The 57,671-nt window shown below is 61.0% G+C and carries 49 protein-coding genes, 2 tRNA genes and 1 pseudogene (2 of these 52 only partly in view); 29 read left to right on the top strand and 23 right to left on the bottom strand.

The features are described 5' to 3' along the window. A protein-coding gene (locus GWK63_RS12565; protein WP_007397779.1) for a restriction endonuclease subunit S crosses the window boundary here: on the top strand, positions 1-300 show its 3' end. Its footprint begins 972 nt before the window's first position; only the last 300 of its 1,272 coding nucleotides appear in the window; its start codon lies off the left edge, out of view; its stop codon occupies positions 298-300. Beyond that, the gene (locus tag GWK63_RS12560; protein ID WP_007397780.1) at positions 297-3,479 is read left to right on the top strand and encodes a type I restriction endonuclease subunit R; all 3,183 of its coding nucleotides are present in this window, start codon (positions 297-299) and stop codon (positions 3,477-3,479) included. The genes GWK63_RS12565 and GWK63_RS12560 overlap by 4 nt, the downstream gene beginning before the upstream one ends. Positions 3,480-3,906: 427 nt before the next feature. Here GWK63_RS12560 and GWK63_RS12555 read toward each other — a convergent pair whose 3' ends face one another. Further along, positions 3,907-4,383: a GNAT family N-acetyltransferase gene (locus GWK63_RS12555; protein WP_007397782.1), complete on the bottom strand. Its 477-nt coding sequence runs from the start codon at positions 4,381-4,383 to the stop codon at positions 3,907-3,909. 275 nt (positions 4,384-4,658) lie between these two features. Here GWK63_RS12555 and GWK63_RS12550 point away from each other — a divergent pair, with 275 nt between their 5' ends. From GWK63_RS12550 to GWK63_RS12490, 13 genes and pseudogenes are all read left to right on the top strand, one after another. Next, entirely contained in the window at positions 4,659-6,122 is a 1,464-nt protein-coding gene (locus tag GWK63_RS12550; protein ID WP_157771995.1) for an MFS transporter, read from the top strand. 95 nt (positions 6,123-6,217) lie between these two features. Continuing rightward, a complete protein-coding gene (gene ppaT / locus GWK63_RS12545; RefSeq protein WP_223846531.1) occupies positions 6,218-7,405 on the top strand; it encodes a pyridoxamine--pyruvate transaminase in 1,188 nt (395 codons plus the stop codon). Between the two features lie 61 nt (positions 7,406-7,466). Beyond that, entirely contained in the window at positions 7,467-8,342 is an 876-nt protein-coding gene (locus GWK63_RS12540) for an oxidoreductase (protein ID WP_007397786.1), read from the top strand. A 189-nt stretch (positions 8,343-8,531) separates the two neighbouring features. Continuing rightward, positions 8,532-9,995: a purine-cytosine permease family protein gene (locus GWK63_RS12535; protein WP_039998667.1), complete on the top strand. Its 1,464-nt coding sequence runs from the start codon at positions 8,532-8,534 to the stop codon at positions 9,993-9,995. Next, entirely contained in the window at positions 9,992-11,464 is a 1,473-nt protein-coding gene (locus tag GWK63_RS12530) for a 4-hydroxyphenylacetate 3-hydroxylase N-terminal domain-containing protein (protein WP_007397789.1), read from the top strand. Before GWK63_RS12535 ends, GWK63_RS12530 begins: the two co-directional genes overlap by 4 nt. A gap of 29 nt (positions 11,465-11,493) precedes the next feature. Beyond that, complete coding sequence (locus GWK63_RS12525; protein ID WP_007397790.1) at positions 11,494-12,939, top strand: amidase; 1,446 nt, start codon at positions 11,494-11,496, stop codon at positions 12,937-12,939. Next, positions 12,936-14,219 (top strand): amidase, encoded by a 1,284-nt coding sequence (locus GWK63_RS12520; RefSeq protein ID WP_007397791.1) that lies wholly within the window; start codon positions 12,936-12,938, stop codon positions 14,217-14,219. Before GWK63_RS12525 ends, GWK63_RS12520 begins: the two co-directional genes overlap by 4 nt. 42 nt (positions 14,220-14,261) lie before the next feature. Further along, a complete protein-coding gene (locus GWK63_RS12515) occupies positions 14,262-15,299 on the top strand; it encodes a M29 family metallopeptidase (RefSeq protein ID WP_007397792.1) in 1,038 nt (345 codons plus the stop codon). 15 nt (positions 15,300-15,314) lie between these two features. Then, complete coding sequence (locus tag GWK63_RS12510; protein WP_007397793.1) at positions 15,315-15,983, top strand: isochorismatase family protein; 669 nt, start codon at positions 15,315-15,317, stop codon at positions 15,981-15,983. Between the two features lie 22 nt (positions 15,984-16,005). After that, a complete protein-coding gene (locus GWK63_RS12505; protein ID WP_007397794.1) occupies positions 16,006-16,818 on the top strand; it encodes a GntR family transcriptional regulator in 813 nt (270 codons plus the stop codon). A 139-nt stretch (positions 16,819-16,957) separates the two neighbouring features. Further along, positions 16,958-17,365: a flavin reductase family protein gene (locus GWK63_RS12500; protein ID WP_237701079.1), complete on the top strand. Its 408-nt coding sequence runs from the start codon at positions 16,958-16,960 to the stop codon at positions 17,363-17,365. 524 nt (positions 17,366-17,889) lie between these two features. Next, positions 17,890-18,286: pseudogene (locus GWK63_RS12495) on the top strand (transposase). A gap of 79 nt (positions 18,287-18,365) precedes the next feature. Beyond that, positions 18,366-20,768 (top strand): TonB-dependent receptor, encoded by a 2,403-nt coding sequence (locus GWK63_RS12490; protein WP_223846530.1) that lies wholly within the window; start codon positions 18,366-18,368, stop codon positions 20,766-20,768. A 163-nt stretch (positions 20,769-20,931) separates the two neighbouring features. On the opposite strand, the gene GWK63_RS12485 is transcribed toward GWK63_RS12490, so the two are convergent. Then, positions 20,932-21,393 carry an Lrp/AsnC family transcriptional regulator gene (locus tag GWK63_RS12485; protein ID WP_007397799.1) on the bottom strand — a complete coding sequence of 154 codons (462 nt, stop codon included), beginning with the start codon at positions 21,391-21,393 and terminating at the stop codon, positions 20,932-20,934. 115 nt (positions 21,394-21,508) lie between these two features. On the opposite strand from GWK63_RS12485, the gene GWK63_RS12480 reads away from it, so the two are divergent. Beyond that, positions 21,509-22,978 (top strand): aminotransferase class V-fold PLP-dependent enzyme, encoded by a 1,470-nt coding sequence (locus tag GWK63_RS12480; protein ID WP_007397800.1) that lies wholly within the window; start codon positions 21,509-21,511, stop codon positions 22,976-22,978. A gap of 166 nt (positions 22,979-23,144) precedes the next feature. Then, on the top strand, positions 23,145-23,459 hold the full coding sequence (locus GWK63_RS12475) for a hypothetical protein (protein ID WP_039998669.1): 315 nt from the start codon (positions 23,145-23,147) through the stop codon (positions 23,457-23,459). A gap of 1 nt (position 23,460) precedes the next feature. On the opposite strand, the gene GWK63_RS17285 is transcribed toward GWK63_RS12475, so the two are convergent. The 7 genes from GWK63_RS17285 to GWK63_RS12445 all read right to left on the bottom strand — a co-directional run bounded on the left by GWK63_RS17285 (position 23,461) and on the right by GWK63_RS12445 (position 30,397). Continuing rightward, positions 23,461-23,862 carry a tyrosine-type recombinase/integrase gene (locus GWK63_RS17285; protein ID WP_007397802.1) on the bottom strand — a complete coding sequence of 134 codons (402 nt, stop codon included), beginning with the start codon at positions 23,860-23,862 and terminating at the stop codon, positions 23,461-23,463. A 51-nt stretch (positions 23,863-23,913) separates the two neighbouring features. Next, a complete protein-coding gene (locus GWK63_RS17280; RefSeq protein ID WP_007397803.1) occupies positions 23,914-24,540 on the bottom strand; it encodes a site-specific integrase in 627 nt (208 codons plus the stop codon). 139 nt (positions 24,541-24,679) lie between these two features. Beyond that, a tRNA-Glu gene (locus tag GWK63_RS12465) sits at positions 24,680-24,755 on the bottom strand. Between the two features lie 68 nt (positions 24,756-24,823). Then, positions 24,824-26,668, bottom strand: a complete 1,845-nt coding sequence (gene recJ / locus GWK63_RS12460; RefSeq protein ID WP_039998670.1) for a single-stranded-DNA-specific exonuclease RecJ — start codon at positions 26,666-26,668, stop codon at positions 24,824-24,826. A gap of 138 nt (positions 26,669-26,806) precedes the next feature. Then, entirely contained in the window at positions 26,807-28,141 is a 1,335-nt protein-coding gene (locus GWK63_RS12455; RefSeq protein WP_034928479.1) for a homoserine dehydrogenase, read from the bottom strand. Between the two features lie 26 nt (positions 28,142-28,167). Beyond that, the gene (locus tag GWK63_RS12450) at positions 28,168-29,409 is read right to left on the bottom strand and encodes an LL-diaminopimelate aminotransferase (protein WP_007397808.1); all 1,242 of its coding nucleotides are present in this window, start codon (positions 29,407-29,409) and stop codon (positions 28,168-28,170) included. 88 nt (positions 29,410-29,497) lie between these two features. Beyond that, positions 29,498-30,397: an OmpA family protein gene (locus GWK63_RS12445; protein WP_007397809.1), complete on the bottom strand. Its 900-nt coding sequence runs from the start codon at positions 30,395-30,397 to the stop codon at positions 29,498-29,500. Positions 30,398-30,703: 306 nt separating this feature from the next. Here GWK63_RS12445 and GWK63_RS12440 point away from each other — a divergent pair, with 306 nt between their 5' ends. Next, on the top strand, positions 30,704-31,378 hold the full coding sequence (locus GWK63_RS12440) for an ATP-dependent Clp protease proteolytic subunit (RefSeq protein WP_007397811.1): 675 nt from the start codon (positions 30,704-30,706) through the stop codon (positions 31,376-31,378). Positions 31,379-31,592: 214 nt separating this feature from the next. Next, positions 31,593-32,597, top strand: coding sequence for a ferritin-like domain-containing protein (locus GWK63_RS12435; RefSeq protein WP_007397812.1), 1,005 nt, complete (start codon positions 31,593-31,595; stop codon positions 32,595-32,597). Between the two features lie 56 nt (positions 32,598-32,653). On the opposite strand, the gene GWK63_RS12430 is transcribed toward GWK63_RS12435, so the two are convergent. Next, positions 32,654-33,175 (bottom strand): hypothetical protein, encoded by a 522-nt coding sequence (locus tag GWK63_RS12430; RefSeq protein WP_007397813.1) that lies wholly within the window; start codon positions 33,173-33,175, stop codon positions 32,654-32,656. A 248-nt stretch (positions 33,176-33,423) separates the two neighbouring features. Here GWK63_RS12430 and GWK63_RS12425 point away from each other — a divergent pair, with 248 nt between their 5' ends. The 6 genes from GWK63_RS12425 (at position 33,424) to GWK63_RS12400 (ending at position 43,034) form a co-directional block, all read left to right on the top strand. After that, positions 33,424-33,792 carry a hypothetical protein gene (locus GWK63_RS12425; protein WP_034928473.1) on the top strand — a complete coding sequence of 123 codons (369 nt, stop codon included), beginning with the start codon at positions 33,424-33,426 and terminating at the stop codon, positions 33,790-33,792. Between the two features lie 73 nt (positions 33,793-33,865). Then, positions 33,866-34,423: a cytochrome b gene (locus GWK63_RS12420; protein WP_034928470.1), complete on the top strand. Its 558-nt coding sequence runs from the start codon at positions 33,866-33,868 to the stop codon at positions 34,421-34,423. A gap of 408 nt (positions 34,424-34,831) precedes the next feature. Next, positions 34,832-36,853 (top strand): putative bifunctional diguanylate cyclase/phosphodiesterase, encoded by a 2,022-nt coding sequence (locus GWK63_RS12415; RefSeq protein ID WP_223846529.1) that lies wholly within the window; start codon positions 34,832-34,834, stop codon positions 36,851-36,853. 38 nt (positions 36,854-36,891) lie between these two features. Then, the gene (locus GWK63_RS12410) at positions 36,892-39,159 is read left to right on the top strand and encodes an EAL domain-containing protein (RefSeq protein WP_396415480.1); all 2,268 of its coding nucleotides are present in this window, start codon (positions 36,892-36,894) and stop codon (positions 39,157-39,159) included. A gap of 77 nt (positions 39,160-39,236) precedes the next feature. Continuing rightward, a complete protein-coding gene (locus GWK63_RS12405; RefSeq protein ID WP_110581061.1) occupies positions 39,237-41,465 on the top strand; it encodes a sensor domain-containing protein in 2,229 nt (742 codons plus the stop codon). 228 nt (positions 41,466-41,693) lie between these two features. Further along, positions 41,694-43,034: a dihydroorotase gene (locus GWK63_RS12400; RefSeq protein ID WP_034928645.1), complete on the top strand. Its 1,341-nt coding sequence runs from the start codon at positions 41,694-41,696 to the stop codon at positions 43,032-43,034. A gap of 219 nt (positions 43,035-43,253) precedes the next feature. On the opposite strand, the gene GWK63_RS12395 is transcribed toward GWK63_RS12400, so the two are convergent. From GWK63_RS12395 to GWK63_RS12340, 12 genes are all read right to left on the bottom strand, one after another. Then, a tRNA-Phe gene (locus GWK63_RS12395) sits at positions 43,254-43,329 on the bottom strand. Between the two features lie 60 nt (positions 43,330-43,389). Continuing rightward, positions 43,390-43,596 (bottom strand): DNA gyrase inhibitor YacG, encoded by a 207-nt coding sequence (locus tag GWK63_RS12390; protein WP_083824493.1) that lies wholly within the window; start codon positions 43,594-43,596, stop codon positions 43,390-43,392. Beyond that, positions 43,589-44,701 carry a ribonuclease E/G gene (locus GWK63_RS12385; RefSeq protein WP_039999749.1) on the bottom strand — a complete coding sequence of 371 codons (1,113 nt, stop codon included), beginning with the start codon at positions 44,699-44,701 and terminating at the stop codon, positions 43,589-43,591. The genes GWK63_RS12390 and GWK63_RS12385 overlap by 8 nt, the downstream gene beginning before the upstream one ends. A 2-nt stretch (positions 44,702-44,703) precedes the next feature. Next, positions 44,704-45,333: a Maf family protein gene (locus GWK63_RS12380; protein WP_039999751.1), complete on the bottom strand. Its 630-nt coding sequence runs from the start codon at positions 45,331-45,333 to the stop codon at positions 44,704-44,706. A gap of 16 nt (positions 45,334-45,349) precedes the next feature. Then, complete coding sequence (gene infA / locus GWK63_RS12375; protein WP_010508114.1) at positions 45,350-45,568, bottom strand: translation initiation factor IF-1; 219 nt, start codon at positions 45,566-45,568, stop codon at positions 45,350-45,352. Between the two features lie 88 nt (positions 45,569-45,656). After that, positions 45,657-46,970 (bottom strand): histidinol dehydrogenase, encoded by a 1,314-nt coding sequence (gene hisD / locus GWK63_RS12370; protein WP_007399875.1) that lies wholly within the window; start codon positions 46,968-46,970, stop codon positions 45,657-45,659. After that, positions 46,967-47,707, bottom strand: a complete 741-nt coding sequence (gene hisG, locus GWK63_RS12365; protein WP_223846528.1) for an ATP phosphoribosyltransferase — start codon at positions 47,705-47,707, stop codon at positions 46,967-46,969. Before hisG ends, hisD begins: the two co-directional genes overlap by 4 nt. A 104-nt stretch (positions 47,708-47,811) precedes the next feature. Continuing rightward, positions 47,812-49,074, bottom strand: a complete 1,263-nt coding sequence (murA, locus tag GWK63_RS12360; protein WP_007399877.1) for a UDP-N-acetylglucosamine 1-carboxyvinyltransferase — start codon at positions 49,072-49,074, stop codon at positions 47,812-47,814. Positions 49,075-49,093: 19 nt separating this feature from the next. After that, positions 49,094-49,648 (bottom strand): dCTP deaminase, encoded by a 555-nt coding sequence (gene dcd / locus GWK63_RS12355; protein WP_034928531.1) that lies wholly within the window; start codon positions 49,646-49,648, stop codon positions 49,094-49,096. Between the two features lie 87 nt (positions 49,649-49,735). Further along, complete coding sequence (locus tag GWK63_RS12350; protein WP_034928534.1) at positions 49,736-49,927, bottom strand: hypothetical protein; 192 nt, start codon at positions 49,925-49,927, stop codon at positions 49,736-49,738. A 55-nt stretch (positions 49,928-49,982) separates the two neighbouring features. Continuing rightward, a complete protein-coding gene (locus GWK63_RS12345) occupies positions 49,983-51,113 on the bottom strand; it encodes an aromatic ring-hydroxylating oxygenase subunit alpha (protein WP_034928537.1) in 1,131 nt (376 codons plus the stop codon). A 236-nt stretch (positions 51,114-51,349) separates the two neighbouring features. Beyond that, positions 51,350-52,579 (bottom strand): glycosyltransferase family 4 protein, encoded by a 1,230-nt coding sequence (locus tag GWK63_RS12340; protein ID WP_039999756.1) that lies wholly within the window; start codon positions 52,577-52,579, stop codon positions 51,350-51,352. Positions 52,580-52,680: 101 nt separating this feature from the next. On the opposite strand from GWK63_RS12340, the gene GWK63_RS12335 reads away from it, so the two are divergent. The 4 genes from GWK63_RS12335 to infC all read left to right on the top strand — a co-directional run bounded on the left by GWK63_RS12335 (position 52,681) and on the right by infC (position 57,298). Then, positions 52,681-53,667, top strand: coding sequence for a tetratricopeptide repeat protein (locus GWK63_RS12335; RefSeq protein WP_099963186.1), 987 nt, complete (start codon positions 52,681-52,683; stop codon positions 53,665-53,667). 4 nt (positions 53,668-53,671) lie between these two features. Next, positions 53,672-54,574, top strand: a complete 903-nt coding sequence (locus GWK63_RS12330) for a glycosyltransferase family 9 protein (RefSeq protein ID WP_007399884.1) — start codon at positions 53,672-53,674, stop codon at positions 54,572-54,574. 42 nt (positions 54,575-54,616) lie between these two features. Beyond that, positions 54,617-56,551 carry a threonine--tRNA ligase gene (thrS, locus tag GWK63_RS12325; protein WP_007399885.1) on the top strand — a complete coding sequence of 645 codons (1,935 nt, stop codon included), beginning with the start codon at positions 54,617-54,619 and terminating at the stop codon, positions 56,549-56,551. A 225-nt stretch (positions 56,552-56,776) separates the two neighbouring features. Beyond that, positions 56,777-57,298 (top strand): translation initiation factor IF-3, encoded by a 522-nt coding sequence (gene infC, locus GWK63_RS12320; RefSeq protein WP_034928547.1) that lies wholly within the window; start codon positions 56,777-56,779, stop codon positions 57,296-57,298. 198 nt (positions 57,299-57,496) lie between these two features. Here the strand turns inward: infC and GWK63_RS12315 are convergent, their stop codons facing one another. After that, positions 57,497-57,671: the final stretch of an SIMPL domain-containing protein gene (locus tag GWK63_RS12315; protein WP_007399888.1), read on the bottom strand. The gene runs 590 nt beyond the window's last position; the window shows 175 of its 765 coding nt (coding positions 591-765); the start codon falls outside the window, past its right edge; it ends in the stop codon at positions 57,497-57,499.

Genomic DNA, 57,671 nt, shown 5'->3' with positions numbered 1-57,671 from the left:
TGGTTTATTTTTGAATGGATCCAGCACTACATGCCGGATTTCCAGGCCATTGCCGAAAGCAAGGCAACAACAATGGGCCATATCCAGCGGCACCATCTGACGGAAAGCCTGGTTACCATACCTTCATCCTGTGTAATGAAGCAGGCTGATTTGATCATTGGCAGTCATATAAGAAAAATAAAAGAAAATCATAAGGAGTCCCGTAATCTTTCTGAACTTCGCGATCTCCTTCTTCCCAGACTGATGTCGGGTGAAATCCGTATCCGTGACGCCGGGAAGATGGTTGAAGACGCGCTATGAGTTTCCTGTCCGAAAACGAGATCGAGGACTGGGCGTGCGACATCCTGCGCGAATGCGGATACGCAATCACAACCGGGTCCGATATCTCCCCCGGTGGCGCCCATGCCGAGCGTGACTCGTTATCGGATGTCATTCTGAATAAAAGACTTCAGGCCGCCATTGATCGCCTGAATCCGCATCTGTCACAGGTCGCACGGGATGAAGCGCTGCGGGCGCTGAAGCGCGACGGCATGCCTGATGTCGTGGATGAAAACCGCCGCCTGCATGGTTATCTGGTCGATGGCGTGCCGGTGGACGTGGTGCGTGAGGACGGCACGCAGTCCGGGGACCGGGCGCGGTTGATCGATTTTGATCATCCAGAACGCAATGACTTCCTCGCCGTGCGCCAGTTCGTGGTGGAAAAGGACGAGGCCAGCCGACGGCCCGATATCGTGCTGTTCATCAACGGATTGCCTGTGGGCATGATCGAACTGAAAAGCCCGAGTTCCGAACAGGCCACGCTGGACGCTGCCTGGAACCAGTTCCAGAGCTACCGTTCGTTCATGCCCTCCCTGTTCCGCTTTAACGAAGTGCTGGTGATCTCCGACGGTACCGAGGCACGGGTTGGCTCGCTTACGGCAGACCGTGAGCGTTTCATGCCCTGGCGCACGGTGGATGGCGAGGAACTGGTGGCCAAGAACCACCAGGAAATGGAAACCGTGCTACGCGGCGTGTTCACCCCGCGCTGGCTGCTGGCACTGATACGGGATTTCGTGCTGTTTACGGAAAAAGACGGCAGCCCCATCAAGATTCTGGCCGCCTATCATCAGTTCCATGCCTGCCGTAAGGCCGTGGCACAGACGGTTCGGGCGACGGCGCGGGGCGGCAACCGGAAAGCGGGTGTCATCTGGCATACGCAGGGATCGGGCAAAAGCCTGCTGATGACGTTCTATGCCGGGGTCATTGCCCGCCACCCGGCAATGGAAAACCCGACGATCGTTGTGCTGACTGACCGCAATGACCTGGATGACCAATTGTTTGCAACCTTTTCAGGGGCGCAGGCGCTCCTGCGCCAGACACCGGAACAGGCGGGCAGCCGGGATGAACTGCGAACGCTGCTCCGGCGGGCGTCCGGCGGTGTGATCTTCACCACGCTTCAGAAGTTCCAGCCCGAAGGCGAGGGGACAGGCGTGCCGCTGCTGACGGACCGCCGCAACGTCGTGGTCATGGCCGATGAGGCGCATCGCAGCCAGTACGGGCTGGAGGCGAAGTTCAACAGCCAGACGGGCAGGATCTCCTACGGCTTTGCAAAATACCTGCGCGATGCCCTGCCCAATGCGTCCTTCATCGGCTTTACCGGCACGCCGATCGAGACGGCGGACGTGAATACCCGTGCGATCTTTGGTGATTACATCGACATTTACGACATCGCGCAGGCAGTGGAAGATGGCGCGACGGTGCCCATCTATTACGAAAGCCGTCTGGTACGCGTCGAACTGGATGATGATGTCAGGGAGGGGCTTGACGACGAACTGGCGGAGATTGTCGAGGGGCTGCCGGAGAGTGAAGAGCAAAAGCTCAGCCGGAAATATTCGCGTCTCGAAGCGCTGGTCGGTGCGGAACAACGCCTGCGGCGGGTTGCCGGTGATCTGGTCTGGCATTTCGAAAACCGGCTTGAGGCCCTTGATGGCAAGGGCATGATCGTCGGCATGAGCCGCGCCATCTGCGTGGCACTTTATGACGAGATCATCCGTATCCGTCCGGACTGGCACAGCGATGATGACAACGCCGGCGCCATAAAGGTTGTGATGACCGGCTGTGCCGCCGATCCCGCGGGGTTCCAACCGCATATCGGCAGGCGCGCCAGGGCCCGCCGCGACTTGCTGGCCAGGCGCATGAAGGACAATGCCGACCCGCTGAAACTGGTGATCGTGCGCGACATGTGGCTGACGGGCTTTGATGCGCCTGCCCTGCACACGATGTATGTGGACAAGCCCATGCGCGGGCATGGGCTGATGCAGGCCATTGCCCGCGTGAACCGTGTGTTCAGGGGCAAACCCGGTGGTCTGGTCGTGGATTACATTGGCCTGGCCCGGAACCTGAAAGCGGCTTTGGGTGAATACTCTGCCGGGGACCGGCAACAGGTCGGGATTGATGAAGCCGAGGCCGTTCGTGCCCTGCAGGAACGCTACGAGATTGTCCGGGCCATGTTCAGTCCGGAACAGGCCGGTGGTTTCGATTACCGTCCCGCCCTTGTCCCGGGTACCGCACCCGGGGTTAAACTGGCGATCATGGCCGGAGCACTGGACCGTATCCTGGGCCAGCAGCAGCACGAGACCGCGCAGGCGACGACTGACGAAGGGCGCAAGGCCGCGCAGAGGCGCTTTCCCGATGCGGTCAGGGCGCTTTCGGTCGCCTTTGCACTTGCATCCGCCAGTGATCAGGCTGCCGTGCTGCGTGATGAAGTCGGTTTTTTCGAGGCGGTCCGTGCGGTCCTGGTAAAGAGGAGCGGTGATGACGCGGACGGCAGAAGCCCGCAGGGGCGCGAACTGGCGATCAGGCAACTGGTCAGTCGGGCTGTAGTGTCCACGGACATTATCGATATCATGGAAGCCGCCGGCATCGGGCGTCCGGACATTTCCATCCTTTCGGATGCCTTCCTGCAGGAAGTGCGGGAGATGCCGCACCGTAACCTGGCGATCGAGGCCCTGCGCAAGCTGCTGGAAGATCAGATTCGCAGCCGCCGCCGTTCAAACCTGACGGAAGCGGAAACGTTTTCGATCCGCCTTGAGCAGGCGGTCAGCCGTTATCATGCCAATGCCCTGACCTCAGCCCAGATCCTGGACGAACTGATCCGCCTGGCCCATGAAATGGCGGCCGCACGGGCGCGTGGCGAGGAACTCGGCCTGACGCCGGAAGAAATGGCTTTCTATGATGCCCTTGCGCGCAATGAAAGCGCACGGATGGCGATGGGAGACCCTGGCCTGCGCGCGATTGCCACGGCTCTGGTCAGGACCATTCGGGCGAATGCCACGGTGGACTGGACCGTCATGGCGTCGGCACGCGCACGGATGCGCACGGCGGTCAGACGCCTGCTGCGGAAATATGGCTATCCGCCCGACATGCAGGGTGAGGCCGTGCAAAATATCCTGCGTCAGGCCGAAGAGTTTGCACCGGTATGGGCGGACAGTGCGGGGTAGGCGACATCGCCACGCGGACGTGGCGACATGCCTCCCTGCGCCTTCCGGGTCAGGGTTTCCCGCGCAGCCGTTCTTTCAACCAGACCGTCAGATGCCTTGCGGCGGTCTGCCCGTGATGGGATGGACCGTGTCTTCCGCGTGATTCATTCATGGGAAGCCCTGATATCACTGGGCCATCCGTGAGCGACGGAAACCCGTCTGGCGCAAGGCCGGGCATACTGGAAATCAGGAAAGTGCCTGTAATCAGCCAAGACCCGCAGGAAACTGCGGTAAAGTAGTTGGCGTTCCGTACGGGACTTTCTGGCAATCAATATACAACATGCTGATTTTTCAAGCAGAAAAACCACCATATCTAGGGTTTTCAACCATGTAACACACATATGTATCACACGGGCAGAATCATGGGTCAACAGTGAGTTTGTAGCAACTAGAGGGGAGAAACAGTGTTCCTCAGTTTTTTCTGCATGAAATAGCGCGGATAGACGGGTGCAGGGCCATCGATCTGCCCGAATATTTCAAATCCCATTTTCTGGTAGAAAGCCTTGGCCTGAAATTCATAGGTATCAAGCCATATATGGTGGCAGTTACGGCGTCGGGCTTCTTCTTCCGCAATGGTAATCAGTTGTTTGCCTGTTCCATGTCCCTGAAGTTTCGGGTCAAGGGCAAGCAGGATAATGTGGAAGCCACCCCAGCGTGACTGGGCAATCAACCCCCCCAATACAGTGCCGTCCTGTCTGGCGCGTACAACGATCGAGAAATCACGATTATCTATACTGCCAATCTTGTCGCGCGCATCCTGGACCAGGATATCAAGAATGGCCTTATCCTGCCCGCCTGACAGGTTGGAGGAGATGGTGAGTTCAACAGCTAAACGCGACTGGCACATAATATGGCGCTCATTCATGGTGCGCGGGCATCATGACAACATAATATGACATGTGCAATCACTTTGCGGGCAACCATATTTTATTTATTTCATTCATTGATATTTATATTATAAATCATAAAGTTAATATGATATTTATGTAAATATCTGTCTTTATGGTCAGGATTTAAAAATTAAATTCGTCAAAAAGGTATAATGACACCTTTTAAGATCATTTCTTTCATGACATCATCCTGATGCTGGCGCCCAGAAGGTCGGTGCGCTCTATACGGCATAGCTGCAAAGGCAGGTATATGATCAAGAGCATACAGGCAGATGTAACGTCTCGGGTGCCCAAGTATAATGCAGTAGACCGGGTGCTGATACCGTTTATCGTGGCGATCAGCTTTATGATGGAGCAGCTGGATACGACAATTGTCATTACAGCGCTGCCAAAAATGGCGGATAATTTTCATACCACAGCCGTTAGCCTGAACATTGCCGTTACGTCCTATCTGCTTAGTCTTGCCGTTTTCATGCCAATGAGCGGATGGGCGGCAGAGCGCTGGGGCAAGCGCGAGGTCTATATGGCGGCGCTGCTTGTTTTTACGGTCGGATCGATCCTGTGCGCCTGTAGTAACGGCCCCTTCAGCCTCAGCCTGATGCGTATGGTGCAGGGGTTCGGGGGCGCGCTGATGACACCTGTGGGCCGCCTTATCCTGCTCAGTTCCTTTGAGCGTAGTGAACTGGTCAAGACAATGACCTACATGTCCGTACCGGTCGTGATCGGACCGTTGATGGGGCCTGTGCTGGGTGGTTTTCTGGTGCAGTACACAAATTGGCGCTGGATCTTCCTGGTCAACGTGCCCATCGGGGTTGGCGGCATCCTGCTTACGTTGTGGCGTGTCCGTCCCGAGATGCGCAGGATGCCTGCACCGTTTGACTGGATCGGCTTCATCATCTGTGCCGCGGGCATGCTTCTGCTGCAGATTGGTACCGAACTGCTGGGGCGGCGCAGTAGCATGGCCTGGGGGGGGATGCTACTTGCAGGTGGTCTGGCAGTCACTTTTTTGTACAGCCGGCGGTCGATCGGGGCCCGTTTCCCTGCACTGGACATGGGGTTGATGTCCATCCGCACATTCCGCATCGGTGTGCTGGCCGGTAGCCTGAGCCGTATGGGGTTCAGTAGTATTCCGTTTCTGCTTGCACTTCTTCTTCAGCTGCAATTCGGTTTTACACCATTCCGGACAGGCCTGCTGGTCTTTGCCGCAAGTTTTGGGGCCGTTATTGTCCGTCCTCTCTCAAGCTGGCTGCTGCGGCTTCTGGGGTTCAGGACGGTACTGGCCTTTAACAGCCTGGTCGGTGCCATGACGATCCTGCCTTTTACCTTGATGGATGGTATCGGGGCACAATGGAAGTTTGTGCTGGCTGTTATCATATTTGGTATATCGCGCGCCCTGCAGTTTACCAATCTTAATACCATTTCCTTTGTTGATATCCCGGCTGACCGGCTGAGCCGCAGCACGGGGCTCAGTGGCATGGCCCAGCAGCTGTCAACCGGTCTGGGCGTTGCCCTGAGTGCGGCCATGCTCAACCTGATGGCCCGTGGCGCGCACCCGGACATGAGTGATTTCAGGACCGCCCTGTACGGCAGTGCCTCTCTGGTGCTGCTCGGTATGGCAGGCTTCCTGCAGCTCAGGCAGGAAGACGGGGCCCATACGAGTGGATGGCGTCCCCGTGACAGAGTGCTGAGCAGGACCGTCGAAGGGAAAAAGTAAATCCATATTGTTGCTATATAGCAACAAAAAATCGGGTTTTTTATTGATAATATATGGCCGTGATGCACGCCATCCTGAACAGGAGATGAAAGACTGTGACACCTTCTTCATGCGATCTGCCGCTGGCACGCCAGAGCATCATGACACTGACCACCGGCCCGGTGGATGCGTACCCCGAAGTGCTGCGCGCCCTGTCGCGTACGGTACTTTATGATTACGATCCGGCATTCCAGCATTTTTACGAGAACGTGTGCCTCAAGCTGCAGAAAGCGCTGGAGACAAAGACGGTTCCCGTCATCCTGCAGGGCGAACCGGTGCTGGGCCTGCAGGCTGTTGCGGCCTCTTTCTTCAACAAGGCGGATATCGTTCTCAATTTGGTTTCGGGCGCATATGGTGACGGGTTCGGTGAATGGGTCCGCCCCCATTGTGGCGAACTGCTTGAACTGCGCACGCCGTTCAATGAAGTCATTGATGTCGAAAAAGTAAGGCAGATGCTTGCTAGCCGTCCTGACATATCGGTCGTGTCGATCTGTCATCACGATACCCCTTCGGGCACCATAAACCCGGTCGCCGCGATCGGGCAGGCCGTGCGCGAACATGGCGCCCTGTTTGTAGTGGATGCGGTTTCTTCCTTTGCGGGCATGGACATCATGCCAGAGCCCTGCTGTGTCGATATGTTCGTGACCGGACCCAATAAATGCATGGGCTGTCCACCGGGCCTGACCATTCTGGGGGTGAGTGAACGGGCATGGAAAAAGATGCATGCCAACCCCACCGCCCCGCGTGATTCCGTACTCAGCATTCTGGACTGGGAGCACGCATGGAAGGCCGGTCAGCCTTTTCCATACACGCCGTCCGTCTCTGAAATCAACGCGCTGGACGCAGGTCTTGACCGTTATCTGGAAGAAGGGCCGCAGGCGGTATGGACGCGTCACGACCTGACCGCACGGGCATGCCGCGCGGGGATCAAGGCTGCCGGTCTGGAAATCTGGGCGGCGCATGATTCCATTGCCTCTCCCACCACTACGGTCGTGCGCCTGCCGCAAACGGTAACGGATACCGATGTGCTGGAAGTGGCGCGCAGGCGGTACGGGGTCATTTTCTCCATCGGTCGGGGAGAGACGAAGGGCCGGGTCATCCGTATCGGTCACATGGGGCCAACGGCACAGCCCATCTATGCTGTGGCGGGTCTGGCCGCATTATGCGGGGCGCTGGGCGAACTTGGAGTGGATGTCGATGCAGGTGCCGCCTGTGCCGCCGCACTTTCTGTAATCAGGCAGTAAAAAACCCGATTGCATCATGACCCGACAGGAACATTCTCGATACGGAAGCGAAGAAGCCGCCATGAACAACAAAGAGACGACTTTCCTGCTGGGGGGCGACCTTCCCGTGCGTAGGATGGGTTATGGTGCAATGCGCCTGTGCGGACCCGGCGTATGGGGGGAACCTGCGGATCGGGGCAATGCGGTAAAGGTGCTGCGGAAGGCTGTGGATCTGGGTGTCAATCATATTGATACCAGTGATTTCTACGGTCCGCATGTCGTAAACGAAATCATTCGCGAAGCCCTTTATCCCTACCCGGATGACCTGGTGATCGTAACCAAGGTGGGTGCACGGCGTGGGGCGGACAAGTCCTGGCCTTCCGCCCTTTCCGCTGCGGAACTGGAACAGGCTGTCCATGATAACCTGCGTCGGTTGAAGCTGGATTGCCTTGACCTGGTCAATCTGCGGATCGTGAATGATGCCGATCCGCACCGCCCGGGCGGCGTGCCCATCGAAGCCCCGCTTACCGCGCTCATGCGCCTGCGTGAGAAGGGGCTTATCAGGCATCTGGGCCTGAGCCACGTAACGCTGGATATGGTGGAACAGGCAATGGCGCTTACGCCAATTGCCTGTGTGCAGAACCATTATGGCATCCTGCACCGTGAGGATGATGCGCTGGTTGCCCTGTGTGCGCGGCATGACATGGGGTTTGTGCCGTTCTTCCCCCTGGGGGGCGGGATCCATCCCCATTCCTCCCGGGAGCTTGAGTCGTGTGCGGCAGAGATGGGCATCTCGGTCCACCAACTCAGCCTGGCCTGGCTGCTCCAGTTTTCACGCTGCATCCTGCCCATTCCCGGCACGGCATCGCTTGGGCACCTGCGGGAGAACATGGATGCCGCGTGCCTTACACTACCTGATGGGATCATGAACCGACTCAATAATCTGGTTCAGTCCTGATACGGCTTATTAAAAATAAAGACATGGTCAGGCTCATGTCCGTTTTCAGGCGGACATGAAGCAGCACCAAATAAAAATAATTATGTTTCGATAAAGAAACTTTGACAAACTTATCATAACACCTTTAGTGTGATCGCATCATCCTGATAAGACATCGCCAAGTGATTTTGGCCTTGTGGGAGATTGACCATGACGGCGGCAAACTGGGCGGCAACAGATGGTATCGGCCACATCGAAACGCATGGTGCGGCCCCCATTCCTGAGAATGAACGCCATGGTCGCCCAAGCGAACTGGCACTGATCTTTTTTGGCAGCCAGATGAATTATGCTTCCCTGCTGGTCGGCGCCATGCCGATTGCCATGGGGCTGTCAGTTCTGGGCGCATTCTCGGCCATTCTGGTCGGGACCGTACTGGGGGCCTGTGCCGTTGGTGGCATGGCCATGATGGGGCAGAAAACAGGCGCCAACTCCGTCATGACCAGCATGGCCTTTTTTGGGGCGCGCGGGCGCTATGTCGGGTCAGTCATCATACAGATGATCGATCTGGGTTATTTCGCCATGGGGTTATGGGTTGGCGCGCCCCAGTTCCTGAAAATACTCAATATTATGATGCATGTGCCTGAAACCCCGGGCTGGATGGTCTTTTCAATCCTGACATGTGGAATACTTGTTGTTGTCGTGGCCCTTCTTGGCCATGCGACAATCGTATTTTATGAAAAGCTCGTCTCCTTTTCAGGTATCGCGATCATCGCCCTGATTCTGGTCTGTGTGATCATGCATCCTACAGGTCATTTTGATCCCGCTGGTGTGCACAAGACAGCCAACCCGGCAGCATTGTGGGTTCTCTCGGCATCCTATTTCCTGGCCAATGCCATATCCTATGCACCGTTTGCAGGGGATTATACCCGGTACATGCCTGCCAGTACGCCATCGTTCAAACTGTTCATGTGGACGGCGTTTGGCATGATAGCGGGTTGTATGCTTGCCCTGTCATCAGGGATGGTGATCGGGTTGCGTGTGACCGATCCCTTTGACGTGACACAGCAGATGGTGGGCAGTCTTCCTTCCATCCTTATTCTGCCTGTCACCATTATTGCGGTTGCGGCCAATACATGTAACGGGGCAATGGTGGTCTATAATGGTGTCCTGAATCTCAATGCCATTCTTCATAAATGGCGCCGGGTCAATGTCGCGTATCTGTTCGGCACGCTTGGCATAGCCCTGGGATATGTCGGCCTGGTCATCATGAAGATGTCAGACAGTATCATGGCCTTGTGTTCCATCGTGACAATGCTTGTAACACCGTGGATTACCATAAACATTATTGGGTATTTCCATGCGCGCGGCTGGTTTGACGTGCCTGCCATCCGTTCGCCCGGACCGGTCAGCGGCCGATCGTACTGGTATGTCAATGGTTACAATTTACCTGCGGTATTTGCATGGGTACTTGGAATACTGTTTGGCATACCTTTTTCTAATAACAGTATTTTTGTTGGTTACTTCTCAAAGTTCACAAATAATATTGACATTAGCTTTATAGTTTCGGCATTATCTGGTGGTATTATATATTTATTTTCAAGTATATTTATTAAAAGAAATTCCATAGTAAAAATTACTGATAAAAACCAAACAAACGGAGCCAGTTTCTCATGAATGACATGAAATCTCCCAACCCGCCGGCACTGCGCACGGGTGAAGCCTTCAAGAAATCCCTGGATGACGGGCGCAAGGTATGGGTCAATGGCCGCCTGCTGGACAAGGTAACGGATGAGCCGGCCCTGAACGCCGGCATCGACCTGATGGCCAGCATGTTCGATGACCAGTTCCGCCCGGAAACACAGGAAGATACCACCTATTTCGATGTATCCGCCAACCGGCAGGCCAGCCGCGCGTGGCAGGTGCCCCGCACGAAAGAGGACCTGGCCGACCGTCGGCGGATGATCGAATATACCAGCCGCAAGACTGTTGGCACCTTTGGCCGTCCGCCCGATCTGGCGCCGACCATTGCTGTTGGCCTGCTGGCCTATCTGCCGATGTTCCGCGACAAGAAGTCCAGCTTTGACGTCTGCCAGCCCGACTTTGCTGAAAATATCGAACGCTTTGTCGAGTTGGGGCGCAATACCAACCTGACGGCAGCCGAAAGCCTAACTGGCCCGCAGAATGACCGGTCTTCGGGTTATGCTGCCGCGGTTTCCCTGTTGAAGGTGGTCAGTGTCGAGCGTGATGGCGTGCGTGTCAGTGGTGCGAAATCCGTTGGCTCCATCGCCGCGCAGTCCAACGAGATTTTCTTTACCAACCTCGCCTACGGTGGCACCCCGCCGGAAGCCTGCATCTGGGGTTCGGTGCCTGTCGCATCGGACGGGATCCGGATGGTCTCGCGTGAGATGCTGTCCAACCCCGGCGCCAATCCGTTCGATCACCCGATCACCTGCCATGGCGAGGAAGCCGATCAGCTGATCATGTTCGACAACGTGTTCGTGCCCAAGGATCGTATCTTCAACCTGGGCGATCCCACCCTGGTCAATTATTACGGGCCTGTCTGTAACTGGGCGCACTGGCATGTCCTGACCCGTCTGGCGGTCAAGGCCGAGATTTTTGTCGGGTGTGGTCATCTGGTGCTCGATGTGCTGGGCACGGGCCATATTCCCGCCGTGCAGGGCATGCTGGGCGAACTGATTGAATATGCCCAGACGCTGCGGGCCTTCATTTACGCCGCAGAAGCGCGCGGCAAGCCGACCATAGGCGAAGTGATGGGCCCCGATGTGTGCCTGCTTACGGCGGGGCGGCTGTATTCCATCCAGAACTACCCCCGCATCATCCATGTGCTGCAGGAACTGTGCGGCCAGGGGCTTGTCATGCGCTTTGGTAAGGCGGCGTTTGACAATCCCGATATCGGCCACCGTCTGGCCGAACTGCTGCCCGGCCATGGCGTGAGCGGTGAAGTAAAGGAAATGCTCATGAACTTCATCTGGGATCTGACGTCCAGTTCCCTTGCCGGTCGTGTCGCCCTGTTTGAAAATGTCAATTCCAGCCCCGCACCCCGTCTGCGTGACCGCCTGTATCGCGAGTTCGACCGTGAAGGCCTGGCTGACATGGTCAAGAAAATGGTCGGAATGCCCTAAGGGCGGCAGCTGAAGGAAGGGGATGTGCAATGAGCCTGAACGCTGACGATTATGTACGCGCGGATGCCGTGCAGCTGGCGGAATGGGTCCGTCGCAAGGAAGTGTCGCCTGCCGAGATTGTGGAATGCGCCATTGCACGGATTGATGCACTCGATCCGGTCCTGAACACGGTTGCACATCGCCTTGACGACATGGCCCGGCAGACCGTGGCCCACGGTGTCCCGGCCGAGGGCATGCTGGTTGGGGTGCCGCTGCTGGTCAAGGATACCGGCGTTACCGTTGCCGGTGCGCCAATGACCAGTGGCAGTGCGCTGTTCCGCGGCAATATCTCGATTGCGGACAGTACGCTGATCACGCGTTATCGGGAGGCTGGTCTTGTCCTGCTGGGCAAGACCAATACCCCCGAACTGGGGCTGAGTTTTACAACCGAACCCCTGGCACAGGGGGCAACACACAACCCGTGGAATCCCGACTACAGTCCCGGCGGGTCAAGCGGTGGTGCCGCCGCGGCCGTCGCGGCGGGTATCGTACCCATTGCCCATGCATCCGACGGGGCGGGTTCCATCCGGCTGCCCTCGGCGCATTGCGGTGTATTCGGCTTCAAGCCCAGCCGCATGCGTGTACCGATGGGCCCGGTCATTGGCGAGGCCCTGGCCGGCATGTCCGCCCCGCATTGCATTACCCGTTCCGTGCGTGACAGTGCGGCCATGCTCGATGCCTGCGCCTGGCCCGAACCGGGTGATCCTTATGCCGTGAAGGCCTCTGAGCGGCCTTACATGCAGGAAGTGGCCCGTGACCCCAGACGGCTGCGCATAGGCGTCAGCACCCGCTCCCCGCTGGGCGGGGCGGTCCATGCCGACTGTCGCGATGCGGTTGCGCGCGCTGCGGCCCTGTGCGCGGAACTCGGGCATGAGGTGGAAGAAGCTGAAATGGCGTATGACGCTGTGGCGGTAAAGGACGCTTGGCGAGTTATTGTGGGTATAGCCGCACTGACAGGTGTCCAGGCACAGGAAAAGAAAATCGGGCTCAGGGACCGTTTTTCAATGCTGGAGCCGGTTAACGCCGCATGGATGCGCTGGGCCAGCGGCCTTTCGGCAGTCGATTACGCCCTTGCACTGAACACGATACGCGCGGCCGGGCGGAGTTGTGGCCGCAGTTTCGAGATGTATGACGTCTTCCTCACGCCCGCTGCTGCAACGCCCCCGCCACGGCTGGGGGAACTGGCATGCCATGATGAGGATGCCGAAGCCTTCTATGACCGTTTCTGCGCACATGGGCCGTTTACCGCCGTGCATAATGCAACGGGCTGCCCGGGGATGAGCATTCCCATGGGGCTGCAGGGGCAGGGTTTGCCGGTTGGCGTACATTTCGGGGCTGCTCTGGGCAATGACGGAGTTTTGATGGCGCTGGCGGGCCAGATCGAGCGGGCCGCGCCATGGCATTATACCTGTATCGGGTGGAAGGGCGTGTCATGAAGGAACGGCTTCTTGCATTGCGTCAGATGGTCCGGCAGGTACAGGCTGGCACAGGCATGGTGGCGGCCCTGGCTGAAGCCCTGATCGAGGCCATCGACCTGACCGAGCCCACCCTTGGCGCATGGCACTGCTTTGATCCTGAATACCTGCGCCTTCAGGCCCGGCAACTCGATGCACGGCCGCATAAGGGCAGGCTGCACGGCCTGCCGGTGGGCATAAAGGATGTGATCGATACGCATGACCTGCCCACAGGGTATGGCTCTCGGCATTACGAAGGCACCCGACCCGCATCGGATGCCGGTTGCGTGGCGATGCTGCGCGCGGAAGGGGCGCTGATTGTAGGCAAGACGGTATCGACCGAATTCGCCTTTGTGGCGCCCGGCAAGACCCGCAACCCTTATGACCCGGCGCATACGCCCGGTGGTTCCTCTAGCGGGTCGGCCGCGGCGGTGGGGGCCGGGGTGGTGCCGGTGGCCCTTGGTACCCAGACATCGGGTTCCACAATCCGCCCTGCCGCCTTCTGTGGTATTGTTGGCTATAAGCCCAGCTATGGCCTGATCGACCGCACGGGCATCAAGGTCCTGTGCGAGACGCTGGACACGGTCGGCCTGCTGGGGTGGCGTGTGGCGGATGTTGCCCTTGTCGCGTCCGTTCTGGCCCAGCGCCCGCTGGAAGCCCAGGCGGGAACGGCAGCGCAAAAGCTCCGTCTTGGTGTGTTCCGTCCCGTGTTCTGGCATGAGGCGACACCTGCGGCACTTGCGGTTTTCGAGCGTGCGCTGGACCGGTTCCGTGCGGCCGGGCATGAGATTGTGGAACTGCCCGACCCCGGTGACTTTGGCGCGCTTATGGCAGCCCATACCGCAATCATGTCGTGGGAAGTGCCCCGGGCCCTAGCGTATGAGCGGTTGGGAGATGGCGCAGGGCTGCAACCGCGCACTTATGAAAATATCCAGATTTCTCCTGTCACGACAGCGCAGGTTTATGATGCCGCGCAGGCTGTGGCCTGCCGCGAACGCGCTTTGTGGAAAGAGGCCATGACGGGCCTGGATGCGGTGCTGACGCTACCCGCGCCGGGGGAAGCCCCGCTGGGGCTGTCCAGCACCGGGAACCCGGTTTTCAATCGGGGCTGGACCCAGCTTGGCCTGCCATGCGTCTCCCTGCCCGCGGGGCATGGCGCGGGGGGTATGCCGCTGGGCGTGCAATGTGTTGGCGCCATGGGTGCGGATGCATCACTGCTGGCGGTAGCGACGGCGCTGGAGACAGTTCTGGGTGCTGAATGACTGAACCTGATGCTGCTGCACTGACATAAGGGAATTCATGAAATGGCGACCGATATCGAACTTCTTGAACTGTTCAGGGAAGAACTGAAGCTTTGCAAGGTATCGACGGGACAGGTACTGATCGTGCTGAGCGAAGGGACGACGCGCGCTGATTACGCCCGCGCGTTCCTGGGTGCTGCGACCCTTCTGGGGGCGGAAGCGTTTCAGATCAATCTGCCCCCGCGCACGAAAATGGGTATTGCGGGCGAGGTGGGGCGCACGCCGCTGGCAGGCAACCGCCCAGCGATCGAAGCGCTGAAAGCGGCCGACATTGTCATTGATCTGGTGGGCCTGCTGTTCTCGCACGAGCAGAACGAGATCACTGCCAGCGGCACGCGCATGCTGTTTGTGCACGAACCTTTTGACGTGCTGAAAAAGATGTTCCCCACACAGCAGTTGCGCCAGCGTGTGGAATATGGCGAGGCGTTGCTGGGACGGGCCAGGACCCTGCGCGTGACATCGCCCCATGGTACGGATGTCCGTTATGAAATGGGGCAGTATCCCGTCATGACGGAATATGGCTTTACGGATACGCCGGGGCGTTGGGACCATTTTCCCTCGGGGTTCCTGCTCTCGCAGGGGAATGACGGTGCCGTAAATGGCAAGGTTGTCCTGGCACCGGGCGATATTGTCGTGGCCCTGCGCCGTTACGTGGCCAGTCCCATAACCCTGACCATTGAGCGGGGGATGGTGACCCATATTGCAGGCGATGGCCTGGATGCCGAACTGTTCCGTGGGTATATTGAAAGCTACAACGACCCCCGGGCCTATGCGGTATCACATATTGGCTGGGGGCTTAACCATCTTGCGCGCTGGACCCACCTGTCCACAACGCGGCAGGGCGATAGCGAAATCGGTGTGAATGGCCTTGCCTATTACGGCAATGTCCTGTTCTCGCTCGGGCCCAATACGGAACTGGGTGGCACGAATGATACCGCCTGCCACATGGATATCCCGATGCGGGGATGCAGTCTTTATCTTGATGACACGCTGATTGTTGAAAACGGCGTTGTCGTTGATCCGGCCATGCAGCCGGCGTGACGGGAAGAGGATCGCATGGAACTTTCCAATGATACAGCACGCCAGATGTTCACGCGCCTGCGCGAACAGACGGCCCATATGCGTTACGGTTTTGGCAGGCGGCCGATGCTGGTCAATGTTGACCTACAGAATGCCTATACCCAGGTCGGCAAATACGTAACCGCGTATGAGACGGACCCCCGGCAGACGGAGTATGTCAACACCCTGGCCGCACTGGCCCGCGCAAAGGGGCTGCCGGTGTACTGGACCTATGTCGCCTTTCGCGATGATGGCCTGGATTGCGGTGTTTTCGGTACACGTGACGACACGCCTGATTCCCTGCAGAACATCAAGCGCGGCTCGGACCGTGCAGCACTTGATGCGCGCCTGAAGATCATGCCGGGTGACCATGTGGTCAACAAGCTCATGCCATCCGCATTCCACGAAACCAACCTGCAGTCGCTCATGACGTTCCTCAAATGCGACACCCTGATCGTGACCGGTGGTTCCACGTCGGGCTGCGTGCGGGCCACGGTGGTCGATGGCCTGTCCCGTGGCTACCGGGTGATCGTGCCGGAGGAATGTGTGGCCGACCTGCATGAAAGCCCGCATTTCGCCAATTTGTATGACATGCATAAAAAATATGCGGATGTCCTGCCTGTCCAGAAAGTTAAGGAGTATTATGAGAAGTTGAGCGACACATAATCCCAACGTACGATGGCAGGACATGACAGCACAGACACCAAAGGTGCCTAACCGGGTCAAGCAACCTTTATATCAGGAAGTATTTCAGGCCCTGAGAGATGAGATCCTGGGTGGGCGCTACGATAAACAGGGAGCACTCCCGAGTGAACTCCTGCTTGAAAAGCGCTTCAAGGTCTCGCGGATTACAATCCGCCGGGCCTGTGACGAGCTGGAAAAGGCGGCCCTGATCGAACGGAGCAAGGGCCGTAGTGCCCGCGTGCTGGCGCGCCTGCCACCCATTGTGGCGGACGTGGAAGACGAGATCGAGACGCTCCATTCGATCGGTGCGAATATGCGCCCCGAAGTGCTGCATTTTGCATGGGTTTCGGCAGGCGAGGTACTGGCGGACCTGCTGGAAGTAAACCCGGAGGAAAAGGTACTGTGGAGCACCCGCCTGCGGCGGCGGCGCAATGACCCGATCAACCACACATCCGTTCATATCGCACCTGATTTTGCCGTGGGTATCAACGAGGAGTTGCTGGGACAGAAGCAGTTGATCGATATATGGCGCGCCCAGGGGCATGTTGTGGCCAGCGCGGACCAGATCATGAGTGCGGCACCGTGCAACAAGGCCATAGCGCGGCATCTGGACATTGCCATCGGTGCCCCGGTGTTCTGCATACGGCGCCTAATGCGCAATGCCGAAGGTCGCCCGATGGGCCTGCTTGTTGCATCACTGCGCTGGGACCGCTTCAGCTACCGTATGTCGCTCAAGCGGGTAGGGAATGAAATGCAACTGGCTGCAAACACCAGGCGCAGCCTGTTCGATATGGAAGACACGACATGGGAACTGTGAACATGTCGCTTTACCCAACACATAAACAAGGGAAATAACGGCAATGGAAATGAAAGCCATGCGCGATGCATTCATCAGCGCCATGGGGCACGCAGCCCATTCCGTATCTGTCGTGGTTACGGATGGCGATGCAGGCAGGATGGGGGTGACGGTCAGTGCCGTTTCCTCAGTTTCGGCTGATCCGCCAATGATCCTGGCCTGCATCAATCGCAAAAGCCCGGCCGTGGCAGCGATCTGTGCAAATGGCAGCATGACCATCAACATGCTTGCGGCAACACAGCATGATATTTCCGATGTGTTTTCAGGGCGTTCTCAAAAATTCCGCCCATATGATTTTGCCTGTGCACAGTGGACACGGGGCAGGGAACACGGCAGCCTGTTCCTGAATGGTGCATCCACATCCTTTCATGCCGTTGTGGAAACAAAGGTAGAGGCCGGGACGCACATGGTCATTATCGGCCGTGTCATGGAAGTAAACATGGGCGGACATGATGTTCTTGTGCACTGCCGGCGCAATTATGGACAGTTTTCGCTTATTCCGGCCTGATAGCGGAGAAAATGATCCCAGGTTTTGCAGTGTCTGTTCCAACACAGTAAAAACCTTAAGTGACTGAATAATATTCGGAATACTTCCTCGTAAAAATTGGTTCCGCCAGTGTGGCGGGAATTATAGTAATAAATTTGCAACACATGCGTTGCCTCCCGCCCTGACAGGGACAATTAACTTGATATGACACCTATGGTGTGGTGTATAAGAATATAGTTTCGTTATCGAAATGCATGAGCATTCTTCATGGAATAATTCGTGTATAAACGAATGCTATGAGCAGGTTATTACATGTATTTTTCTATCTGTATCAATACCCATGAGAGTTCCCTGGCACGGATGAATTGGGGAACGTGTTATGACAATTGGTGGTTCAGTTGATTGAAATCACGAACGAAATCTTACAGTAGTCAATTCTGTCACAACGTTTTGCAGCGTTAATTTATAAGTGTCTGACCGAAAATGAGTTGAGTGATTTCAGTGGATTATGATTCATGGGTTTGCGATAACCTGATGAGATCAAGATGGCCTGGACTGAAATCACCCGCGCGCAGTATCGCCGGGACGACCTGGAGTATGCAAGCGACCTTCGCGATGCGGAGTGGGCGCTGATTGCGCCTTTGATGCCCGAGAAGAAACGACTGGGGAGACCACGACGTACGGATTTATGCCGGCGAGAAGTTGCGTGGTGCGCTGGCTGAACTCGGCCGATGGACGATCGAGATCGTCAAGCGTAGCGATCGGGCCGAAGGCTTCGTCGTCCTGCCCAAACGCTGGATCGTGGAGCGCAGCTTTGCATGGCTCGGACGCTGCCGTCGCCTCACGAAGGATGTCGAGGCAACAATCTCTTCATCCCACGCGTGGTTGATGATTGCCCATATCCGCAGAGTTCTGCGAAAAATCAATCAAACCGCTTTCTGATTCAGGCTCTAACAGTAAAATATTTTTATTATGAAGTAATGAGGCGTTCTTAAATATATAATGTTTTGTGAGGCAAGAAATGCGAATCCAGATTCCCCCTTTCCGCAAGAATGATCCTCGCCTTCTTTTGCTGCTGTGGTCCACTACGGCTCTGTTCGTAACTGAAACATGCGCCCATGCGGCCGTGCCAGTAGAAAAAAGCCCCGTAGCCAGCCAGAAAAAGCAGGGCAGCCCACACGATGTAAAGCACCCGGCACCTGTGGGGCAGAAAGATACGCCCCTTATGGCCACGCAGAAAGAAACCATCAATGTAAAGATGGATCGTGATGCGCGTAACGGGGGGGGGGGAATGATGCGTCTGGAAACCGCCTCCCATGCCGTACAGAGTGTTGGCAAAGAATATATCGCAGCCCAGAGTCCGCAGAGCTCGGTGGTCGATCTTGTCAGAAACCTGCCCAGCATGAATGTCGCGACGGAAAACACATCGGGTGTGACCGGTTCAGCGACCGGTTCGGCTGAAATCCGTGGTCTGACCGATAGTGACATGACCATCATGGTCAATGGTGGGCCTGTTGCCGGCTTTGGCTACGTAAACGAAGCCATTGATTCCGAGGATATGGAGGCCGTCAATGTAACGCCAGGCAGTTCCAGCATTGATCTTCCCGTAACATCATCTGCTGCGGGTGTCATGAATGTGGTAACGCATACGCCATCGCACAAATTCGGTGGCATGGTGGATTTCTCTTACGGCAGCAACAATCTCTCCCGTGAGTTCATCCGCCTTGAATCGGGTGACATACTGAATAGTGGTGTAAGGTCCTATATTTCCTTTTCCAATACACATGCGCGTTCATGGATGGGAGCAGGTATCAACGAACGGAAGAATGTTGATATCGGGATCCAGAAGGACTTTGATAACGGATCCAACATCAAACTGTTCGCCTCCTATGATCGGACGGACGCGATGATGTCCAACTATCCGACAGCGGATGAATTCTACGAATATAAACATACCGGCAACGGATATGGCCGTTCGGCCTCGTTTGATCCGTCCAATAATGATTATTGGCGTAACAATACGACCCACTGGAATGAGTTCACCATGTCGGCGCCCATGCATTTTGTGGCAACCCGGCGTATCAGCTTTGATTTCAAGCCTTACCTGAACGCGGCCACAGGGTCGACTTCTGATGGGGCCGGGACGGCAGATTATACTGGAGAATACTTTGCAGGTAATGGCGCATCGGTCAGTGGTGGGCAGCCACTAACGTATTTTTTCAACCAGAATAATATGCTCCAGATTGGTGCAGTTGCCAGTGTTACGGCCAAACTGAGTCGCCACAATCATCTGACTTTTGGATACTGGTATGAACACAATGACCAGACATACTCCATGCCGCTGTCCGTTACGGATGGGAACGGTGCTTCACCCAGTGTAAGTGATAAATCTGCACAACTGTTCTATGCCAGCGGCCAGCCCGTCAGTTACGGGATGCTGCATTCAGGATACGAACTGAACGCCCTGTTTATTGAGGATACCGAAAAGTATTTCCGTGACCGGCTTATTGTCAGTGCGGGCCTGAAATACGCCATGATCGATTACTGGGCAAAAAACACATACTATGATGAAACCGGGAAGAGCTATTTCAACCTGGGTCGCAATTCAAATGTGCCGATGCCGCATTTTTCGGTCAGTTACAGGTTTAACCCGCATCACCAGATATACATCAATGCTGAAGGCGATTTCCGCCAGCCCGCGCCACAGAGCCTGTATGTTGCCAGTAACGTAAACCAGCTGCCCAAGAACCAGTATTCGATCAAGGAAGAACTGGGTTACCGGTATAACGACAAGCATATCATTGTTGACCTCTCCTTCTTCAATTACAACATCACGGACCGCCTGCTGAATGTGTATGAAGGGGCAGGACAGACAGCCACCATCAATGGTGGTAACCAGACATCCCGCGGCTTTGACCTGATGGTGGGGGCACGCCCCATTCACGGTTTCAGCCCTTATGCATCCATTGAATACCTGAATGCGACCATGGATTCCAATATCCCGCTGGATGGATCGTATATGCCCACCAAGGGACATAATGCGGTCATGGCACCGCATGTGCTGGCAAACTTTGGCCTGACATATACTTACAAGGGGTTCTTCTCCAATTTCGGTCTTCACTATGCCAGTTCGCAGTCCACTTCACTGGCAGGGGACGAAAGAATGCCAGGTTATGTTTCCGATACACTGGCGCTGGGCTATCATTTCCATTCGTACAGCTTCATGCAGACGCCCACGTTCCGGCTCAACTTTACCAACCTGACCGGATCTATTGTCAGGACCGGAACGACGGGTGTGACAACCAATGCAAATTCCGTTCGCCTCATGAATGGCATGATGTCAGATCCTGATTACAACTCCCCCAATACCTATATCGTTGAACCGCGTTTTTCCATGACGGGTTCGATCTCCACTTCTTTTTAAAACAACACAGGGGGGGCTATGTCAGCCCTCCTGATACCATGAAGGCCAGTGCGGTGGCATCTGGTTCGCGCGCCAGATCATGATCTGGCACGGCCGGTACTCCCTTCTGCATGCAACATAGCCTGATGGTACGGTATTCCAGCCAGACCTGACACCTCGCCGTTCAGATCGGCAGGTCGCGGTTGGCGGCAATTGTTTCCATTGCAATACAGGACGTTACCGTATCCAGATCCACCCGGCTTATGAGCGTGCGATATATCCGGTCGAACGTTTCCATGTCCTGTGTCAGGATCTTGAGCATATAATCGTAATCACCGGCAATGCGGTAAAAATCTATTACATTGGGAATGTCATTGACCGCCTTGTGAAACCGTTCCAGCCATTCATGCGAATGGCTGCGTGTGCGGATCATGACAAAAACCGTAAGCCCCAGACCCAACTTTGCCGGATCAAGCCGCAGGGTGTGCGTACCCGCAAGTCCTGCTGCTCGCAGGGCATTAAGCCGCCGCCAGCAGGCATTTTGTGACAGACCGACACGCGCGGCCAGGTCGCGCTGTGACAGGCCGGCATCCTTTTGCAGGGTGCGTAGGATGGCACGATCAAAAGAATCAGGTTTCTTGTTCATGCCAGATCATATGACAACATGATCTTTGATTTATAGTATTAAATAGGGAAAAATATTGCCCATAATCCAATTAAAATCCTTCTGTAACACGCTTTTTTGGGGATAGGCCATGCAGATGGATGAGACGTTTTTTGCGGATTTTATGGCAGGCCTACGGCTCGGTGGTCATGACAGCCTCAGCAATGGCCTGATCGGGGAGGGCGCCCCCTTGCCTGGCCCATTTGGTATAAAGCCCCTTGTTTATGCCGATTATGTTGCCTCAGGCCGGGCGTTGAAGCAGGTCGAGGATTTCGTGCTGGCGCGTGTGCTGCCCTATTATGCCAATTCCCATACCGAGGCTTCTTTCTGCGGCAGTTACATGACCCGCATACGCCAGGCCGCGCGTGCACATATTGCCCGGCTGTGCGGTGCGGGAGAGGGGTTCTCCACTGTGTTTTGCGGTGCAGGTGCAACAGCGGGGCTTAACCGACTGGTCCATCTGCTGGGGGTACCCGAAGCGACGGCAGCCAGCAGGCGGCCCGTAGTGTTCATCGGTCCGTATGAACATCATTCCAACATCCTGCCGTGGCGCGAAAGCGGGGCAGAGGTCATCACCATTGGCGAGGCTGCATGTGGTGGCCCGGACCTGGAGCAACTCGACAGGGCGCTGGCCGAAGCCGATCCCGCGCGCCTGCGACTTGGCGCCTTCTCGGCCGCATCCAACGTAACAGGCATTATTACGGATGTGGATGCGGTAACGAAAGTTCTCAAATCCCATGGCGCGCTGGCCGTGTGGGATTACGCGGGCGGCGGCCCGTATCTGCCCATCAACATGCGGGCGGGCACGTTGTACGAGAAGGACGCGGTTGTTATCTCGGCGCATAAATTCGTGGGCGGGCCGGCAGCATCAGGGATCATGATTATCCGTAATGCGGCGGTCGCACGCACGCGACCGGTCCTTACCGGGGGTGGCACGGTGCGGTTTGTCTCACCCTGGGGGCATGATTATACCGCCAGCCTTGAAAGCCGGGAAGAAGCGGGCACGCCTGATGTTATTGGCGATATTCGTGCGGCGCTGGCCTTTCTTGTCAAGGATGCCATGGGGGAGCACTGGCTTGATGCGCGCCACAACGGCCTGCGCACCCGGGCGGAGCAGGTCTGGCGGCAGAACCCGCATATCGAAATTGTGGGTAATGCACGGGCACAGCACTATCTGCCCATCTTTTCCTTCCGCGTGCATACGGACAGGGCAGGCAATGTGGTGCACCAGCAACTGTTTACCCGCATGTTATCCGATCTGTATGGAATTCAGGCCCGTGGCGGGTGTGCCTGTGCCGGCCCCTATGCCCACAGCCTGCTTGCCATCAGCAGGGCACAGTCCGATGCGCTGCGTCAGGCTGTCCTGAACGGTAATGAAATCAGAAAACCGGGCTGGACGCGCCTGAATTTCTGTGCGTTGATGAATGATGACAAGGCAGATTTTATCATCCGCTCAGTCGATGAACTTGCCCGGAATCCGACAGCCCCGATGCAGGCGTATATGTGTGATACCGGAACCGCCCGGTTCCGGGTTGAACGGCCATCTTTGGATCTGAATAGCCCCTAGATTTCTGGACGCCCAGGCTGCTAGGCTCAGGGCCCATTGATTTGATTGCGGAAATCTGCTTCAGGCTCTGTGATGAGACTGGAGATGAGCGACCTGTTCTGGCTGACGGACGAGCAAATGGAGCGGCTGTGGCCCTTTTTCCCAATCGGACTTTGACGATCATGATATGAATGCCGCTACCGTCATCCGTGAAGGCCTGTCAGTGGCGATGACGCAAGTGGCGCAGGCCATACAGAGGCAGGAATGCAAGAAGCATCGGGAATGGGAACGGCATCCCGATGCTCAGGCGTATGAGGCTTTCAGAACTGATCTTCGCCAGCTTCAAAACAGGCTTCATGACGTTTCCGACAGCCGCCTTATGGAGATGGCGCTGAAAGACCCATCCGCCGCTATACGGGAAATGAAGCGGCAAGGCGTCACCAAGGCACAAAAATTGGATTACGGAGAACGAATATCTACCAGTCCAGCCCCGCAACCGTAGCCTAAACGGTCAAGGCAACGAAAGAACGGGATTTCGGACATTGAGATATGAAAGCCATGCAAGCACAGCTTTCATATCCGTTTTCAGCGGGTCTGTTTTGCGGCTCGATCAGCCAGATCGGAAAGGTCTCAGGCTGGTAATACCGATCCAATGATTTCAGGTCGCGGTGGCCCGTGATCCGCTTGAGGTCCATCGGGTTGGGAAACAGTTTTGCGAGGCGGGATGTCGCTTCATGGCGGAGGTCATGGAATGTCAGGTCATGAACTCCGAATTTTTTTATCTGTCGTCCGAACCGAAGGGAAAATGAGTCTTCTGATCCTACGTCAAATACATGCGCCCCAGGATCTGGAACGGATGACCGCATCGCCAGCTTTTCCAGCAGGATCGATTTTGCACCGGGCATGAGGGGACGGGTTTCCGGCCCCTGTACCTTGGCGGTTCGGATGTTCTTCGTTTACAGCAGGCTGAGCAGGTTGCGCTTCATGTCAACATCATGCCAGCGCAAAGCCATGGCCTCTCCCCGACGTGTGCCCTGTTCGATTGCAAAGCGCACAATCAGGACATCATCGGGATATTCCGTCTTGGACATGGCTTCCAGGATCAGGTCATATTCTTTCCCGACTAGGCGGCGATTGCGTTTTTTATCCGCACCTTCCGGGCGTTTGACGACCGTGCCTTTTGCAAAGCCCGTCTCAATCATCCGGTCACGAAATCCACGTACGTCAGCAGGTTTCCATTTGCCTGCCATGCAGGATGCCACAGGATCGTCAAGCAGGGCAGGGATATGACCGATGCGGTCATTCTCCCTGTGGGCCATGCACTCATCCCGATAGCGTTCGATTAACTGACGGATTGGGATGCGGTCGATGGCGGAGGTATCACGAAACGGGCCCAGATCGATCTCGGCCCGTTTTTCATTGAGCCAACGTCGAGCCAAAGCGGCTGAGGCGAATGTTTTGCGGATACGTTTGCCGTCCACCATCTTCCGGGCTTGGTACTGGCTGGGGCTATGATACCAGATGCCTTTTGGCAGCGCTCTGCCCGTAGTGGGGTCGATATTCGTCTTTTGTGATTCGCTCATGAGAGTCCCTGATATCACTGAGCTATCCCTGAGTGACGGAAACCTGTTTGGCTCAGGATTGGCTCAAAGTCCAACTGATTGGAAATCAGGAAAGTGCCTGTAATCAGCCAAGATCCGCAGGGAACTGCGGTAAAGTAGCTGGCGTCCCGTACGGGATTCGAACCCGTGTTGCCGCCGTGAAAGGGCGGTGTCCTAGGCCTCTAGACGAACGGGACTAAAGGCGTGAGCGGTAAGTATCCCGACGGGCGGGGGCGGTCAAGCCCCTGTTGCAGAAATATTGAAATTATTGGGCGACCGCTACGTCACGGATGAAGAAAGTGGCGGATGTCCGCCCTTTCCAGCTTTCCGCGCGCAGCCAGCCCGCCAGGTGCAGGGGTGGCCCATCGCGGTCTTCCAGCACGGTGGCCAGCGGGCTTTCATTGGCACGGAACACCAGTGCCTTCAGCCTTGGGCCGCGACCTTCCCCCTCCAGTGTCAGGCGCAGGGTATTGCCCTCGCTGCCAATGCGCTCGGCATAGGCCACGCGCACGCGGGGCAGGGCGATCAGGGGTTCGTCATTGCCGGTGCCAAACGGGGCCAGGCGATCCATGTCGGCTGCCAGTTCCACAGTGGCGGCAGCGACATTCACCACTGCGTCAATGGTCAGGTCCACCGCATCCGGCAGGTCCGCGGCAGTGGCCAGATGGTGGTTGAGGAATTCCTGCAGCGCGGGCACGCCCGCAGCCGGCAGGCCAAAGCCCGCCGCCATGGCGTGCCCCCCGCCGGTGGACAGCAGCCCCGCCTGCCGCGCGGCAATGATGGCGCCCCCAAGGTCCTGCCCCGGGACCGAACGGGCGGAACCCTTGACGCTGCCATCTTCCATTTCCGCGCCGACCAGTACGGGACGGTTGAATTTTTCCTTGATGCGCCCGGCCACGATTCCAACCACGCCGGGGTGCCAGTCCCGTCCGCTCAGCACCAGTACGGCATTGCCCTGCGCGCGCTGGGCGGCGGCCAGTTCCATTGCACGGTCCAGAATGCCGGATTCAACACTCTGGCGGTTATGATTGACGGAATTGAGACGTTCGGCCAACACGCGGGCTTCCGCCGGGTCGGTGCACAGCAGCAGGCGCAGCCCCAGCCCGGAATCCGCAATACGTCCGCCCGCGTTGATACGCGGTCCCACCGCGAAGCCACAGGTAAAGGCGGAAAGCGGGTCGCGCGCGCCCGCGACTTCCAGCAGTGCCGCCAGCCCCACGCGCTTTCGCCTGCCCATGATTCTCAGCCCCTGTGTCACAAAGGCCCGGTTCAGCCCGCGCAGCGGCATCACGTCGCACACGGTGGCCAGTGCCACCAGGTCCATGCAGGCCCACAGATCGGGCATGGGCCGGGTGTCGAACCAGCCCGCCGCACGCAGGGCGCGGCGGGTTGCGACAATGGTCATGAACGTCACCGCCGCCGCACACAGCCCGTGCAGGCGGGACGGGCAGTCCGGCCGGTTGGGATTGACGGTTGCCACCACCTCTGGCAGCGGGCCCTGTACCTGATGATGGTCAAGAATGATGATGTCACTGCGCTGGCCGGCATGCTCCAGCACGTCCACCGCCGCCGTGCCGCAGTCCAGGCATATGATCAGGCTGGCGCCCTTGTCCTGCATGGCGGCAATGGCGGGGGTATTGGGGCCGTAGCCTTCCGTCATGCGGTCGGGAATATGGGTCAGGACCGTGCAGCCCTGCTCCTGCAGGAAGGTTGCCAGAAGGGCCGTGGAGCAGGCGCCATCCACGTCATAATCGCCAAACAGCCCCACGGTCTCGCCACTGCTGACGGCCCTGGCCAGACGGTCGGCGGCCGCATCCATGTCCACCAAGGTGGAGGGATTGGGCATGAGGTCGTTGAGGGTGGGGGTAAGATAGGTACCGACCTGTTCGGGTGCGATCCCGCGCAGGGCCAGCATGCGGCCTACGATTTCGGGCAGGTTGGCCTGCTGGGCAATGGCCATGCCCATGCGGTCGGTATGGCTGGCCTGCCCGCCCGCGCGCCAGTGCCACTGGCGGCCGGTGACACTGCATGTCACGCCCAGTACGACCGGCGCCTGTCCGTCCTCCCCGGACAGTGTGGCGCTAGGGAAGGACAGCAGGTCAGCGGACATGGAATGAATCCCTTTATATGGTCACCGGATGGGGGCTGCCTGAAAGGAGCGCCGTTCTGGTGATGCTTTTTTTCCGGACGTTCCGGGGCATGCCACCTTCTGGCAGGCGGGGCGGCAGGACCGCCCGCGGCCCGTCATTCACCCCGCGTCAATGCGGATCAGGGCCGGTTCGTCCAGCACCGCTTCCAGTTCGGCAATGTGGTGCAGGGCGTGCTGCATGGCGGCTTCGTTGGTTTTGTGCGTCAGCAGCACCAGTGGCACGGCCTGCGTTCCATCGGGCCGGATTTCGTGCGCATCGGCATGCTGGAGCATGCTGCGCAGCGAGACGCCATTGTCACGCAGCACCGCCGTGATATCGGCAATCACCCCCGGGCGGTCACACACGTTCAGCCGCAGGTAGTATTCGCCCGTGAATTCCCTGGCGGGCAGGGCGACCGCCTGCGTCAGGCTGTCGGCATCGCAGCCCCATACCGGAATGGCGGAGCCTCGGGCAATGTCGATCAGGTCGGCACAGACGGCGGTGGCCGTCGGTCCTTCACCTGCCCCCCGGCCTTCCAGCATCAGCCGGCCGACGAAGGCACCTTCCGCCACCACGGCGTTGAACACGCCATTGACCTGTGCCAGCGAGGCATCCTGTGGCACCAGGCAGGGGTGCACGCGGGCCTCGATCCCGTTTTCATGCTGGCGGGCAATGCCCAGCAGCTTGATGCGGTAGCCCATCTTGCGCGCGAACTGCAGGTCGAGCGCACCGATCCGGCGGATGCCCTCGATATAGAGCGAGGCGAACACCACCGGCCGCCCGAAGGCCAGCCCCGCCAGGATGGCCAGCTTGTGGGCGGTGTCGACGCCGTCCACGTCGGTCGAGGGATCGGCCTCGGCATAGCCCAGCTTCTGCGCATCGGCGAGGATCTCGGCAAAGTCACGCCCGGTCTCGTGCATGACGCTGAGGATATAGTTGCAGGTGCCGTTCAGGATGCCACCGATCTTGAGAATCCGGTCAGCGGCCAGCCCCTCGCGCACGGTCTTGATGGCGGGGATGCCACCGGCCACCGCCGCTTCGAACATGAGCGGCACGCCCGCCTGTTGTGCCGTGCAGGCCAGTTCCGCGCCGTGAATGGCAATCAGCGCCTTGTTGGCGGTCACGACCGGCCTGTGGTTTTCCAGCGCGCGGCTGACGGTCAGCCGTGCCGGACCTTCCGCCCCCCCGATCAGTTCGGCCACAACGTCCACATCGGGATGGGTGGCCAGGTCCTCGGGGGTGTCGCACCACGCCACGCCGGACAGGTCGATTCCGCGGTCACGCGTGCGGTCACGCGCGCTGACGGCGGTTACAACCAGTTCGCGGCCCGCGCGGGCGCGGATCAGGCCCGCGTTCTCACGCAGCAGCCTGACAACGCCGGCGCCAACCGTGCCAAGCCCCGCAATACCGATACGCAGGGGCGGGGGGGCGGACGTGGAGGGGGAAGATGTCATTTCTTTTCCGTCAACCGATTGGGCAGTCATGAATGGGCGGGCTGTTCATCAGGCAGGGGGGCCGCCTGCTGCGTGGTGGGGGCGATACCGCCATGTTCGGCCATGAAATGGCGGATGGAGCGCGTGGCCTGACGCAGGCGCTGGGTGTTTTCCACCAGCCCGATCCGCACGAAGCCCTCGCCATGCTCGCCAAAGCCAAGGCCGGGGGCCACGGCAACCCCGGCCTTTTCCAGCAGCAGCTTGGAAAAACCGACACTGCCCAGTTCACGGAACCGCTGCGGGATCGGCGCCCACGCGAACATGGACCCGTCGGGTGATGGCACGTCCCACCCCGCCGCATGCAGGCCCTGGATCAGCACGTCGCGGCGCTTGCGGTAGATGTCGCGAATCTCGGCAACACAGTCCTGCGGACCGCTGAGTGCCGCGACGGCTGCGACCTGGATGGGGGTGAACGCGCCATAGTCCAGATAGGACTTGATGCGCGTCAGGGCCGCGATCAGCTTCGGGTTGCCCGCGGCAAATCCCATGCGCCAGCCTGCCATGGAATAGGTCTTGGACAGCGACGTGAACTCCACCGCGATGTCCTTCGCCCCCGGTACCGCCAGGATGGACGGCGGCACGTTGTCGCTAAAATAGATTTCGGCATATGCCAGGTCCGACAGGATCCAGATTTCGTGCCTGCGGGCAAAGGCCACCAGCTTGCGGTAGAAATCGATGTCCGCCAGATACGCGGTGGGGTTGGAGGGGAAGTTGACGATCAGCGCCGTGGGCTTGGGCACGGAATGGCGCACCGCGCGTTCCAGCGCCTCCAGCATCTCGTCATCGGGCGTTGCCGGAATGGAGCGCACGGACGCACCGGCGATGATGAAGCCGAACTGGTGGATGGGATAGGACGGGTTGGGCACCAGAATGGTATCACCGGGGCTGGTGATGGCGGACGCAAGGTTGGCCAGCCCTTCCTTGGAACCAAGGGTGGCGATCACTTCCGTCTCGGGGTCAAGCTTCACGTTGAAGCGGCGTTCGTAATACCCCGCCAGTGCTCGCCGCAGGCCGGGAATGCCACGGCTTACGGAATAGCGGTGCGCGCGCGGGTCGGCCACCGTTTCCACCAGCTTCTGCACGATATGCGGCGGGGTGGGGGTGTCGGGGTTGCCCATGCCCAGATCGATAATATCCTCCCCCCGCGCTCGGGCCTGGGCCTTGGCCTTGTTGACTTCGGCGAAGACATAGGGCGGCAGGCGGCGGATACGATGGAATTCTTCGGTCATGGGACGCTCTGTTGAGGGCACGCGGCGGCGTGCCGGGTTGGAGATGAATAAGGCCCGGGCTGCCTGCTGGGGCAGCCATGGCACCACTCTAGCGCACGATGGCCAGTCTTGCACCATTGCCAAAGGCATGGGCGCGCACCGTAATGCGACTGGCTGGTACCCCGCGCGCCAGCAGCAGGCGTGTCAGCGTGCGTGCGCGCAGGATGGCAAGGTTCAGCGCCGCCGTCTGCCCTTCCGCCGTGGCGGTGGCGGCATTGCCGTAGCCGTTCACGATCACGAACCTGTTGCCCCGCTGCCTGACGGTGGCGTCCACCACGTCTTCCTCACCCGGTTCGATCTGGTCCGATCCGGGCAGGAAATGGACCGGATCGCCGTCATCGGGACTGGCAAGGTGGTAGGTGGGCAGGTCCATCCCGTCGCGCTGCGCGTTGTCGGGCAGGCTGATCCCGCCCACGCCGGGCAGGGCGGGGGGGGCCGCTGCAATGGCGGGCAGGTTGGCGGGTATTGCCTCGGGGTGATCGGGCACCGTGGTGGTGACGTCCGGCATGAGCAGCTGCCCGTTGCCATCACGCGCGGGCGCGGGCTGGGTGGACATGCCGCGCGCGCCCTTCGGGGTGGCCGGTCCATGGCCGGTGGCGCCCCCGGCTGCCGCGGGCGGACTGTCGGCCGCCTGAAGCGAGGCGGACTGGCTGCCCGCCACCGGATGGCCGGGAACGGGCGGGATGTCGGCGGCCGTGGGCATGGTGCCCATGATCGCGTCCTGGCGCTGGTTGAGTTCGCGCTGGGCCTCAAGGTCGGCGGTAATGTCCTCGCGCAGGTCGGGGGAGGGCAGTTCCGGCGGCCTGGTCGGTCCCAGGCCGATCTTTGGATAGGGCTGGTGCGTGCCCGGCGGCGGGGGGCGCTGCTGGCTGATCACGCCGCCCTGATAGTGATGGTACCAGTCGGACAGGTTGTCGACCGTGTCCTGATGGTGCGCGCAGCCCCCCATGCCCGTGGCCAGCAGGGCAAGGAATGCGGCCCGTACGGGGGTGACGCACCCGGCTGGCGGAAAAAAAAATCTGCCGGGACTTGGCGATGCTGCCCGCTTTCCCAATCTCTAGCTCCCGTGGCCCGTTTCGGCCTGTACACGACACAATGCGGACAAACTAGCCTGCAATGCCGATCTTAGCGAGAGGGGTTGCGCCCCGCATCCCCTCCCGGTCGCCCTTTGCGGCCCGGGGGACTTGGCACCGGGCGCAAGGCGGCGCAGGATAGGGGCATGACCAGGACAGTCCCGGAGAATAGGGAGAACCCGATGAACGGCATGCAGCCGAAAGACCGCATCCGCATGGATGATGAAGACCCGAGAGATCCCGATATTCCCGAACCCCAGGGCCCGGAAACCGAGGAACCCGACAAGAACCGCACCCTTTCCTCGCCCATTGGCGAACTGGAAAGCCGTCTGTTCGACCAGCGCAAGGTTCTGGTGTTCGGCCCGATCAACGACAAGATCGCGCGCGATGTGACCGGCCGCCTGCTGGCGCTGGCCGGCGCGTCGGACAAGCCGATCGATGTGTACGTCAACTCCCCCGGTGGCCATGTGGAGAGTGGGGACACCATTCACGACATGATCCGCTTTGTCGATTCGGTGGCCCCCATCAACATGATCGGCACGGGATGGGTGGCTTCCGCCGGCGCCCTGATCTTTGCCGCGGGCAATAAGGAGCGGCGCTTCTGCCTGCCCAACACGCGTTTCCTGCTGCACCAGCCCATGGGCGGCGTGCGCGGACCGGCCACCGATATCGACATCGAGGCGCGCGAGATCGTCAAGATGCGGGCGCGGCTTAACCACCTGTTCGCGCGTGAAACCGGGCAACCGTACGAAAAGGTGTGCAAGGATACCGACCGCAATTACTGGATGTCCGCGCCGGAAGCGATTGAATACGGGTTGGTCACGCGCGTGATCGACAAGATCTCCGACCTGCATTGATCCAGAACAAGGCGGATCCTCCCGGCCGCCCATAATGGTGGCTGTGCGTGCTGCAGGGGGTGCCATGGCATCCCCTGCGGGTTTTCGATAACAGTTCCGCACCGGTTGGTGCTTCTATATGAATGGGAACCGCCGACAGGGATGTCAGGCCGGAGGGATCGGTACCGCCGCAGGGGGCGTATCCACCCGCCGCCGTTCCGAGCAGCGAGCCGACATGACGAAATCACTTTCCGACATCTATACCACCCTACCCGAAGCCCGTGATCCGGGCACGGCTACCGCCGATGCGGTGGCCAAGGCCGATTTCAACGCCCGCCACTGGTCCAGCCCGGTACCGGGGCCGCTAAAGCCGGGATCGGCCGAGCACAAGAAGGCGGTGGCGGATATGTTCCGCGATACCTTCAACCCGTACAAGCCGTCGGTCATCGAATGGCCGAAGCTGGACCCGGAAACGCTCAGGCGCGTGACCTCCCTGCCCATATGGGACATCGCGGTCCAGACCGAAGGCAAGGCCCGCCTGCGCATGGCCGCCTACGCCCGGCTGATCGACGACCCGGACATGAAGGATGCCCTGTCACGCAATGCGTGGGAGGAAAACCGCCACAAGGAAGTCCTGTCCAAGATGGTGGCGGCCTATGACATTCCGCTGGCGTCGGAGCCGCCCTATATCGAGCCGCGTGATGTGGAATGGGCCTACATGGTGACCGGGTTTTCGGAATGCGTGGACAGTTTCTTCGCGTTCGGCCTGTTTGCCATTGCCCAGAAATCCGCCTTCTTCCCCCCCGCGCTGATCGATACGTTCGAGCCGGTGATGCAGGAGGAATGCCGCCATATCCTGCTGTTCGCCAACTGGCTGGCCTGGCACCGCGCGACCATGCCGCTGTGGAAGCGCCCGTGGTTCGAGGCGCGCGTGATCGGCGTATGGTTCTTCCTGCTGTACGAGCGCCTGGGCATGGTCACCACCTTTGACGCCGAGGGCAACAGGCACGAGCAGGACAACAACTTCACTGTCAACGGAACCAAGGATGTGGCTGACATCGATGTGCCGCTGCGCGACATGATCGATATCTGCCTGATCGAGAACGAGCGTCGTTTCTCGGGCTATGATCCGCGCCTGCTGCGGCCGAAGCTGGCGCCCAACCTTGCGCGTTTCATCAGGCTGTTCCTCAAGCGCACGCCCAATTCGGCCAGCCTTGAAAGCCAGCCCGGAGCGGCCTGAACCCCGTGCCTCCGCGCCCCGGCCATGTTCATGACATGGCCGGGGCGGGAAAGTCCTCAGCCCAGCGTCGGGCTGGCGTTGCCCGCGCCAAAATCAAGCTGCCCCAGATAGGCAACCCGCGTTGCGGGTACGATATCACCAATCCGGCCGCCATCGATGCGGGCATAGGCATAGACCTTGCTTTCCTCCTCATCGGAGGAGCCGATGGCCAGGCCCGCGAATTCCTTGCCCGCCCCATCGCGCAGCTGCCATACGTCGCCGCGCACCACCGCATCGTATTTGTAGCGGAAGCCGGGCAGGATCCTTGTCAGCAGCAGCGGCATGATTTCGGTCACATCCAGCGCCGTGCGCACGAATTCGGTGCAGGCTTCATCGGGCACGAAATACCCCTTCGTCTTTGCCGCCATCATGATCAGGCCGGGTGTTGTCCCGATGGGGGAGACAAAGCGGCTGCGGATCACGATCTTCTGGTCATCGCGCGAGATTTCCGATGCGATCATGACCGTGCCGACCGGAGCGGCCAGCAGGTCCGGCACGACGGTCATCTGGCTGAGGGGAAGGGTGGCGAGAGTGGTCATCTTTCATTCTCCATCAGGGTACGGGCCCGTGGCGGGATGGCCCGACTGTGCGCCCCGTTACGTTTCATGACAACCACACCCTGGCCCATGTGTTTCATGCTGCATGGCACACGCGCGTAACATGCGTGGCAGAACTGTCCCGCACCCCGTGCGGGCGCGGTAATGTTGATATGTCGGGGCAGGTGTTCCCATGTAGAGATCAGATGCCATGCGACGTGAACCATGGCACGTAACGGGAGAGAAATCAGATGTCGGCTTACATCAGGAAGGGATTGGTGGCGCTGGCCGTCGGGGCCATGCTGGCGGGCAGTGCCGGGGGCGCGCAGGCGCGTGGCCAGTCATCGGGCAGCAGTGCCGCCGGCAGCTACGTGCCGGGGCAGGCGGAAGGGGAGCGCGCATCGGCCGGGGTTTCGCAGTACAGCGCGCCTGAAACGGGGGGCGGCGGCGATGTGCCGCAGTTTGGCAGCGGGGAAAACGGGGAAGCCGACCAGATGACCGGCGCGATGATGATGCCCGGCTCCGCATCCGGCAGCCGCGCGCCTGGCATGACGGATGGCAGCTATAGCAACATGAATATCGGGGGGGAGGACAGCGCCCTCCTGCCCGGCGTCAACTGAACATGCGAACGCGGGCGGCCGGGCCGTTCGGGCTGCCCGCAGCCTCCGGCCATTTGGATGACGGGTGACCGCAATGACCGTTTCTTCCTTCCGTTCGCCAGCACCGCCCGTGCGCTACAGCTGGGAAACCCGCTGGCTGCACTGGCTGACGGCCGTGCTGGTGGTGGAACAGTTCACCGTCGGGCAGGTGGCATGGCATCTGCTTGACCGCGGCCTGCCGCTGCGTGCGTTCCTTGTGGTGACCCATACCTCGCTGGGGGTGCTGCTGGCGGCCGTGTTCGTGACCCGCATCGCGTGGGGCATGACCGGGGGGCGGGCCATCCGCTTTCCCGTTGTAACGTTTCAGGAACGCATTGCACGCAGCGTGCACCGGCTGCTCTATCTGCTGCTGGGGGGGGAAATCGTGTTTGGCTACATGGCGCGCTGGTCAACCGGCCGGCCCGTGATTGCCTTTGGTATACCGATCAGTTCACCTTTTCCGGTACTGATACGCGGAACACATTCCTTTTTTTCATGGTTACATCACTGGAATGCGTGGTTACTGCTTGTTGTTGCAGCTTTTCACGCAGGCGCGGGTCTGTACCATCTATTTGTTTATCGTGACCGGGTTTTCCAGCGCATGCTGCCCTGAATAAGACGATCCTGCCGGGGTTTGGCATAAATTCCTATCGGTAGGTAATTACACATTCTACAAAAATGAAAACCCAGTATTTATATAGGAAAATAAACCTATTATATGGGTTTTAAATAGGATTATCCTATTAATTAAATGCTTGACCGCTATGCATTGGTTTTGGGAATTTGAAACATTTTTCCATATGGGGCCAAACAATATTTTTTTGTTGCATATCATGCGAATGTTTACTAATATCAGGTTAATCTCAGCAAATATAAAAATAAATAGCTGAATAACCTGTTTTGATGCCCCTGTTGTAGGCGGTTGATGCCAGATGATTTTCCGCATTCCCCCATGCGGCATCGGATGTTACCCTGAATTTTCTGATGTTCTGGTGGTATTGATCGTTCAAAAATGGAAGCCATGAGCAATCATATCTATGAACTGAAGGTATATAATCCCTTCCTGCTTGCTGGTGCGTTTATTGTCTGTCTCGCGGGCGCGTGGATTACCATGCGCCTGGTGACCCGTGTGTCGGAAACACGCGGCAGGCAGCGTATCGGCTGGTATTTCCTCGCGGCCATGGCGGGCGCCAGTTTTGTCTGGTGCACGCATTTTGCCGCCATGCTGGCCTATAACTGCAGTGCCGGGGTCCACCTTGACCCGACCGAGACGGTGCTGTCGCTGCTGGCCATGTTCGTGGCCGTTCCGTTTGCCATCATGGCGGCGGCGCGGCTGTACGGGCGTGGCGGATGCCTGCTGGGCGGCATGATCTTCGGGATCGGCGTTGCCTGCATGCATTATATCGGCATGGCGGCCTATCATGTGGATGCCCCGGTCACATGGAACCTGCCGCTGGTCGGCCTGTCGGTCGTGATCGGCATCGGCCTGTCGTCGGTGGCGTTCATGCTGGCGCTGCGGCCGGCCAGCCTGCGCCGTGAGGTCGGGATGACGCTGGCCATGGTCGGCGATAACGGTCAGTTCCAGGCCATTGGCTTCGCTGTCATCGGCGGCTCCATGCTGACGATCATCGCCGGAATCGCCTGTTATGTGATTGATGGCAGCCTGCGGCAGGATTCCTATCAGGAACTGCACCGCATGGCGATGTCGGACGCGCTGACCGGCCTGCCCAACCGCATCAGCTTCAATGAGCGGCTGGAGCAGGAAGTGGCAACGGCCGACAGGACCGGCGCACAGTTCGCGCTGATCGGCATCGACCTGAACAAGTTCAAGGAAATCAACGACACGCGCGGACATGCGGCGGGTGATATTGTCCTGACCACGCTGGCCGAACGGTTCAGTGCCCTGCTGGGCGCGGGGGAGTTCGTGGCCCGCCTGGGGGGGGATGAGTTCATCGCCATCCACCGCACGTCCGACCGGGCCGAACTGCATGGCTTTGTCGAGCGCATCCAGCATGCGCTCAACCAGCCCATTCCCATTGATGACTATCTGGTCACCAGCGGGGGCAGCATCGGGGTCGCGGTCTATCCGGTCGATGCGAAAGACAGCGAAACCCTGATCTCACGCGCGGATCTGGCCATGTACCGCGCCAAGACCGACCTGCACGAGACCATATGGTATTACGAAAGCTCGCTGGACCAGAATCTCTGCGCGCGTCGCGCTCTGGGCGATGACCTGAAGAAAGCCATGGTGGACGGGCAGCTTTCGCTGTCCTTCCAGGTGCAGACCGTGGTCGCCACCGGGGCGGTATCGGGCTACGAGGCCCTGCTGCGCTGGGATCATCCCGTCCGTGGCGCCATTCCGCCGGTCGAGATTCTGGAACTTGCCGATGAGAACGGCCTGATCATCCAGCTTGGTGAATGGGTACTCGATCAGGCGTGCCATGCCGCGGTGGAGTGGGACGAGAATGTGCGCGTTGCGGTCAACATGTCCGTAACCCAGTTCCTTCAGCCTGCTTTCGATACGATCGTGGCTGCTGTCCTGGCCCGCAGCGGGCTGTCAGCGCACCGTCTGGTCATCGAGATCAGTGAGGCCACGGTGCAGCGCGACCGCCGCCGCGCCCTTGCCATGGCGCGCAAGGTGCATGCAATGGGCGTGTGCCTGGCACTGGATGCCTTTGGCGGCCCGCATTCGGTCCTGTCGATGCTGTACGATTTCCCCTTTGACAAGATCAAGATCGACCGTTCCCTCATGCAGAAGGTGGATACCGATCCCGCCATGGCGGAACTGGTCCGTTCGGTCATGGTGGCGGGGCATGCGCTGCATATCTCGGTTCTGGCGCAGGGAATTGAGACGGCGGCCCAGCTTGCCGTGGTGTCGGCCAAGGGATGTGATGAAAGCCAGGGCTACCTGATCGGTCATCCGGGCCAGATGACGCCGACCGCCCCGGGCACCCGTCCTGACGACGCGCATGGCATGCGCCAGGCTTTTGCCGCCCGTCCGCTGCGTGCCGCGGCCTTTCCCCTTTCCTATCCTGAAATCTGAGATTTCCGGCATTTCCCATGAAACAGTACGAGCATGTAATGAACCCACACCAGGCACCCCTGACGACTGAAGAAAAACCGGCAGGCCGTGAACTTGACATGACCGCTGATGTCAGCCTGCAGCTTCTTGAGCAGGCAACCGACGGCGTGGTCATCATCAACGAGCGTAACGAGATCGTTTTCTTCAATCCGGCTGCGGAAAAACTGTGGGGCTTTACCGAAAGCGAAGTGCTGGGGCGCAATGTCAGCTGCCTTGTGCCCTCCGTCTATCGGGGTGATCATGACAGCTACATCTACAAGAACCGCAAGACCGGCGTGAACCGTATTGTCGGTACTTCCCGCGAGGTCACGTTCGAGAACAAGGCCGGTGACTACATTTCGGGCGAGATGTCGATCTCGACCGCGCTGCTTGGCCCGGAAAAGAAGCGCTACTACATGGCCTTCATGAAAGGCGTGACCGAGGAGAGCCACCGCCGCAAGCTGCTGGACCTGCAGAACACGGTGTTCCAGGCCATCTCCAACGACATGCAGGTGGAGGACGTGGCCGACCTGGTCTGCCGTGAGGTGGAAAGCTTCGTACCCAATACCGTATCCGCCATCATCCTGCTGGATGAAAACAACCGCCTGAGCATCCTGTCAGGTCCCGGCCTGCCGCGCCGGTATGCGGCGGCGCTTGAGAACATGTCGCTGACCGAGGGTGACCTTGCCGCCCTGGGCAATGACCTGTCGGAAGCCAACAGCATCGTATGGGACAGCTACCGTTCGCTTGGTATCTCGCTGGGGCTGCACAACTGCTGGGCTTCGGCCATCAAGTCGCGCAACGGGCGGATTTCGGGCATCTTCGCGCTGTATTCGCGCAATCAGTACAAGCTGAGTGACTGGCCGCAGAAGATTGTCAGTGGCTGCGTGCCCTTCTGTAGCGTGGTGATCGAGAATTACGAGGCCCAGCAGCATATCTCGCAGCTGGCCAATCATGACTCCCTGACCGGCTTCCTCAACCGTACGGCGATCCACAAGGTCATCAAGTCGATGATCGACCGCCCCGGTGACAACAGGTTCGCGGTCTTCATGATCGATATCGACCGCTTCCGCGACATCAATGACACGCTTGGCCACATGAATGGCGATGCCTTCCTGCGCGCCATTGCCGAGCGGCTCAAGATGATGTCGCGCAGCAACTACATCCTCAGCCGTTCGGGCGGGGACGAGTTCGTCATCGTCATGCCCGACAGTGACGAGGAACGCGCCACGGCCTTTGCCGAAAGCCTGATCAAGGCCATGCAGGAACCCATCGAGATTGCGGGCAACCTGCTGGTTGTGTCCCTTGGCATCGGTATCAGCCTGTTCCCCGAAAACGGGCCGGACGGGGAATCGCTGCTGGGCCATGCCGAAATCGCCATGCGCCGGTGCAAGAAGGAGGCCCGTGGCGGTTACTGCGTGTCCAGCACGGCGGATAACCGCGCGGCGCAGGACCGGCTGCTGCTGGGGTCCGCGCTGCGCGAATCGCTGGCCAAGGGCATGCTCAACCTGCATTACCAGCCGCAGGTCGATATCAAGACCGGCCGCCTGTATGGCGTGGAGGCCCTGTCGCGGTGGAAGCATCCCACGCTGGGCAACATCTACCCCTCACGCTTCATTGCCGTGGCGGAGGATACCGGGCAGATCGAGACGATCGGCACCTGGTCGCTGGAGGAAGCGACGCGCCAGATCATCGACTGGGAGCGCAAGGGCCTGTATGTCCCCACCGTCTCGGTCAACCTGTCGGCCGCGCATTTCCGCAATCGCGGGCTGCCCGCGCTGATCGAGCGGATCCTGAAGGAGCGCACCCTCAACCCCGAGCGCCTGACGGTGGAGATTACCGAAAGCGTGATGATGGATGAGAACGAGGATACGATGGAAGGGCTTGCCGCCATCCGTAACCTTGGTGTCGGCCTGTCGATGGATGATTTCGGCACGGGCTATTCCAGCCTGTCGCGCCTGTCGCGCCTGACGCGCCTGCCGCTGACCGAAATCAAGATCGACCGCAGCTTCATCATGAACCTTGAGCATGATCCCAACGCGCAGGCCGTGACCACGGCGGTGATCGGCATTGGCAACCGCCTGGGCATGACGGTTGTGACCGAGGGTGTCGAGACCGAGGCCCAGCTCAAGCTGCTGCAGGGCCTGAACTGCGATGTGGTGCAGGGCTATCTGTTCGCCCGTCCCATGGCGCCAGCCGACATGCTTGCGTGGTCACAGGATGCTGGCCGCAGGCTGGAAGCCAGCATAAGCGAAGCCAATGCGCGCCAGAGCGGACAGCCTGCCTGAATTCTGTCATGATCGACTGGCTGTCTCTATAATCCCGGTACCTGGTTGGAAACAGGTGTTCATCATTTTGGATTACTATGAAACCCAAGAATTCCATTTCTCTACCCGCCGCCGACACCATTCCTGACATCAGTTTCGAACTGCTCAGTCAGGCAAAGGATGGCATGGTCATCATTGATGACCACAACATGATCCTGTACGCCAATCCGGCAGCCGAAACGCTATGGGGTTATGAGCCGGGTACACTGGTGGGCAGGCCCGTGAGTGAACTGCTGGCGGCATCGATAGAGAACGGGCACCTGCCCTTCAATATGGAGGCGCCGACGGTCGTGCCGGAGCCGGTCGCAGGCGAAGTCACGTTTGAAAACCGCAGCGGGGACTACATTTCCGCCGAGGTCAGCCTGAGTGCCGCCAAGGTCGGTGCATCGGGCCGGAATTACCGGCTGATGATGGTGCGCGGCATTACGGGCGCGGGCCATCGCAGCCGGGTGATGGAACTGCAGAACACGGTTTTCCGCTCGCTTTCCAGCGAGATCCAGATCCAGGACGTGGCGGACATGGTCTGCCGCGAAGTGGAGGTACTGGTTCCCAACACCGTGGCCGTGCTGATCCTGCTGGATGAGCAGAACCGCCTGCGCATCCTGTCCGGCCCCGGCATGCCACGCCGCTTTGCCGCGGCGCTGGAGGAGATGCGCCTGACCGAAGCGGACATCGCGGCGCTGGCCAATGACCTGGGGGAAGCCACCACCATCGTGTGGGACAGCTACCGCTCCGTTGGCATCTCGCTGGGGCTGCACCATTGCTGGGCATCGGCCATCCGCACGCGCAATGACCGCATCACGGGCATCTTCGCGCTGTATTCGCGCTCCGAGCGCAGCCGGGGGGAATGGCCCGCGCAGATCGTGAACAGCTGCGTGCCCTTCTGTGGTGTGCTGATCGAACAGCACGAGGCACGCCAGCACATCTCGCAGCTGTCCAATTTCGATCCGCTGACCGGCTTCCTCAACCGCACGGCAGTGCACAAGGTGATCCGGTCCATGATCGGCCAGCCGGGGGATAACCACTTCGCGCTGTACATGATCGATATCGACCGTTTCCGTGATATCAATGACGCGCTTGGCCACATCAATGGTGACGGGTTCCTCAAGTCGGTTTCGGAGCGGCTGAAGGGCATCTCGCGCAGCAATTACGTGCTGAGCCGGTCCGGACCGAATGAATTCCTGATCATCGTGCCCAATACCCGCAAGGAAGATGCGGTCAAGTTCGCCACGATGCTGCATGACAGCGTCAAGCAGCCGATCGAGATTGGCGGCAATATGATCGTGCCCACGCTGGGCATCGGCATCAGTGTCTTCCCCGAAAACGGGCCTGACGGGGAATCCCTGCTCAGCTATGCCGAGCAGGCCATGCGCCATGCCAAGCGCGCGGGCCTGGGCATGACCCACCTTGCCCGTTCGGAAGATAACAAGGCGGCGCAGGACCGGCTGCTGCTGGGTTCCGCCCTGCGTGAATCACTGGCCAAGGGGCTGCTCAACCTGCAGTACCAGCCACAGATCGACGTGCGCAACAATACGCTGTATGGCGTGGAAGCGCTTTCGCGGTGGAACCATCCCACACTGGGCAACATCTATCCCTCACGCTTCATTGCCGTGGCGGAAGAGACCGGCCAGATCGAGGCGATCGGCACCTGGTCGCTTGAACGCGCGGTGCACCAGATCCTGGAATGGGATGCCCATGGCGTGCATGTGCCCACCGTGGCGGTCAACCTGTCCGCGGGGCATTTCCGCAACCGGAACCTGCCCGGCTTCATCGCCCGCCTGCTGAGCGAGAGCCGGCTGGAGCCGAAGCGTCTGACGGTGGAGATTACCGAAAGCGTCATGATGACGGAAAACGAGGATACGAACATGGTCCTGCAGGCCATCCGTAACCTTGGCGTTGCCCTGTCCATGGATGATTTCGGCACGGGTTATTCATCCCTGTCGCGCCTGACCCGGCTGCCGCTGACCGAAATCAAGATCGACCGCAGCTTCATCATGAACCTTGAGCATGATGCCAATGCCCAGGCGGTGACCACCGCCGTGATTGGCATTGGTGGCCGCCTGGGCATGACGGTGGTGACGGAAGGGGTGGAAACCATCCGCCAGCTTGACCTGCTGCGCCAGCTTGGCTGTGACGTGGTGCAGGGCTATCTGTTTGCCCGGCCCATGACGCCGGACAAGCTGGAGGAGTGGATTCGTGACAACAGGCTGGCAGCCGTGCTGAAGGAAGCACAGGACGCTTCGGTCGCCATTCCTTCGGGCGAGTAATCCCCCTCAGCCTGCGGATGCTGCCCTCACACCCCGGTTCGCAAGGACCGGGGTGTTTTCGTGGGTGCGTTCCCATGCGCGCGGGAATGGTTTGCACGCTGGCGGGCGCATGCCATACACCGGATGACGGACGCGTGGGGCCGTGCGGCACATCTGCCCCGGCGCGCCATCTGCCGCCCGTGCGCCCGCCCGTGGCCGGTCGCGGGGCCATGACCACAGGATATGCCCATGACCTTACCCGTTTTTGATCTCTGTCTTGAAAATGGCAGCGTTGTCCTGCCCGATGCCACGGTCGTGACCAGTGTGTACGTGCGTGACGGACGGATTGCCCGTATTGGCGGGCAGGGAGATGCGGGGCGTGTGATCGACTGTACCGGGCTGACCATCCTGCCTGGCGTGATCGACACGCAGGTCCATTTTCGTGAACCCGGCCTGACCGGGGCGGAAGACCTGGCAACGGGCAGCATGGCCGCCGTGATGGGCGGTGTGACCGCCGTGTTCGAGATGCCCAACACAAAACCCGCCACGGACTGCCCCGAAGCCGTGCTGGACAAGCTGGAACGCGCGCGCGGGCGCATGTGGTGCGACCATGCCTTTTATGTCGGGGCCACTACGGATAATGCCGATCGCTGCGGGGAACTGGAAAGGCTGCCGGGTACGGCGGGGATCAAGATCTTCATGGGGTCTTCCACCGGCAGCCTGCTGGTATCCGATGATGCGGTGCTGGAGCGCGTGCTGCGCTCCGGCCACCGCCGTGTGGCCATCCATGCCGAGGACGAGGGCCGTTTGCATGCACGCCTGTCCGAACGCAGGGCGGGTGATCCCGCCTCCCACCCCGTATGGCGGGATGAGGAAACGGCCCTGCGCGCCACGAAGCGTATTGTCAGTCTGGCCCGGCGCACGGGGCGGCGTATCCATGTGCTGCATGTCACCACTCCGGCCGAACTGGAATTCCTGTCTGGTCACAAGGATATCGCCAGTTGCGAGGTCACGCCGCAGCATCTGACGCTGGCGGGGGAGGAAGCCTATGCCGAACTGGGCACGCTGGCGCAGATGAACCCCCCCATCCGTGGCCGCGCATGGCGCGACGGGCTGTGGTACTGGATGGGGCAGGGCGTGCCCGACATCATCGGCTCCGACCATGCGCCCCATGCGCTGGAAGCCAAGCAGCGCAGCTATCCCGACAGTCCGTCCGGCATGCCGGGCGTTCAGACGCTGCTGCCGCTTATGCTGGACCATGTGGCCCATGGGCGGCTGTCGCTGCGCCGGGTGGTGGACATGACATCCGCTGGCCCGCAGCGCCTGTTCGGGCTGGTGCGCAAGGGACGGATCGCGGTGGGATATGATGCCGATTTCTCGGTGGTCGACCTTGCCGCGCGCTGGACGGTGCAGCAGGACTGGCTGGCGTCCAAATGCGGGTGGTCACCCTTTGTGGGGCGTGAACTGCATGGTCGCCCGGTTGGTACCATCATCCGGGGCCATGTCGCCATGTGGGAAAACCAGCTTGCCCCCACCGCGCAGGGTGCCCCCCTGCTGTTTGAAGCCACGGACCGTCCGCTGGCACCCTGAGCGGCATGGCCTGCCGATAAGAAGCGACAGGGGTTTCCGGGCGTCGCCTTTTTTATAAAGGCGACGTTCCTGAAGCTTTTTGAAAAAAGCTTCACCAAACACTTCTTTCTGTCTGGTGGAAGAGACGTGGGGCCGCCCTGCCTGCCAGATGGCATGCGGAAGGGTGTGGGGACCGGCTGTCCTGCTAACAGGAAGCTGTGTTTTTTTCAGGGAATTAAATGGTGCCCAAGGGCGGGATCGAACCACCGACACTGCGATTTTCAGTCGCATGCTCTACCAACTGAGCTACTTGGGCACCGGGCCGTTGTCCGGCTGGGTCAGGGCAACCGGGGCCGTCCTGACGTTGGACAAGCGTTTAACCTACCTCATCATCGGGATCAACCCGTCTTGTGTATTTTTCATCCTCCGCAGGGGGAAACTCGCTTGAGGGCACCCGGTACTGGCCCGAAAACCAGCGGCCAAGGTCCACATCCGCGCAGCGGCGCGAGCAGAATGGCCGGTAGCGTGCCTGGGCAGGCTGGCCGCAGATGGGGCAGGGGGGCAGGGCAGGGGGTTCAGTCATGGTCAGTTCTCCAGCCATGGGCAGGCAGGGTCGGGTCGGCAACCGGCTGGAGCACGCGGCCCGTCAGGCGTAAGAAATCCGCCATCCAGCCCGGATGGTCCTGCACCAGCCGCAGTGTCGCCTGCCCGCAGGCCAGCAACACGGGCCGCCCGTTGGGGGGCATGCCACGATAGGCCTGCATCTGCACACGCAGCGCGCGCAGCAGCCGCCCTTCGTGGGAGTGGAACAGTTCATGCAGCGGCGGGTGCACGCGCGGGCGGACGATTTCCGCAAGTCCCAGCGCCGTAAAGCCCAGGAAGCGTGGGCGCAGCGGGTCATCCTTCAGCACGGTTTCCACCGTTTCCGCCAGGGCACGACGCTTGCGGATGGCAAGCCCCGCCACATCCACGATGATCGCACCGGACAGGTTGCGCAGGCGGAGCTGGTGCAGCAGGTCGGGCAATGCGTCGCGGTTGGCGGCAAACTGCGCGGTCTGCTTGGGGCGTCGGTCCATACTGGCGCCCCCCCCGTCCATGTCGATGGCAGTCAGGGCGGGCGTGGGGGTGATGCTGGCCGTCATGCCGCCCGGCAGTTGCACGACCGGGTCTTCCAGCGCATCCACCTGGGCGCGCAGATCGGCGTCGAATGCGGCGCTGACGCGCAGGAGCCGGGGATGAAGGTCCGCAGGCAGCGCGGTGGCAAGGGCCGCGTCATCAATGGCGACGGGCGCATCGGGGCAAGACCGTGCCAGCCGCTCCAGAGGGGTGGGGCCACGGCGCAGCAGGCCAGGTTCGGACCCGCCGGGCAGGTCGGGGGGCAGGTTGCGCGCACCCAGCCGCACACCCTTGCCGCCCTGTGCGCTGCGGGTCACGCGAACCAGGACCACCTGCCCCTGCGTAAGGGGGCCAAGCCCTTCCGAATCGGGCAGGAACCCGGCCTGTTCCAGACCCGGCAGGGCAATGAAGGTGCCCCCCAGGGCAGGCACATGGGCACTGACGCGCGCACGGTAAAGGTCGCCCACGCCATCGGCCATGTCTGGCCGCCACAGCGCGAAATCGCACAGCCTGCCATTATCGGTTACGGCAATGCGGACCTCTCCGGGGCTGCTGCTGGCGCAGATGCGCATGCTCACCGCACCCAGCGCCCTTTCTGCCCGCGCAGCATCTGCGCGGTCTCGAACAGGGGCAGTCCCACAATGCCGGTATAGCTGCCCGACAGGAACCGCACGAACGCCGCCGCATGGCCCTGTATGGCATAGCCACCGGCCTTGCCCTGCCAGTCACCGGCTTCGATCAGCGCGTCAATCTGCAACGGTGTCAGGCGTGAGAAGGCAACCGTGCTGGCAACCAGCCTGCTGCCCGCGCGCCCGTCCTTCCACGCGGCGGTGGGGCGCAGGGCCACGGCGGTAAAGACGGTATGGCGCCGCCCCGACAGCAGGTTCAGGCACGTGCGCGCCGTCTGCGCGTCCTCGGCCTTGGGCAGGATACGCCGGCCAAGGGCCACGACGGTATCCGCCGCCATGACCAGTGCGGGGCCATCCAGCCGACCGGCCACAAGATCCGCCTTTTCCATGGCCAGGCGCTGGGCATGGGGGCGGGGCAGTTCATCGCGCCGGGGGGTTTCATCAAGATCGGCAGGGCATACCCGGTCGGGCACGACCCCGATCTGCCGCAGGAGTTCAAGCCTGCGCGGCGAAGCCGAGGCCAGGACAAGCTGCGCGCCCGCATCCGCCCCGGCAGGGGCGGTGTTTTCGGTCATGACCGGCAAGGGCGGCTTACTTGAAGCGGAATGTGATGCGACCCTTCGTCAGGTCATAGGGCGTCATTTCCACGTTCACGCGGTCGCCTGCCAGCACGCGGATACGGTTCTTGCGCATCTTGCCACTGGTATGCGCCAGAATGGTATGCTCATTATCCAGTGTGACGCGGAACATGGCATTGGGCAGCAGTTCGGTAACTGTGCCGCTGAATTCGATCATGTCTTCTTTCGACATCGTGTCCTTCAATCATCAAGGTTTGCCGTCCTGCCGCAGAAATTGCGTGCGGTACGGTTGGTTTATGTGGGGATACGCGCGGCCCGGGTCAAGCTCCGTTCTGCGCGCGCTTCAGGCTGTCAAGCCGGACCGATACGCTTAACGCATGGGCATCAAGCCCTTCCGCCTCGGCCAGACTTACGGCGGCGGGGCCGATTTCACGCAGCGACTCGGCCTGGGCGCAAATGAACGTGGTGCGCTTGATAAAGTCGAACACCGACAGCCCGGACGAGAAACGCGCCGTGCGGCTGGTCGGCAGTACATGGTTCGGGCCGCCGACATAATCGCCAATGGCTTCGGGGCAGTACCGTCCGATGAAGATGGCACCCGCATGCCGCACCCGTTCGAAGACCGGCTCCGGCGCATCCACCATCAGTTCCAGATGTTCCGGCGCGATCTCGTTTACAAGATCCGCCGCTTCATCAAGACTGCGCACGGTGATGATCGCGCCGTGGGCATCCCAGCTGGCGCGCGCGATTTCGGCGCGCGGCAGGGTTTCCAGTTCGGTGGCAACGGCATGCGCCACCTTTTCCGCCAGGCCCGCATCCGGCGTGATCAGGATGGACTGGGCCATGGGGTCATGTTCCGCCTGCGCCAGCAGGTCGAGCGCTATGGCGCGCGGGTCGTTGTTGGCATCGGCCAGCACGACGACTTCCGACGGACCGGCAATACTGTCGATTCCCACCTTGCCAAACACCTGCCGCTTGGCTTCGGCCACATAGGCATTGCCCGGCCCCACCACGCGGTCAACCGCGGCAATGGTGGCCGTGCCATAGGCCATGGCGCCCACGGCCTGCGCACCGCCCACGCGGTAGATCTCGGTCACACCCGCGCGGCGGGCGGCGGCCAGCACCAGCGGGTTGAGCACGCCATCGGGCGTTGGCACGCACATGGCTATGCGCCCGACACCGGCCACATGGGCGGGAATGGCATTCATCAGCACGGACGAGGGATAGGCCGCCTTGCCACCGGGCACGTACAGGCCAACCGAATCCAGTGCCGTCCAGCGCATGCCCAGGGTCACCCCTGCGCCGTCCACGTAACGCAGGTCGGCGGGCATCTGGGCGCGATGGAAGGATTCGATGCGGGTGGCCGCCACTTCAAGGGCCGCCAGCAGGTCGGGCGGGACTTCGGCACAGGCGGCATCCACCTCGGCTGCGGTAATGCGCAGGGTGGCGGGGGTGACACTGGTGCGGTCAAAGCGGTTGGTGAATTCGCACAGGGCTTCGTCGCCACGCGCGCGCACGGCGGCCAGGATATCGGTGACCGGGCCGTCAACGCGTGCGGTATCGCTGTCCCGGTCGGCCAGCAGCGCGGTGAACCGGGCGCGGAAATCGGGCTGCTGGGTATCGAGGCGCTTCATGCCTGCTGGTCCTTGGCTTGCGCTGTGCCGGAGGCCAGCGCCGTACGAAAACGGTTGATGATGGCGGTAATGCGCTCAGGCTGGGTCTTGAGCGCCGTGCGGTTCACGATCAGGCGACTGGTGATGTGGGCGATGGTCTGGGTTTCCTCCAGCCCGTTGGCGCGCAGGGTGGAACCCGTGTCCACCAGGTCCACGATCAGATGTGAAAGGTCGAGCACGGGGGCCAGTTCCATCGCGCCATGCAGGTGGACGATGCTGGCGTTGATGCCGCGTGCGGCGAAATGCCGTCGGGTCAGGGAGGGATACTTGGTCGCCACACGCACCTGCGAAAGGCGCTTCGGATTGTCCTCATGCCCCGTGCGGTCCCTGGGCCGGGCAATGGAAATGCGGCACCCGCCAATGCCCAGGTCCAGCGGGGCATAGATTTCGGGGTAGTCGAACTCCATCAGCACATCCGCGCCGCAGATGCCGATCTGCGCGCCGCCAAAGGCCACGAAGGTCGCCACGTCAAACGAGCGCACGCGCACCACGTCTATGCCGGGGTCGTTGGTCCCAAAGCGCAGCAGGCGGCTTTTCTCGTCATTGAAATCCGGTCCGGGCACGATGCCCGCCCTATGCAGAAGCGGCGCCGCGGCCTTGAGGATACGGCCCTTGGGCAGGGCGAGTACCAGCGGGCTATCCGTTTCCGGGACGGCGTTCTGGGCCGGTGACAGGACGGTCAATGTATTCTCCGACATGAAGGCAGGTACCGCTGCCGCACAGGGCACCCCTTTGGTGACATGCGCGCATACCACATCCGGCCTTCATGCAGGAAGGGCAGTTTTCTCGGGGCAGCGGCCCGTCAGCCCGAAACGCGTTCGATATGCGCGCCACACTGCGCCAGCTTGCGCTCCACGGCCTCATAGCCGCGGTCAAGATGGTAGACGCGGCTCAGGATCGTCTCGCCATGGGCGGCAAGCCCCGCGATGATGAGCGAGAACGACGCCCGCAGGTCCGTCGCCATGACCGGCGCGCCGGAAAGTGAATGCACGCCCCGGATAATGGCGGAAGACCCGTGCACGTTGATGCGCGCGCCCATGCGGTTGAGTTCGGGCACATGCATGAAGCGGTTTTCGAAAATGGTCTCCGTCACCATCGAGGCCCCTTCGGCCACCGACAGCAGCGCCATGAACTGGGCCTGCATGTCGGTCGGGAAGCCGGGATACGGCTCGGTCATGATATCGACCCCGCGCAGCGCGCCGGTGCGCTGCACGCGCACGGCGCCCTCTTCCTGCACCATTTCCACGCCCGCTTCCTCCAGCGCGCGCACCACGGCGCCAAGATGCTCGATCTGGCCGCCCACCAGCCGCAGTTCGCCGCCGGTAATGGCGGCGGCACAGGCATAGGTGCCACATTCGATCCGGTCGGGCATGACGCGGTAACGGGCGCCATGCAGCCCTTCCACGCCGTCAATCACCAGCTTGCCGGTGCCGATGCCGGTAATGCGCGCGCCCATGGCGTTGAGGCAGCCGACCAGATCCCCGATTTCCGGTTCCCGCGCGGCATTGACGATCTCGGTGCGCCCGCGGGCCAGGGTTGCGGCCATGAGCAGGTTTTCCGTCGCCCCCACCGAAGCGAATGGCAGGATGACACGCTCGCCCTTCAGTCCGTTCGGGGCTTCGGCGTGGATGTAGCCGTTTTCCAGCGTGATCCTGGCCCCCAGTGTTTCCAGTGCCTTGAGGTGCAGGTCCACCGGGCGGGTGCCGATCGCGCAGCCGCCGGGCAGGGACACGCGGGCTTCCCCGCAGCGGGCCAGAAGCGGGCCGAGCACCAGGATCGAGGCCCGCATCTTGGAGACGATGTTGTAAGGCGCCTCGGTATTGGTAATGGCACCGCCCACCGACAGCGTGCCGCCATCTCCGCTGACATCCTCCACATCCAGGCCGTGCTGCTCCAGCAGCCTGCGCATGGTGCGGATGTCGGCAATGCGGGGCACGTTGTCCAGCACCAGCCGCTCGGGCGTCAGCAGTCCCGCCACCAGCAGCTTCAGGGCCGAATTCTTGGCCCCGCCAATAACGATGTCCCCACGCAGCGGGTGGCCGCCGTGAATGATGAAACGGTCCATGATGTGCGCCTCCTGCCCCTTACATGCGTGGCGGGGCGACGCCAACCTGCCCCATGTATTTGCCCTTGCGGTCGGCGTAGCTGACTTCACAGGGGGATGCCCCCTGGAAGAACAGGAACTGGCAGATCCCCTCATTGGCATAGATGCGCGCGGGCAGGGGGGTCGTGTTGCTGATCTCGATCGTGACCTGGCCTTCCCATTCCGGCTCCAGCGGGGTCACGTTCACGATGATGCCGCACCGCGCATAGGTGGATTTGCCCAGGCAGACCACCAGCGTGTCACGCGGTATGCGGAAATATTCGACCGTGTGGGCCAGCACGAAGCTGTGCGGCGGGATGGTGCAGCAGTCGCCATGGCGGGTGACGAAGCTGTTTTCGGCAAAGTTTTTCGGGTCGACCACCGCGTTGTCCACGTCGGTGAAAATCTTGAATTCGTTGGCGACCCGCGCGTCATAGCCATAGGAGGACAGGCCGAACGAGATCACGCCCTCGCGGCTCTGCTTTTCCACGAAGGGTTCGATCATGCCGTGCTGCGTGGCCATGCGGCGAATCCACGAATCAGGCATTATTGGCATGGTATCCCTTCCCTGGGCATGAGTGGCGCGGGCACAGGTGCCGCTGGCCGATCCCTAACGAAGTGACCGCCCGACCGCAACCGCCAATCACGCTTCGTTGCGGGATATGTCGTGGCCTGCGGGGGGAGTGGCCTCGTCCGCCGGGGTGGCGCGGGCGCGACTTTGCTGCTTGCGGCGGCGCAGGTTGGCGCGCAGGGCCTCGGCCTCGCGCTGCTGGCGCGCGCGGCGGGCTTCCTCGGCCCGGTCGGTGGGGCGGGGGGTGTCTGGCCGTTCGGTCATGATCGTGTTCTGTCAGGCTGGGGCCCGCCCCGGCTGCGGGGCGGGCGGGGGGCGATCAGGCCGTGGCCGGCTGTGTGGCGGGCGTTGCGGGTGCCGTGTCCGGCCGCGTGGTGCCATGCGGGATGCCGCAGCGCGCCAGCAGTTCGCGCAGGCCCACCACCACGGGGAAGATCTCGACATTGCGGTCGTGGCCGACCTCGTTCCAGGCGGCCTGTTCCAGTTCCACGATTTCCTTGTCTTCCAGGAAGATGCGGTTGGTGAACCAGCCCAGCGCGGGCCAGATCAGGTCGATCAGCAGCGGGGTCTGCGGACGCAGGATGGACAGCAGGCCAAAGGACTGGGTGACGCGCTGCTCCTTGTCCACCGGCACGTAGGCGGTCCACAGGTCCATGATCAGGTCACCGTCCTTGTCGGTGATGCGCAGGGTCTGGTACGGGTATTCCGTGCGGATGGTCACAACTTCCTCCACGGGCTGCTCCCTGCCCTGCAGGTCCTTGTGCTTGCCAAAGATCAGGCGTTCGGCCAGCGGCTGCTGGCCCGCGCAGCGCATGAAGCTGTAACGCGCCTCGATAAAGTTCTCGCCCCGGTCCTGCCCCAGGAAGCGCGCCTTGATCTGCCCCATCTGGCGGCGGTGCAGGAACTGGTGGTTCATGTCCATCAGGTTCTCGTGCATGAACGTGTAATGGCAGTTCACGCGCGGGCTGAAATGCTTGGTCTTGTATCTGGGGTTGTCCGTCTGGGCCAGCTTGGGGAAGGGGACGGTATCGGCCTTTTCCGGGTTGCCGGGAAAGACGAAGATCAGCCCGCCCGCTTCCCGCACGGGGAAGGTGCGCACGCCATTGGGCAGCTTGCCCTTGCCCAGATAGGGCACGTCGATGCAGCGGCCCGAGCGGCCAAAGGCCCAGCCATGGTAGCAGCAGCGCACGGTCTGGCCGTTCACGGTGCCCTTGCTCAGCGGGACCTGCCGGTGGGGGCAGCGGTCATATAATGCGAACACGCTGCCTTCCTCGGGGCGGACCAGCACGATTGGCGTGCCCGCGTAGCTGACCGCCAGCGTCTTGTCCTTCCTGAGATCGGCCGACCACGCCACGGGGTACCAGAAGTCCGGGTCGCAATCGACCCGGCGCAGGTCGGGCTGCGTGGCCCTGGATGCGGTGTCTGCCTGGACTGGAGAAATCTGGTTCATGTGGTGCGGTCCCGAAGTGTTCGCGTTGCAACGGCGGGCCACGGGCCATGCCCGTCCGCCAGAGGATGGAATGCGCAATGGGTGAAGAATTTCAGTCGTGTTGTCGACTGTAAAACCACAGGCTGCATAAGGCTCATGCTTAATGCAGGAAGCTCATCCGGGGTTTCCGGGCAGCTTATGAGGCAGATCAAGGCAGGCCCCGTCCGGACGTGGCATGCTGGCGGCCTGCCCGCCTGCTACCCGGCTTCGGGCAGGGCTTCATCCTCCAACGGGGCATCCGCCATCATGCTGTAGTAGAACGTATCCGCAAGGCGGGTATGCAGCAGTTCATCATAAACCGCGAGTGTTGCGTACTGCATGGCCTGGGTGGAGTAATGCGTGCGCACGTTCTCACGCGCATGCCAGGCCAGCGCCTCGCGTTCCGCATTGTCCATACCGGCTACATGACGGATGCACGCGGCCAGCGCCCTTGCATCATCGGGGGGGAAGGAAAAGCCGGTGATCCCGTTTTCCACCGTTTCCAGCGCCGCGCCATGGGCGGATACGATAACGGGGCGCCCCATGGCCTGTGCCTCCACCACCACGCGCCCGAAGGGCTCGGGCCGGCGGGAGGGGACGACAACCATGTCCGCCAGCATCATGGCCGCCGGCATGTCCGCGCAGTGCCCGGCAAAGCGCAGATGGGCCGCAATGCCCCCCTGCCGGGCCTGCGCCACAAGCTGCCGGCCTTCCCTGCTGTTCGTCTCACCCACGAAAATGCACACCCAGTCCCCGCTGAACCCGCCTGTCCGCTCCAGATGGGCCAGTGCCTCGATCAGCAGGGCATGCCCTTTCCACGCGGTCACGCGCGCGGGCAGCATGATGACGGTGGCGCCATCGGGGATGTCCCACAGCCCCAGCAGTTTCTGGACCCGGTTGCCCCGCACCCCGCCGGGGTCGAAGCGCACCATGTCCGCGCCGCGCGGGATCAGGCGCAGGCGGTCGCCGCCCACCTTGTATTCATCACGCAGGCGGGTGGCGATGTAGCGGCTTATGGCAATGACCCGCGCGCCGGATGCCAGTACGCTGTTATAGCGTTTCTTGCCCGGCAGGTTGGCGTCATGCACCCCGTGCCATGTGGTGACCATGGGCACGCCCAGCCGCCTGCACGCGAAATGCGCGGCCCATGCGGGCGCGCGGGAGCGGGCATGGACAAGATGGACACCATACTGCTGCATGACCTGCCGCAGCCTGCCGGCGTTGCGCATGACGGAAATGGGGTTCTTGGCCCCCAGTTCCATTTCCACCGGAATGGCGCCGATATATTTCAGGCGCGGGACCAGGCGGCCGCCCGCGCTGGCCACGATGGCGGTGCCACCAGCCTGGACAATGGCCTGCGCCATTTCCAGCGTGCCATGTTCTATCCCGCCGGATTCGAGCGCTGGCAGCGCCTGCAGTATGACAGGTCGGTCAGAAACGGTTTGCATCACGTTCCTTCATATCACGACCGTAGCGAAACTGCACGGGTCGGCAGCAAATGGGGGCTTTGCCCTTGACGTGTGCCGCGCCTGGGCCGACGAATGCGGTGATGAGAGTTTCCGCGTGCCTGCCCGTTTCCCTTTTTTCCATGCGGGCACAAGCCCGTGCCCGGCACGGCGTGGCCCGTCGCCCGGCCGCGCGGCCGGGCGGGGGCATGGCGGTGGGACCGGCCGTGCTGGGGGTGGCCCTGCTGCTGGCCGTGGCGCTGGCCTGCCGGTGCGCGTGGGCCACGGCCGATGGCCCGGCGGCCCCGGTGGAAACGCCACCTGTGGCGCCCCCCCAAGCCGCGCCGGCCACCGCGCCCGAGGACTGGAGCTTTTCCCGCTGTACCGCCACCCTGGCCGATGACCCGGATGGCGCGCGTGATTATGCCGAGGACTGGCGCGCCCATGGTGTTGGGCTGGAAGCCGGGCAATGCGCGGCCCTGGCGCAGATGGAAGTGGGCGATGTGGCCACCGCCGCCGCCGCGCTTGACCGTCTGGCCCGCACACCCGGCTGGCCTGCCGGTATGGCGCCGGGTGCCCGTGTTCCGGTGGAGGATACACCGCAGTCCCTGCGCCGCCGTGCCACGGTGGCGGAGGAGGCGGCCCGGGCCTGGCAGGCCGATGACAGCCCGAAACAGGCGATGGACAGCGCAACCTACGGGCTGACGCTGGCGCCGGGGGATACCGCGCTGCGTCTGGTCTATGCGCGGGTGGCGGTGGAACTGGGCCAGCCCCGGCAGGCCATCGACATGCTGACCCCGCTGCCCGCCACCCCCGCCGCGCGGGACGAGGCACTGGTGGCGCGCGCGGGCGCATGGCGCCAGCTGGGGCGGATTGACCAGGGCATGGCCGACATCGATGCCGCCCTGAAGGACATGCCCCATAACGGCCCCGCCCTGCTGGAGCGCGGCATCCTGCACCAGCGCGAGGGGCAGATGGAAGCCGCCCGCGCCGACTGGCAGGAAGTGGTGGCGCTGGCCCCGGATTCGGATGAAGCGGATCTGGCGCGCCAGGACCTGTCCCTGCTGGAAACCGACCCCGAGGCACCCTGACCCCATGGCCCGCATCCTGGTAATCCGGCTGGGCGCGCTGGGGGATTTTGTCCAGTCCTTTGCCCCCTTCGCCACCATCCGTGCCCATCATGCCCATGATGTGGTAGACCTGCTGACCCAGGAGGCCCTTGCCGGACTGGGGCGGCAGGCGCCGTGGTTCGACCATGTGCTGGTGGACCGCAGGCCGCCATGGCACGACCTGCGCGCGGTGCTGGCGCTGCGCCGCGTGCTGCGCTCGTATGATTTCATCTATGACCTGCAGACATCGGGCCGCAGCACGCGCTACCTGCGCCTTTCGGGCCTGACGGCATGGTCGGGAATCGGGCGTGGTGGTCAGGCGGTGCATGACAACCCCCAGCGCCGTTTCATGCATACCCGCGCCCGCCAGCGTGACCAGTTGCGTCGTGCGGGACTCGAGTCCCTCTGTGTGCCCGACCTGTCATGGCTGGCCGCCGGTGGTCCCGTGCTGCCCGCCCCCTATGGCGTGCTGGTGCCCGGTGCCGCCGCCCACCGCCCCGCCAAGCGCTGGCCGGTGGCACGGTACGCGGCGCTGGCGGTGCGCATGGCCGAAGGCGGCCTGCTGCCGGTCGTGGTAGGGGGAAAGGGGGAAGGCGCGCTGGCCGCCACCATACGGGCGGCCTGCCCCACGGCGGTGGACCTGACCGGCCGCACCACGCTGCCCGAACTGGGCGGCGTGCTGGCGCGGGCACGCTGCGCGGTGGGTAACGATACCGGGCCAATGCACATGGCCGCCGCGCTGGGCGTGCCCTGCACGGTGCTGTTTTCAGCCGACAGCAACCCCGCCCTGACCGCCCCGGTGGGGCAGCATGCGGGGCAGGTAAAGGTGATTTATGTGCGCGATCTGGCTACCGTGCGCGTGGACAGGGTTGCGGCAACGCTCGGCTGACGCCATTACAGCGGAATATCTTCATACCGGAGCAATGAAACCATGCCTGCCATAACCCTGCCTGACGGATCCGTTCGCCGCTTTGACGGGGCAGTGACGGGCACTACCGTGGCACAGTCCATTGGCGCGGGGCTTGCCCGTGCCGCCCTTGCCATGGAAGTGGACGGCAAGCTCATGGATATCGGCCGCGCGGTCGATCATGACGCCCATGTCCGTTTCATCACGCGCAAGGACCCCGAAGCGCTGGAAATGATCCGCCACGACGCCGCCCATGTGCTGGCCGAGGCGGTGCAGTCGCTTTTTCCCGGAACGCAGGTCACCATCGGCCCGTCGATCGAGAACGGGTTCTATTACGATTTCTATCGCAACGAGCCTTTCTCGCCCGAGGATTTTGCCGCGATTGAAAAGCGCATGGCCGAGATCGTGGCCGCGAACGAACCCTTCGTGCGTGAGGCATGGCCGCGTGAAAAGGCCATCGAATTCTTCGAGGACAGGGGCGAGCGCTTCAAGGCCGAACTGATCCGTGACCTGCCGGAAGACGAGGAAATCTCGATCTACCGCCAGGGCGAATGGCTGGACCTGTGCCGTGGCCCGCATCTGCGCGGCACGGCGGATGTAGGCACCGCCTTCAAGCTGATGAAGGTGGCGGGGGCCTACTGGCGCGGTGACCACCGCAACCCCATGCTGACCCGCATCTATGGCACCGCATGGCGCGACCGCAAGGAGCTGGAGGCGCATCTGCACCAGCTTGAGGAAGCCGAACGCCGCGACCACCGCCGCATTGGCCGCGAGATGGACCTGTTCCACATCCAGGAAGAAGCCGTGGGCCAGATCTTCTGGCACCCCAAGGGCTGGCGGCTGTATTCGGTGCTGCAGGACTATATGCGCCGCGCGCAGGACCGAAACGGCTATCAGGAAGTGCGTACGCCGCAGCTGGTTGACCGTGCCCTGTGGGAAGCCTCCGGCCACTGGGACAAATACCGCGAGCACATGTTCATCGCCACCGTCGAGGACGAGGACAAGACCCTTGCCCTCAAGCCGATGAACTGCCCGTGCCATGTGCAGATCTTCCGCCACGGCCTGCGCTCGTATCGTGAACTGCCGTTGCGCATGGCGGAATTCGGGGCATGCCACCGCTATGAGCCGTCCGGCGCGCTGCATGGCATCATGCGCGTGCGGGGCTTTACGCAGGATGACGCGCATATCTTCTGCACCGAAGACCAGATCGCCGATGAAACCGCCCGTTTCGTGCGCATGCTGGCCGATGTGTACCAGGATCTGGGCTTTGAGCATTTCCGCGTGAAATTCGCGGATCGCCCCGAGCAGCGCGCCGGTGACGATGCCACATGGGACCGTGCCGAAAACGCGCTGAAGGTGGCCTGTGACATGGCGGGTGTGACCTATGAGCACAATCCGGGCGAGGGCGCGTTCTATGGTCCCAAGCTGGAATTCGTGCTGCGTGACGCGATCGGCCGTGACTGGCAGTGCGGTACGCTGCAGGTGGACTACGTGCTGCCCGAACGCCTTGATGCGTCCTATGTGGGTGAAGACAGCGCGCGCCACCGGCCCGTCATGCTGCACCGGGCGATTCTCGGCTCGTTCGAGCGCTTCCTTGGTATCCTGATCGAGCAGCATGCCGGTCGATTCCCGCTCTGGCTGGCGCCGGTGCAGGTGGTTGTTGCCTCAATCGTGACCGATGCGGCGGATTATGCGCAGCAGGTGGCCGACCGCCTGCGGGCTGCGGGCCTGGTGGTCGAGGCCGATTTGCGGAACGAAAAGATCAACGCCAAGATCCGTGAGCACAGCCTGGCCCGCGTGCCGGTCATTCTGGTCGTAGGCCGCAAGGAAGCGGAGGAAAACACCGTGGCCATGCGCCGCCTGGGTGGCAAGGCGCAGGAGGTCCTGCCGCTGGATGAAGCGGTATCGGCCCTTGCATATGAAGCCCTGCCACCCGATATCCGTCGCACGCGGCAGTGATATCCAGCCCCGCGTGCCGTGACTGCATGGCAGTTTTCACGGCGGCGGGACAAGACAGTACTTGATCTGGGGCGCGTCTTTGCGTCACATATCTTTCCATAATGTAAGGTCATTCCCGACCCGAGCGCGTATGCGGCCTTGCCCGTGTCGCGCGCGGCAGGGGGAATGGCCCTGCCTGCCGTCCGAACGCAACAGTTACAGGAGCTGACCATAGCCAGACCCCCGATGCCCACTCCGCCAAATCGAGAGGGCCCCCGTGTCAATGAAGAGATCCGCGTACCGCAGGTCCGTCTGATCGACGAAGAAGGCGAGATGCTTGGCATCATGTCCACACGTGATGCGCTGGCGCGCGCTTATTCCGTAGGACTTGACCTGCTGGAAATCAGCCCGAATGCCGAACCGCCCGTGGCCAAGGTTCTCGATTACGGGAAGTTCAAATACGAACAGCAGAAGAAGCGTAACGAAGCGCGCAAGAAACAGAAAGTCATTGAAATCAAGGAAGTCAAGGTTCGCCCGAACATTGATGAAAATGACTATCAGGTGAAGATGCGCGCCATGAAAAGCTTCATTGGCGAGGGCGACAAGGTAAAGGTGACCCTGCGCTTCCGGGGCCGTGAAATGGCGCATCAGGATCTGGGCGTAAAGGTGCTGGAGCGCATCCGTACCGAAATGGACGAACTGGCCAAGGTCGAGCATATGCCCAAGCTTGAAAACCGCCAGATGATCATGGTGCTTGCACCGCGCTGAGGTGCCGCCGCGATGATCCGGTAACACAAAGGCCCGGTGGGATGTCTCACCGGGCCTTTTCTGTCTGTTCCGTTCCACGCCATAGGGCGGCCCCATGCGGGTCAAAATGGATGAAAGTCTTTTGGATGCCGCCTTTTTTCAGACAGGCGGCGTTTTCTGAAGCGTTCTGAAAGAAGCTTTACCAGAAATTTCTGTGCCTCATTCGCCGGGCTGTTGCAAAACCAGGGTTGCGTGCGCGGTCGCCGTTACGTCCTGCATGGAAGCCGGTGCTTCGGGGGGCGTGATTTCGGCGCTGGCCGCGCGGGCCATCATCATCATGGGAATCGGGCGGGGGAAGTTCTGGTCATCCAGCGTGACGGAGCGGATGGAGGCG

Source organism: Komagataeibacter rhaeticus (assembly GCF_011611525.1).
Lineage (GTDB): Bacteria > Pseudomonadota > Alphaproteobacteria > Acetobacterales > Acetobacteraceae > Komagataeibacter > Komagataeibacter rhaeticus.
The sequence above is the reverse complement of the archived record's forward strand: the minus strand, read 5'-3'. Positions and strand labels throughout refer to the sequence as shown.

Coding starts and splice junctions, on each gene's coding strand:
- GWK63_RS12560 (WP_007397780.1), top strand. CDS start 297: ATGAGTTTCCTGTCCGAAAACGAGATCGAGGACTGGGCGTGCGACATC.
- GWK63_RS12555 (WP_007397782.1), bottom strand. CDS start 4,383: ATGAATGAGCGCCATATTATGTGCCAGTCGCGTTTAGCTGTTGAACTC.
- GWK63_RS12550 (WP_157771995.1), top strand. CDS start 4,659: ATGATCAAGAGCATACAGGCAGATGTAACGTCTCGGGTGCCCAAGTAT.
- GWK63_RS12540 (WP_007397786.1), top strand. CDS start 7,467: ATGAACAACAAAGAGACGACTTTCCTGCTGGGGGGCGACCTTCCCGTG.
- GWK63_RS12535 (WP_039998667.1), top strand. CDS start 8,532: ATGACGGCGGCAAACTGGGCGGCAACAGATGGTATCGGCCACATCGAA.
- GWK63_RS12530 (WP_007397789.1), top strand. CDS start 9,992: ATGAATGACATGAAATCTCCCAACCCGCCGGCACTGCGCACGGGTGAA.
- GWK63_RS12525 (WP_007397790.1), top strand. CDS start 11,494: ATGAGCCTGAACGCTGACGATTATGTACGCGCGGATGCCGTGCAGCTG.
- GWK63_RS12520 (WP_007397791.1), top strand. CDS start 12,936: ATGAAGGAACGGCTTCTTGCATTGCGTCAGATGGTCCGGCAGGTACAG.
- GWK63_RS12515 (WP_007397792.1), top strand. CDS start 14,262: ATGGCGACCGATATCGAACTTCTTGAACTGTTCAGGGAAGAACTGAAG.
- GWK63_RS12510 (WP_007397793.1), top strand. CDS start 15,315: ATGGAACTTTCCAATGATACAGCACGCCAGATGTTCACGCGCCTGCGC.
- GWK63_RS12505 (WP_007397794.1), top strand. CDS start 16,006: ATGACAGCACAGACACCAAAGGTGCCTAACCGGGTCAAGCAACCTTTA.
- GWK63_RS12500 (WP_237701079.1), top strand. CDS start 16,958: ATGGGGGTGACGGTCAGTGCCGTTTCCTCAGTTTCGGCTGATCCGCCA.
- GWK63_RS12490 (WP_223846530.1), top strand. CDS start 18,366: ATGCGAATCCAGATTCCCCCTTTCCGCAAGAATGATCCTCGCCTTCTT.
- GWK63_RS12485 (WP_007397799.1), bottom strand. CDS start 21,393: ATGAACAAGAAACCTGATTCTTTTGATCGTGCCATCCTACGCACCCTG.
- GWK63_RS12480 (WP_007397800.1), top strand. CDS start 21,509: ATGGATGAGACGTTTTTTGCGGATTTTATGGCAGGCCTACGGCTCGGT.
- GWK63_RS12475 (WP_039998669.1), top strand. CDS start 23,145: ATGAATGCCGCTACCGTCATCCGTGAAGGCCTGTCAGTGGCGATGACG.
- GWK63_RS17285 (WP_007397802.1), bottom strand. CDS start 23,862: ATGCCCGGTGCAAAATCGATCCTGCTGGAAAAGCTGGCGATGCGGTCA.
- GWK63_RS17280 (WP_007397803.1), bottom strand. CDS start 24,540: ATGAGCGAATCACAAAAGACGAATATCGACCCCACTACGGGCAGAGCG.
- recJ (WP_039998670.1), bottom strand. CDS start 26,668: ATGTCCGCTGACCTGCTGTCCTTCCCTAGCGCCACACTGTCCGGGGAG.
- GWK63_RS12455 (WP_034928479.1), bottom strand. CDS start 28,141: ATGACATCTTCCCCCTCCACGTCCGCCCCCCCGCCCCTGCGTATCGGT.
- GWK63_RS12450 (WP_007397808.1), bottom strand. CDS start 29,409: ATGACCGAAGAATTCCATCGTATCCGCCGCCTGCCGCCCTATGTCTTC.
- GWK63_RS12445 (WP_007397809.1), bottom strand. CDS start 30,397: ATGGGGGGCTGCGCGCACCATCAGGACACGGTCGACAACCTGTCCGAC.
- GWK63_RS12440 (WP_007397811.1), top strand. CDS start 30,704: ATGAACGGCATGCAGCCGAAAGACCGCATCCGCATGGATGATGAAGAC.
- GWK63_RS12435 (WP_007397812.1), top strand. CDS start 31,593: ATGACGAAATCACTTTCCGACATCTATACCACCCTACCCGAAGCCCGT.
- GWK63_RS12430 (WP_007397813.1), bottom strand. CDS start 33,175: ATGACCACTCTCGCCACCCTTCCCCTCAGCCAGATGACCGTCGTGCCG.
- GWK63_RS12425 (WP_034928473.1), top strand. CDS start 33,424: ATGTCGGCTTACATCAGGAAGGGATTGGTGGCGCTGGCCGTCGGGGCC.
- GWK63_RS12420 (WP_034928470.1), top strand. CDS start 33,866: ATGACCGTTTCTTCCTTCCGTTCGCCAGCACCGCCCGTGCGCTACAGC.
- GWK63_RS12415 (WP_223846529.1), top strand. CDS start 34,832: ATGAGCAATCATATCTATGAACTGAAGGTATATAATCCCTTCCTGCTT.
- GWK63_RS12410 (WP_396415480.1), top strand. CDS start 36,892: ATGAACCCACACCAGGCACCCCTGACGACTGAAGAAAAACCGGCAGGC.
- GWK63_RS12405 (WP_110581061.1), top strand. CDS start 39,237: ATGAAACCCAAGAATTCCATTTCTCTACCCGCCGCCGACACCATTCCT.
- GWK63_RS12400 (WP_034928645.1), top strand. CDS start 41,694: ATGACCTTACCCGTTTTTGATCTCTGTCTTGAAAATGGCAGCGTTGTC.
- GWK63_RS12390 (WP_083824493.1), bottom strand. CDS start 43,596: ATGACTGAACCCCCTGCCCTGCCCCCCTGCCCCATCTGCGGCCAGCCT.
- GWK63_RS12385 (WP_039999749.1), bottom strand. CDS start 44,701: ATGCGCATCTGCGCCAGCAGCAGCCCCGGAGAGGTCCGCATTGCCGTA.
- GWK63_RS12380 (WP_039999751.1), bottom strand. CDS start 45,333: ATGACCGAAAACACCGCCCCTGCCGGGGCGGATGCGGGCGCGCAGCTT.
- infA (WP_010508114.1), bottom strand. CDS start 45,568: ATGTCGAAAGAAGACATGATCGAATTCAGCGGCACAGTTACCGAACTG.
- hisD (WP_007399875.1), bottom strand. CDS start 46,970: ATGAAGCGCCTCGATACCCAGCAGCCCGATTTCCGCGCCCGGTTCACC.
- hisG (WP_223846528.1), bottom strand. CDS start 47,707: ATGTCGGAGAATACATTGACCGTCCTGTCACCGGCCCAGAACGCCGTC.
- murA (WP_007399877.1), bottom strand. CDS start 49,074: ATGGACCGTTTCATCATTCACGGCGGCCACCCGCTGCGTGGGGACATC.
- dcd (WP_034928531.1), bottom strand. CDS start 49,648: ATGCCAATAATGCCTGATTCGTGGATTCGCCGCATGGCCACGCAGCAC.
- GWK63_RS12350 (WP_034928534.1), bottom strand. CDS start 49,927: ATGACCGAACGGCCAGACACCCCCCGCCCCACCGACCGGGCCGAGGAA.
- GWK63_RS12345 (WP_034928537.1), bottom strand. CDS start 51,113: ATGAACCAGATTTCTCCAGTCCAGGCAGACACCGCATCCAGGGCCACG.
- GWK63_RS12340 (WP_039999756.1), bottom strand. CDS start 52,579: ATGCAAACCGTTTCTGACCGACCTGTCATACTGCAGGCGCTGCCAGCG.
- GWK63_RS12335 (WP_099963186.1), top strand. CDS start 52,681: ATGAGAGTTTCCGCGTGCCTGCCCGTTTCCCTTTTTTCCATGCGGGCA.
- GWK63_RS12330 (WP_007399884.1), top strand. CDS start 53,672: ATGGCCCGCATCCTGGTAATCCGGCTGGGCGCGCTGGGGGATTTTGTC.
- thrS (WP_007399885.1), top strand. CDS start 54,617: ATGCCTGCCATAACCCTGCCTGACGGATCCGTTCGCCGCTTTGACGGG.
- infC (WP_034928547.1), top strand. CDS start 56,777: ATGCCCACTCCGCCAAATCGAGAGGGCCCCCGTGTCAATGAAGAGATC.